Source organism: Streptomyces sp. NBRC 110035, from assembly GCF_000829695.1.
In the GTDB taxonomy this organism is placed as follows: Bacteria; Actinomycetota; Actinomycetes; order Streptomycetales; family Streptomycetaceae; genus Streptomyces.
Window position 1 is genome coordinate 1 of record NZ_BBNN01000023.1, and the last position, 55,077, is coordinate 55,077.

Genomic DNA, 55,077 nt, shown 5'->3' on the forward strand with positions numbered 1-55,077 from the left:
CCCCTTCCTCCCACTGCCCGCCCTCGATCAGATCGGTGACCACCCGGCGGACCTGGGCGGCGGTGACCTCGGCGACATCGTCGTCGGGGCCGAGCCGTACGGCGTCCAGCAGCTGGCACCACGAGGTGCGCCCGGTCTCCAGCGCGGCGACGAAGGAGTACGGCCAGCCCGGCACGAACTGATCCGAAGCGCGTCCGTTCCGGCCGTAGACATGACAGAACAGACGGTCCGCGCTGGTCGGGGCATCCGAGCGCAGCCAGTTGCTCACATCGACAGCCAGGACCAGGCGGTTGTCGGCGGCCTTGGGCTGCGGCAGCACCGCCAGCGCCCGACGTAGCCGGCTCTCCTCGATCCGGCCGCAGTTCAGCGCGTCGTACAACGCGCCGTGCCCCCGCCTGTGCTCGGCCACCAGCGTCAGATCGACCGGCGAGGTCACCGGCCCGTTCTCGCACAGCATCGCGTCCGTGAGCTCGAACAGGGTGTCACCGCGCCGGGTCAGGCACGCGTAGAAGTCCTCCCGGAAGTGTGACGTGAAGTCGAACGCGTCCCACCGGGCATCGTCGTGCAGCACACTCACCCCTGCGGCCTTCGTATGAGTCTGATTCCTTGGCGGAACGCAGGATCATGCGAGGGCCGTCCGCCTGTCTGGCGAATCCCCAGGTGAGTGACGGTGTCCTACTCGACGTTCGAGGACCGAGGTTAAAGAACAAGCTCAGCTTGACTCTGTCGGGGATCTTGGAACTGCCGGGGTTAACTGCCGAGTTTTCGCCGGGACTTCGGCCGGGGGATTTTGTGCTGGTCGAGGTAGTTCTGGAAGGCGGTCGGCTGGCGGGACGGGGGCGCTTGCGTGGTCGGTGGCAGTCTGCTGAGGCGCTCGATGTTGACGGCGATGGCAGTCGGGACGTGCTGGACGTGGGCTTTCTCTTGGCCGCGGTAGCGGCAGCGGCGCATGCCGTGGCCGTGGGCGAACTCGTTGACCGTGCCCTCTGCTCCGGAGCGGACCGCGTAGCGGGTCTTCCATTCAGGCGTCTGCTGCTCGTCCCGGACGCGGACTTGGAGGTCACGGAGCTTGCGCGGCGGAAAGCCGACGTTCCGTGAGCCGTCGCGCGAGCTGGTGCACCGGACGCGGACGGGGCTGGGGTGGCACTGGCTCTTGGCGAACTTCGCCACGATCAGCGGAGCCGCGGTGGGTGAGGAGGTCGGGTAGGGGCCGTGTCAGCCCTGGCTGACCTGGCCCTGGGGGCAGGTGACCTGCCGGCGGTCGTAGTCGATGTGGAAGTCGTCCCGGCCGAAGCCCTCGCCTCGGCGGTGCTGACGGATGGGGTTGCCCGGCAGCGGCCCGGTGACGGTGACCTGGTGTTCCCGGGCGGCCTGTTCCAGGTGGACCAGGGAGGTGTAGCCGCCGTCGACCAGGTGCTCGGCGGGCAGGAGGCCGCGGCGGTGCAGGCGGGTGTGGATGCCGGGCAGGACTTTGCTGTCGTGCGTGGTGGCCACGTCCGTGATCACGTTGGGGCCATCGGGGGTGCAGGTCTCGGTCGGGTGAGCGGAGAACCCCTTCCAGCTGATGATGTGTCCGCGGCGTGCGTAGCGGGCCGAGGTGTCATAGGGAGGGACGATCGCCTGGGACGAGGGCGGCAGTCCGGGCCCGCCTTCCGTCTCGGCGGTGCGCCAGCGCAGGCGGCCTGCGGTGTCGCGGTGGTAATTCTGCACCATGATCTGGCGCGGGGCCTGGACACGGGGGCTGGATGTGCGGTCTGAACCGTGCTGGTAGAGGTGTTCCAGGAGCCGGACGGCGTCGTTGCCGGTGGCGAGGATCCTGGTCTTGGGCTTGGTGGGGTTCTTGCCCAGGCGGACCGGTCGGCCGTAGCGGCGTGCCCAGTCCTCGTCGACCAGTTCGTCCAACAGGTGAGGAGAGGTGCCGGCGACTTCTTCCAGTGCGGCGCGTACCGCCTCGGTGATCAGTTCCAGGCGGGTCAGGTCGCGCACCGCGGCCAGGACGTGGGTGGAGTCGGTGCGCTGTGTGGTGCGCTCGCGCACCAGGCCGGACTCCTTGAGACGGGCAAGTACGAGGTCGAGGAGGTGGTCAGCTCGGTCGCCTTCGGTGAGGCGGTCGCGGAAGTCGGCCAGCACGCTGTGGTGGAAGCCGGAGTCGTCCAGCTCCATGGCCATCGCGTACTTGAAGTCGATGCGGCAGCGCACCGCCTCGGCGGCCTGCCGGTCCGACAGACCGAGCAGGAACTGCAGCACGCACACGGTGGCCAGCTGGGCGGGCGAGAGGCCCGGACGCCCGTCACGCGGATACCAGTCGGCGAAGTCCTCGTCGCACCACAGCCCGTCCAGGCGGTCTCTCACCCACATCGCCGTCGTGCCGTCCGGGTTGCTCGCCCGCGCGATCTGCACGGTCAGAGGCGGGACTTGCTCACCGGAACGGGGACGGAGGGACAACGGGCACCTCGACAGTTGCATCGGTAACCGGAACTACCCGAGCATGCCCGTTGACCACGCTGCCGCACCGCGAAACTCCAAGATCCCCGACAGAGTCAAGCTGAGAACGGACAACTGTCTTGCCCCGTTTCAGTCCATGCCTCATGGCGTGGCGCACTGTTGCAAGCGACTGCTTGCAATAGTTAGCGGAGTGGGGCAGGGTGGAGGCATGGCATCACTCAACGTCGGCAATCTCGGTGACTATCTGCGGGAGCAGCGGCGCAACGCGCAGTTGTCGCTGCGGCAGCTCGCCGATGCCGCCGGGGTGTCCAATCCCTATCTGAGCCAGATCGAGCGCGGGCTGCGCAAGCCGAGCGCGGAGGTGCTGCAGCAGGTCGCCAAGGCGCTGCGGATCTCCGCCGAGACGCTGTACGTGCGCGCCGGCATCCTCGACGCCGAGCGGGACCGCGACGACGTGGAGACGCGGGCCGTCATCCTCGCCGACCTCGCCCTGACCGAGCGTCAGAAGCAGGTGCTGCTCCAGATCTACGAGTCCTTCCGCAAGGAGAACGGGTTTGTGGGTCCCGAGGAGGGTGAGACGACGGGGGGTGCCGGTGGAGCCGGTGCCGCTCGGGGGGCCGAGGTCCTGGAGGTCCGGGAGGTTCCGGACGCCGCGGAGGCCTCGGACGGTTCCGTGGGTGGTGCCGGGATACGGCGAGGGCGTCAGGGCGGTGGCGGTGCGTCCGCCGGGCGCCGGGCTCCCTCCACCCGCAAGGGCGGTACGTCCGCCGAGCGCCGCCCCCGTACGGCCGGCGGCAGTGACACCGATCCGCAGCAGACGGCCGGCTGAGCCGGACCAGGGCACCGGCCGCCGCCGCGGATCATCCAGACCCTCAGCCGAAAACGAATCCGGGAGGACCCCCACCATGGCCATCACCGACGACCTGCGCAAGACCTTCAGCCACCCGACCCCCCTCTACTTCGCCGCCGGCACCGCCGACCTCGCTCTGCAGCAGGCCAGGAAGGTGCCGGGGCTGGTGGAGCAGATCCGCGCCGAGGCTCCTTCGCGCATCGAGGCCGTCCGCCAGACCGACCCGAAGGCCGTCCAGGAGAGGGCGACCGTCAGGGTCAAGGAGACGCAGGAGACCGTCCAGACCAAGGTCGGCGAGTTCTTCGGCTCGCTCGACACCGACCTGAAGAAGTTCGGTGAGACCGCTCAGGACCTCGCCCTGCGCGGTGTCGGCGTCGCCGCCGAGTACGCCGTCAAGGCCCGGGAGGCCTACGAGAAGGTCGCCGAGCACGGTGAGCAGACCGTGCGGACCTGGCGCGGCGAGGCCGCCGAGGGCATCGAGGACATCGCCGTCGCCGTCGAGCCGAAGAGCGAGCCCAAGCCGAAGCTCGAGGCCGTTGAGACCGCCGAGGTCACGGACGACAAGGACGCCAAGGGCGAGAAGACCGTCCCGGCTCCCTCCGCGTCCGCCGAGACGAAGAAGCCCGCCGCCAAGAAGGCCCCGGTGAGCAAGGCCACGGCCAAGAAGACGACGCCGCCCGCCAAGTAGGCGCGAGCGGAGCCGCAGCGGTGAGCCGTGGATGAACCTGAACGGGCCGGGCACTCTTGTGGTGTCCGGCCCGTTCCACGGATAGCCGGCCGGCGGTTGTGGGTACGGTGAACCGCGTAAGAACGAGCCGAATCGGGTGGTGGACGTTGTGCTGATGCAGGGCTTCGCTGGGTTCATGTGGCTGCTGAGCGTGGCCCTGATCGTGTTCAGCGGCTTCGCGCTGATCGACGCGGCCACCCGCCGCGAGGACGCCTACCGCGCGGCGGACAAGAAGACCAAGCCGTTCTGGCTGATCATCCTCGGGCTCGCCTTCGTGGTGAACCTGATCTTCAACATCCTGTCGTTCCTGCCGATCATCGGGCTGATCGCGACCATCGTCTACATGGTCGACGTCCGTCCCGCCCTGCGCGGCCTCTCCGGCGGCGGGCGCAGCCGGAAGGGCTCCAGCAGCGACGGTCCTTACGGTCCGTACAACGGCGGGCGGTAGGACGGAAGCGGGCAGGGAGCAGCGGCTTCACCGCGGCTGCGGTCACAGCTGCGGCTGCGGTTACGGCTGGGGCTGGGGTACCCGGTCCAGGAGGAGGACCGCCACGTCGTCGGTCAGCTCGCCGCCGTTGAGGTCGCGGACCTCGTCGACCGCCGCCTGGAGCAGTTCCTCGCCGCGCAGGCCGTCGGCGAGCCGGCGGCGGACCATGCCGACCATGCCGTCCTGGCCGAGCCGTTCCCCGGTGTCGCCGACGCGGCCCTCGATGAGGCCGTCGGTGTAGAGCATCAGGCTCCACTCGGCGCCCAGTTCCACCTGCGTACGCGGCCAGTGGGCGCCGGACAGCAGTCCGAGTGCGGGGCCGTTGTCGTCGTACGGCAGTAGTCGCGCGGGGTGTCCCGGGCGGGCGAGCAGCGGTGACGGATGGCCGGCCAGCCACAGGCCCGCCTCCCGGCCGTCGGGGGAGATGTCCACCGCGCAGAGCGTCGCGAAGATCTCGTCGTCCGAGCGTTCGTGTTCCAGCACCTGCTGCAGCGTGCCCAGCAGCTCGTCTCCGTACAGGCCGGCGAGCGTCAGCGCGCGCCAGGCGATCCGCAGCTCCACGCCGAGGGCGGCCTCGTCCGGGCCGTGGCCGCAGACGTCGCCGATCATGGCGTGCACGGTGCCGTCCGGGGTGCGGACGACGTCGTAGAAGTCGCCGCCGAGCAGGGCACGGGAGCGCCCCGGGCGGTAGCGGGCGGCGAAGTGGAGGGGGGAGCCGGCCAGGAGCGGCGTCGGCAGCAGTCCGCGTTCCAGCCGGCGGTTCTCCCGGGCGTGCAGCCTGCCCTCGGCGAGCCGGCGCTCGGCCGAGTCGGAGCGCTTCCGCTCCACCGCGTACCGGATCGCCCTGCTCAGCAGCCGGCCGTCCAGCTCGTCGCGGAAGAGGTAGTCCTGGGCGCCCACGCGTACCGCCTCGGCGCCCCGCTCGGCGTCGCCGGACGCGGTCAGCGCGAGAACGGCGTGCCGGGGTGCGAGCTCCAGCACGTGCTTGAGCACGGCGAGCTCGTCGTGGGTGCCCTCACCGCCGGCGTTGCCGTCACCGTTGCCGCCGCCGTGTGCCGCCCGGCCACCGGGTGCGGACAGGGCGAGGTCCAGGAGGATGCAGTGGACGTCGTCGGTCAGCAGCCGCTCGGCCTCGGTGAGGTTGCGGGCGGTGCGGACGCGGATCGGCCTGCCGCTCCGGTCGAGCAGGGCGGGCACGATCGGCGAGCCTGCCGGGTCGTCCTCGATCAGCAGCAGGGTGAGGTGGGTGGGGGCGGTCGTGGTCGCCCCGGTGCTGTCCGGCGTGATCCTGGTCCTGGCCTTCTCCGTGTGGTTCTCGGTGTCGGTACCGGTGTCGGTGTCGGTTTCGGTGTGGACGGTGGCGCTGTCCGCGGTGCCCTCCGCGGGGCGCGGGGCCGTCGTGGTCCCGGCCGCCGGGGCGCCGTCGGCGGGGCCGCCGTTCATGGGCGCGGTGTGCGCCTGGCCGCTTTCCGCGGCCGGGAGCGTTCTCTGCCGCGGTATGGGTACGGGCATCGTTCCGGGTTCCTTCCCTCCCCCCGAGGGTGTGGTGGGGGTGCGGGATCTCGGCCCGTCCCCCGTGCTCACGAACTGCCTGCGAGCAGGGGTGCCCCTTTCCAGCGGGGACGATAGCGGGTGTCGGCGCCGCAGCGGAATGGCGTGGAGCACGCCGTTCGGCCACCCGCCAGTGTCATATGCCGTGTTGTGGGAGGCACATGGACAGGCTCACGGATGCAGCCCGGATGACGAACGTCACGTTCACGGGGGTTCGGCCGGGCCGATTGCGTGGACTGGGTCACATGGCGCAGGTCACGGGGGTGTTGGGCGGTCTGGCGGTCGGTCCGGGGTGGGGGCACGGGTCGTTTCGGTGCCGGTTCCAGCGCGGAGGGGGCGTCGGAGGCCGTCTCACGCCCGAGGGGCCAAGGCTCCCCACCGCACCGTGACCTCGCCCTGCCGCCACCGCGCCGGGCCGTCCGTCACCGGCCAGTCGGCCGCGAGATCCCGTACCGCGCGGATCCAGCGCTGGCGGGCGCCGTACGAGGCGTAGGGCGCCGCTGCCGCCCAGGCGCGGTCGAAGTCGAGCAGGAAGGCGTGTACCGGTTCGCCGGGGACGTTGCGGTGGATGAGCGCCTTCGGCAGGCGCTCCGCCAGGTCGGAGGGGCGCCCCAGGGAGCCGAGGCGGGTCGCGAACGTGACCGTGCGCGGCCCCTCGGGGCCGAGGGCGACCCACACGTGCCGCCGGCCGATCTCGTCGCATGTCCCCTCGACCAGCAGTCCCCCGCGCGAGCCCCGTTCCGGGGCGGCCGGGGCGAGCCGCGCGCACAGCCGCTGCCAGACGGCGGCGACCTCGGCCTCGTCGTACTGGCGGAGGACGTTCGCCGCGCGGACCAGCGCCGGCCGGCCGGGGAGCGGGATCTCGAAGCCGCCGTGCCGGAAGGACAGCCCTTCCCGCTCGTAGCGGCGGGCCGCCGCGACCCGGGACGGTTCGATCTCGACGCCCACCACGTGCGCGCGGGGGGCCACGGTGCGCAGGCGGTGCAGCAGCTCGACCGCCGTCCAGGGGGTGGCGCCGTAGCCGAGGTCGACGGCGAGGGAGGTCTCCGCGCGGCGCAGTTCGGCGCCGTGCGTGGCCGCGATCCAGCGGTCCATGCGGCGCAGGCGGTTCGGGCTGGTCGTTCCGCGCGTCACCGCGCCGACGAGGGTGGTCCTCCCGCTCATGGAGTCCTCCCCCTCATGGGGTCTCCTTGCTCACGGGGGTCCTCCCGCCCGAGCCGAGTCGAGGGCGGGGGAGGGAGGTGGCGCGGGCGGTCATGCGTACGAGGGTATGCGGGTCCCCGGAACGAGTCCGAACCGGCACCGAGCGGGCCCGAACCGGCACCGAGGAGCGGGTCCGAGGGGGCCGCGGCCCCCGTCGCGACGGGGGCCACGAGGGGGTCGCTGTCCGCGTGCGGGGGCGCCTTTCCCCCACGCACCTCACGCTCGAACGGTTGAGCGATATCAGGTAATGATCCGGCAAAGAACCGATCCGGGGAGGCCGTCCGGAAATGGGAGCGGCTCCCCCGGTGTTGGAGAGCTGGAGGGCTCCGCACGCCCCCGCACGCCATGCCCGCAGCGAGGAGGACCGGCACGTGAGCCAGTACATGGCCAGGCTCGGGCGGCGTTCCCCCGCCACATCCCCGCGGCTGCGCCTGCACCGCCGCCCCCGCCGTGTGGCGATGCTCTCCGTGCACACCTCCCCGCTCCACCAGCCGGGGACCGGCGACGCCGGCGGCATGAACGTCTACATCGTGGAACTCGCCCAGCGCCTCGCCGCGATCAACATCGAGGTCGAGATCTTCACGCGCGCGACCGCCGCCGCCCTCCCGCCCACCGTCGACCTGGCGCCCGGTGTCCTCGTCCGGCACGTCGACGCAGGCCCCTACGAGGGCCTCGCCAAAGAGGAGCTGCCGGCCCAGCTGTGCGCCTTCACACACGGCGTGATGCAGGCGTGGGCCGGCCACCGTCCCGGCCACTACGACCTGGTCCACTCCCACTACTGGCTCTCCGGCCACGTCGGCTGGCTCGCCGCCCAGCGCTGGGGCGTTCCCCTGGTGCACGCCATGCACACCATGGCCAAGGTCAAGAACGCCAACCTCGCCGTCGGCGACACCCCCGAACCGGCCGCCCGCGTCATCGGCGAGACCCAGATCGTCGCCGCCGCGGACCGGCTGATCGCCAACACCGCCGAGGAGGCGGACGAACTCGTCCGGCACTACGCGGCCGGGCGGGACAAGGTCGCCGTCGTCCACCCCGGCGTCAACCTCTCCCGGTTCCGCCCCGCCGACGGAAGGGCCGCGGCCCGCGCCCGCCTCGGGCTGCCCCAGGACGCCCTGATCCCGCTCTTCGCGGGCCGCATCCAGCCCCTCAAGGCTCCGGACGTGCTGCTCCGCGCGGTGGCCGTCCTGCTCGGCGAGCGTCCCGAGCTGCGCTCGAAGATCTGCGTCCCCGTCGTCGGCGGCCCCAGCGGAAGCGGCCTCGCCAAGCCCGAGGGGCTGCAGAAACTCGCCGCCCGCCTGGGCATCGCCGACGTCGTGCGGTTCTGCCCGCCGGTCGGGCAGGAGCGGCTCGCCGACTGGTTCCGGGCCGCGTCCGTCCTCGTCATGCCGTCCTACAGCGAGTCCTTCGGCCTGGTCGCCATAGAGGCGCAGGCGGCCGGTACGCCGGTGCTCGCGGCCTCGGTCGGCGGACTGCCGGTGGCCGTGCGGGACGGGGACACCGGTTTCCTCGTCCAGGGCCACGACCCGCGCGCGTACGCGCGCGTGCTGCGCGAGCTCGCCGACGCGCCGCACCTCGTCGACCGGATGGGCGACGCGGCCGCCCGGCACGCCCTGTCCTTCGGCTGGGACAGGTCGGCCGCCGCCACGGCCGACGTCTACACGGCCGCGACGCAGGCGCACCGCCGTCACGTACGCTCGCACCATGGCTGACAGGGCGGCGGAAGCGGAGCAGGGGGCGGCCCGGGTCGTCGAGGGCGTGCTGAAGGACGCCGAGCTCGACTGGGAGAGTCCCGCGCCCGGCACGTACGTCGTGAAGCTGCCCGGCACCCGCAAGCTGTCCACGACGGTCTCCCTCGTCGTCGGCCGCCACTCGCTCTCCCTCAACGCCTTCGTCGTCCGGCACCCCGACGAGAACGAGGCCGCCGTCCACCGCTGGCTCCTGGAGCGCAACCTCAAGCTGTACGGCGTGGGTTACGCCGTGGACCCGCTCGGAGACATCTACGTCACCGGGCGTTTCCCGCTGGCCGCCGTCACCCCCGACGAGGTCGACCGGCTGCTGGGCCAGGTCCTGGAGGCCGCCGACGGCAGCTTCAACACCCTCCTGGAGCTCGGGTTCGCCACCGCGATCCGCAAGGAGCACGCCTGGCGGGTCTCGCGCGGCGAGTCGACCCGGAACCTCGACGCGTTCGCCCGGCTGATCGAGCGGCCCTCGGGAAAGTGACGACGGTGCAGGTCACCACAGGGACTCCGAACGAACGTACGTACGGGATCGGGCTGTTGGTCTGCCGCGATCCGGGCCCCGTAGGTCGGGGCCCCTGCGTAAATGAGGATGTGCATGCGCACAGGCAGATCCGCGGTCGTGGCCGCGCTCACGGGAGCGCTCGCCCTCGGGGTGTTCACCGCCCCACCCGCGCACGCGGCCGACACCGGCGTCACGGTGACGGACATGGTCGTGAACAAGGGCAAGCCCATCGTCGTGGGCATCTCCGAGGAGAAGAACCCCGGCGTCAGCTTCCGCATGACCTGGCCCGCGGGCCACATCTCCAGTGACATCACCGCCTTCCCGTACCTGTACCACGACACCACGGCCGCCAAGGCCCTGGACAAGGGCGGCATCTACACGGGCTTCGTCACCTACTACGACGACACCCCCCGCTCGGCCGACGTCGAGGGCGAGCTCTACATCGATCCCCCCTGGACCCTGGACTCCAACAACGACGCCACCACGTGGAAGATCGCTGTCAACGTCCGCCTCTGGACCCCCGACGACAAGCTCAAGGCCGAGGAGAACCTGACCGGTCTCGGCACGGTCCAGGTCAAGCGCGCCGCGCGGGCCACGGTCAACGCCTCGCCGGAGCCGGTCGCCAAGAACAAGGCGCTCACCGTGACGGGCAAGCTGACGCGCGCCGACTGGGTCAGGCACGCGTACGTCGGCTACGGCTCCAAGCTGGCCAAACTGCAGTTCCGCAAGGCGGGCACCAGCACCTACACGACGGTCAAGACCGTGCGGGCGAACTCCACGGGATACCTGAAGACCACGGTGACGGCCACCACCGACGGCTACTGGCGCTGGACGTTCGGCCAGACGTCCACGACGGGCGGGGCCACGGCGGCGGGTGACTACGTCGACGTGAAGTGACGTGACGCGGCGGTACGGCCGCCGTCCGCCCGGCCGTCCGGGGCCGGCGCCCCGCTCTCCCAGGGGCTGCCGGCCCCCGCGCGGTAACGTCCCGGCGGGACGCCGACCAGTTTCCGGAAATGCCGCGTGAGATGGGCCTGGTCGTAGAAGCCGGTGGCCACCGCGACCTCGCCCGGTGACCGGCCCTCGAGCAGCATCCGACGGGCCCGGCCCACCCGGCGGGACATCAGGTACTGGTGCGGGGCGATGCCGTAGGCGCCGCTGAACGCCCGTACGAGATGGGCGGGATGCGCGGACAGCAGCCCCGCGGCCTCCGCCAGGCCGACACCCTCCACGACCCGTTCGTCGAGCAGCTCCCGCAGCCGCCGCGCGAGGACGGGATCCCGCCGAGGCTCCGGTGCGCCGGCCCGGGACCGCAGATGGGCCCGCAGCCGCTCCCCGACGAGTGTCAGCCTGCTCTCCGCCTCGAACTCGTCACCGGGCCCCGACAACGCCGCGTGCACCTGCCCCACGCGCTGCCGCAGCAGCGGATCACGCAGGTCGGGACGGTCCACGGCGGCCCCGATCAACTCGTCCCCGAGGTGCGTCCCGTCGAGGTACAGCACCCGCTTGCGGAAGCCGTCCGGGGTCGCGGAGGCGCCGTTGTGCGCAACGTGCGGCGGCAGCAGGGACACGGTGCCGTGCGGGGTGCCGTGCTCGTGCCGGTCCAGGTCGTACCGCACGGCGCCGGCGTCGACGACGAGGAGTGTCCAGGCGTCGTGGACGTGCATCGGATAGGCGTACTCGGTGAAGCGGGCGTGGAACACCTCGACGATCCCCGGGACACGGGGGCGCCAGGCGGAGACGGTCCGCTCGGCACGGTCCGCGCGCGCTGCGGCCATGCAAACAACGTACAAGACGGGGACGTACGCCGATCGGCAGTCTCAGGGCATGAGCACTCGCTTCGACACGAAGATCGCCGTCCTGCTGCGCGAGGACCTGGAAACCTGGCAGCGCCTCAACGTCACCGCGTTCCTGGTCAGCGGCCTGGGCAGCCAGGTCCCCGAACTGATCGGCGCGCCCTACGAAGACGCGGACGGCGTGGCCTATCTGCCGATGTTCCGTCAGCCGGTGCTGGTCTTCGAGGGCACCGAGGAAACCCTGGCGGCCGCCCACACCCGCGTGCTGTCCCGCGCCCTGCCGCGCGCGCTGTTCACCGGCGACCTGTTCGCCACGGGCCACGACGACGCCAACCGCGCGGCGGTACGGGCGGTCCCGACGGCGGACCTGGACCTGGTCGGCCTGGCCGTCCACGGCCCGAGGAACGCGGTCGACAAGATCCTCAAGGGAGCCCGCATGCACCCGTGAGAACGCGTGCACCTGAGAACGCGTGAGAACGAGGGAAACCCGTGGGAGGCTGCCCCCATGCCGTCAGGCCCGCCGCCGCCCCGCCCGGTCCTCTTCCTGGACGTGGACGGCCCTCTCATCCCGTTCGGGGCACCCGGCTCCGGGGCACGGGCGTTCACGCGCGGACCGTCCGCGGAGCGGGGCAACCCCCTCCTGGACCGGCTCGACCCCACCGTGGGCCCTCGCCTGCTGGCCCTGGGCTGCGACCTCGTATGGGCCACGACCTGGCTCGACGAGGCGAACGGCACCGTGGCTCCCCGCATCGGCCTGCCGACGTTGCCGGTGGTGCGGTGGCCGGACGAACCGCTCACCACCGGCGTCCCGCGAGGCCTGCACGGGAAGACACGCCTCCTGTGCGAGTGGGCCGGCCACCACCCGTTCGTCTGGCTGGACGACGAGATCGGCCCGATGGACGAACAGTGGATCGAGGCGACCCACCCGGCCCCGGCCCTCCCGCACCGGGTGGACCCGGCGAGAGGGCTGGCGGAGGAGGACTTCGCGGCGGTGGAGGAGTGGCTGAGGCACATCGGGCCACGTCCGTGACGGTGACGGTGACGACAGTGACCGGTACGGCGAAGGCGGCCGCAGAGGTGTGGTCTGCGGCCGCCCGGGGGTCGGCCGGCCGGTGGTGCCGGTGGGGCGGCTGTGCGCCGGTCGTGGGTCAGTCGCGGCCGAAGATCTTCTTGCTGGAGCCGAGGCGCAGGAAGACGGTCTCGCCGGAGGCGTCGTCCAGGGCGTCGTTGTCGGTCACGGCGTAGACGTGGCCGTCGCCGCCGACGGTCAGGCCCTCGAGCTTCTCCTGCGTCCAGCCGTTCGTGGCCCTCAGGTCGGGCAGGACGTCGTGGGCGAGCTTCTTGCGCAGCACGGGCAGCTTGTCCGACGGCGCGGCCGATTTCGGCAGGTCGACGGTGTAGACGCGCTTGACCTTCGCGGCGGGGCCGTTCAGTTTGTCCCGTTCGACGACGGCGAGCCTGTCGCCGACCACGGTGATCTCGGAGAGACCGATCCAGTCGCCGGGAGTGGTGGTGGCGCCGAGGCGGTAGCCGTACCAGCTCCAGGTGCCGGCCGCGACGTCGTACCGGCCGAGGCGGACGGTCCCGGACGGGTCGCCCGCGACCTCGCGCTGCAGCACGGCCCAGACGATCTCGCGGCCGTGGCGGTCGGTGGTGGCGGTGACACCCTCGAAGCCCTGGCTCCCGAGACCCTCGGCGACAGCCGCGGGGAGGGCGACGGCCTGCCGGGTGACACCGGAACGGTCCAGCCGGACCAGCTTGTTGCCGGCGCCGTTCCCGCCCTCGACGGCGAGCCAGTAGCCGCCCTGCGGCCGCGCGAAGACGCCCTCGGCGTCGTAGCCGACGGGCTGCCCCTCGGCGTCCTTGACGGTCAGCTCACCGGTGATCAGCGCCGGCTGCCCTCCGGGCTTCCCGGGCCCCGGCCTGGACCCCGGCTTGGACCCCTGCCCCGTGTCGACGGTGAGGATGCGGGTGGGCGTGTACGCCGCGTCGGTCACGCTGACCAGCCGGTCCCGCGTGCCGGGCACGGCGGACAGCGCGCCCAGGGCGCCCCAGCCGATCGGCGCGCCGGTGGAGTCGGACGCCGAGACGATGCTCGGGAACGCCGGGGTGCCCCTGCCGAGGCGGAACAGGCTCACCGAGGCCCGGACGCCGGCCGAGGCGTCGTCCACCTCGCTGGAGACCGCGAGCAGACCGCGCCCGGGGATCGGCAGCAGACCCTCGGGGCCGTTGGTGGCGGGCAGCATCTGGCGGAAGACGGGGGAGGCCGGCCGGCTGACGTCGTACACGGCGACGAAGTTGCTCCGCTCCGAGCCGACGAAGGCGTAGCGCACCCCGCCGTACTCGGCGACGGCCAGGCCCTCGGGTTCGGTGCCCTTCTTCCCGGCCCGGCCCTCGTTGTGCAGCCCGTACCGCACGGCGAGCCGTTCGAAGGTGTTGCCCGCGTCCCAGGCCACCTTGCCGGTGCGGCTGTCGAAGACGGTCCAGCCGCGGGAACCGCCGCGCCAGTCGCCCTCGTTGGCGGTCGCGAAGTAACGGTCGTCGATCCAGTTCAGCGCGTCGGGCTCGCGCGGTACGCCGGTGATCGAGCCGGTGAGGTCGATCGTGCCGTCGTCGGCCGTGTCGATGCCGTCGACCGACACGGTGCCGGCGTCGAACGCCTTGGTGACCTCGCCCGTCGGCAGGTCCACCAGGACGACGCCGTTGTTCTCCTGCAGGGTCACCGCGAGCTGGTTGCGGCCGTTGACGGAGACGTATTCCGGCTCCGGGTCGGCCGGTTCGGTGATCCCGGCCGCGACGAGCTCGGGCAGCGCGCTGCCGTCCTTCCGGGTCAGCGGCACGGGCCGGACCCGCCACTTCGCCGGCGACGCGCCCCGGAGATCGACGATCTGCACGAAACCGGCGGGGAGCTGGGGCAGATCGCCCTCCTCGCCGCCGGGCGGGGTCGCCTCCTCGTCGCGCTCGTTCTCCATCGCGATGGCGGCGTACCGCTCGTCCGCGCTGATCGCGACGGAGTCGGGCTGGCCGCCGAGGTCGTGGCTCGCCACCCGCTTGCGGTCGCGCAGCGAGATCACGTCGAGCCGGCCGGACGGGTCGGTGAAGGAGGCGCTGGTGTTCACCACCACCAGGACGTACTGGCCGACCACGGACACCGAGGTCGGCTCGTCCTCGGCGTCGCCGAGCTCCGACAGCGACAGCGTGCCGAGTCCGCGCGGGCGGTCGGCGCGGCTGATGTCGAGGAAGCCGATCCGCTTGCCCGCGGCGTCGGTGTAGACGAGCGTGCGGCCGTCCTCGCTGGTGTCCGAGATCTCGGCGACGGTCTCGGTGGCGGGGTCCTCGCCGGCCGGCCGGTTCTGGAAGACCGGGTAGGTGGCGGTCCGCTCGAAGGCCACCGCCCGGTGACGCTCATGAGCCCCGCGCTCCGCGGCCCTGTGGTCCGCGCTCGCCACACCCGTGCCGGCCAGGGTGCCGGCGGCGACGACAAGGGCCGCGAGAGCGGCGTTGGTTCTCCTGGAGGGCATCTTCTCTCCGTTGCAGTCCGGCTTCTTGGCCGGATCGTCGCACCCGGTCGCCCGCGCTGACGGGCGCCCGGATGAACAATGGACGAAGATCGCCTGCTTCCCCGGCGTACGGCGGGCGCGTGCTCTATGGCCCTCCGGTCAACTCCCTTGCCGCGCGCTTTCGTTCGGGGACGGCTGGGGCGGGCCGCCGTGCGGCGGGCCGGTGTGGCGTCGCAGGGCGGCCGCCGGCTGTGCGGTCAGGAAGCGGTCGAAGGGGCGCGGCGCGGTGCCCGTGATCTGCTCGACCGTGGTGGTCGTCCGGTCCTCGGCGCCGGCCGCGATCGCCGTGTCCAGTCCGGCCGGCAGATCCGCGAAGGCGGCCGGGATCCCGTGCTGCCGCAGGTGGGCGGACAGCTCCCGCGCGCCGACCCGCCGGTGCCGCACGGTGCGGCCGGTGAACCCGGTCAGCGTTGCCGCGACGTCGTCGAAGCCGAGCGGGCGCGGGCCGGTCAGCACCAGGTCGGGGGCCGGTGGCGCGGGGCTCGTGAGGACGTGGCGCGCGACGGAGGCGATGTCCTCCGGGTCGATGAACGGGACGCGGCCGTCGCCGGTGGCGCTGACGATCTCGTCGTCGCGGCGGACGGACTCGGCGTGCAGGTGGTCGCCGGTGAAGTTGCTGGCGAACCAGGTCGGACGCAGCACCGTCGCCTGCGGGACGTAGCGCGGCAGCAGTGTGCCGAGCGCGCCCCACCCGGGACTGCCGACCGGGACGGCGGACGAACCCAGCAGCGCGACCCGTGCCACGCCCGCATGCCGTGCGGCGGCGAGGAACGGTTCCACGACCGGGACCGGGTCGGCGACGCCGATCGGCGCCACCAGGTAGACGGCGCGCACACCGCGTACCGCCGGGCCGAACGTGGCCGGGTCCGTCCAGTCGAAGCGGACGTCGGCCCGCGCGGACCGGCCGGCCCGGCGGACCAGGGTGCCCCGGTCGTGCAGCTGCCGCGCGAGCCGGCTGCCGGTGGTCCCGCTCGCGCCGGTGACGAGGACGGTCATGCGGCGGACACCTCCTGGAGCATCAGCGGGTTCCAGGAGTCGCGGTAGTGCCGGATGCGGCCGTCGACGACGGTCAGCACCGCGACGTAGCGGGCCGTGTACGGCGCGCCCGTGGCGACGACCCGGCCGCTCGCGGCCATCTCCGCGACGATGACCTCCGGGTCGGCGGTCTCGTGCACGGTCACGTCGTGGACGCGCTGGATGTCGACCATGTCCGTGCAGCCGTCGAGATACGCCTCGACCGCCGCCCGGCCGTCGAGCCGCTGCGGCCGGCCGGGCGGCGCGAACGGGAACTCCATGACGGCGTCGTCCGCGTACAGCGCCGTGAACGCGGCCATGTCGTGGGCGAGCAGGTGCTCGACGGCGCGGCGGAAGACGGCCACCGGGCCGCCGGGACGCCCGGGGTGTCCTGAGTTCTCGGGGCGCTCGGGGGGTTCGGGGTGCTCGGGGTGTCCGGGCATGGGTCCTCCTCGGGGACGCGGCACACTAGAATGCGGACTGCTGGTCCGCATTCACTGTAGCGGACTGCTGGTCCGTTTCGAGAGGGAGGCATGCCGTGCGGGCGGACAAGGCGCGCAACCGGGACGCGGTGCTGGCGGCGGCGGGCCGCCTGCTCGACGACGCCGCGGACCCGGACGACGTCTCCATGGACGCGGTCGCGGCCGCCGCGGGCGTGGGCAAGGGCACGGTCTTCCGGGGCTTCGGCGACCGGCGCGGGCTGCTCCGCGCGCTCTACGACGAGCGGGCCGCGCGGGCGTTCGGCCCGGTCGGCGACGAGCCCGCGGCGACCGACGGCGAGCCCGCGGAGATCGCGCTGGACCTGCTGCTCCGTACCTGGCGGTTCAAGGAGGAGAACCGGGTCCTCGCCCTCGCGCTGGAACGCGACGGCTCCGGCAGCCCGTACCGGAACGGCAGCTACGACCGGCTGCACGCGCACCTCGCGGCGCTGGTCGCCCGCGCGCGCGGCACCGCCGACGCCGCGGACTTCCTGGCCCACGCCCTGCTGGCCGCCGTACGCAGCGACCTGGTGGAACACCTGCACCACCACCCCGGAACGGACCCGCGGACAGGGCTCCGCGCGCTGGTCCGGAGCATCTTCCCGGCGAGCGACGACTCCGCCGGGGAACCACCCTCGTAGGCCCTCGCGGGAGGCGGGACGGTGCGGGGCGCCCTCTGCGGGCCGCGCCCTCTGCGGGGTGGTCCTCCGGCTCGGTCCATGGACGACGCCGTCATGCGGTGATCGGGGTCCCGCCGGAGAGCTCGGAGATCTTTGCGGTCTCCGAGCTCTCCGAGATTTCGAGCTCTCCGAGATCCCGGGGTCTCGGGGTCTCGGGGTCACCGCCGGGTGCCGGGCCGATCCTCCGGACGGTCCGCGCGCGGGCCTCCGTTTCCGAGGCGGCGGTGGTCCTCCTCGCCCCACTTCCGGGTGTCGCGCGGCTGGACGTAGGGCTCCTCGCCGGCCGGATGGCCGCCGGCGACGGCGCGCTGGCGAGCCAGCTCCGCGTCGAACTCCAGGCCGAGCAGAATGGCCAGGTTGGTGATCCACAGCCACACCAGGAAGATGATCACACCGGCGAAGGTGCCGTAGGTCTTGTTGTACGAGCCGAAGTTCGCCACGTACACCGCGAACCCGGCCGAGGCGACCATCCAGATCAGCAGCGCCAGGAAGCTGCCCGGCGTGAGCCAGCGGAAGCCGCGGACCTTCGCGTTCGGGGTGGCCCAGTACAGGATCGCGATCATGATGGTGACCAGGAGCAACAGTACCGGCCACTTCGCGATCGACCAGACGGTCAGCGCCGTGTCACCGATCCCGAGGGCGCTGCCGACCTGCTGGGCCAGGCTGCCGGTGAACACCACGATCAGCGAACTGATCACGGCCATCACCATCAGCACCACGGTCACACCGACCCGCACCGGCAGCACCTTCCACACCGGACGGCCCTCGGGAACGTCGTAGACGGCGTTGGCGCTGCGGATGAACGCGGCGACATAGCCCGAAGCCGACCACACCGCCAGCAGCAGACCCACGATCGCCACGAGCGAGCCGAGCCCGCTCTGGCCCTGCATCTGCTGCACCGCGGTCCGCAGGACGTCCTGAACCGCGCCCGGCGCGAGCTGCTCGATGTTGTCCAGAACCGTCTGCGTGGCCGACTGCCCGACGATCCCCAGCAGCGACACCAGTGCCAGCAGCGCGGGGAACAGCGCCAGGATCGAGTAGTAGGTCAGTGCGGCGGCGCGGTCGGCCAGCTCGTCCTTCTTGAACTCCTTCAGGGTGCCTTTCAGGACCGCCATCCAGGAGCGTTTGGGCAGGTCCGTCGGACTGTCCGGCGCCCGTTCCTCCACCTGTTCGTCGGGCCCGGCGTCAGGAGCGCGCTCTGCCTCGGCACGGCGGTCCTCGGCCCGGAACTCCTCCGCCCGGCCGTCCTCGGCCCGGCGACCCTCGGCCTCGTGGCTCCCGACCGCGCGGCTCCCGGCCTCGCGGTCCCCGCCCCTGCTGCTCTCCGGAGGGGTCTGCTCGCCGTGCTTCCTGTGCCATCCCAGTGTCCGCGCCATGCCGTGCGGGTATCCGGCTCACCGTCACCTATGCACGAGAACGAACGGAACGACCTTTTCGGACGTATCACCCGTGCGGGTGAGCCTCGTCCCTGGTGTGGCACTTGCTGTTCCATGGAGCGGACGCACAGGGTGAACAGGGCTGTCCGGCGCTGGTCCGGGACAGCCGTATCGGCGGTGCGGCGGGCCTGGGAGGGGCCGGGCCGCGAGCGGGATCTGGCGGTGCAGGCGGGCAAGGGGGCGCTGGCCGCCTGGGTGGCGTGGGCGGTGGTGGGCTGGTGGCTGGCGGCGCCGATGGCGTTCGTGGCGCCGTGGGTCGCGGTGGTGCTGGTGGAGTCGACGGTCTACCGGTCGCTCGCGCACGGCCTGCAGCAGCTCACGGCCATCACGGTCGGTACGGCGGTGGCGACCGCGGTGGCGCTGCTGCTGGACAGCACGATGGCCGCGATGGCCCTGGTCCTCCCGGCGGTCCTGCTCCTCGGGCAGTGGCAGCGCCTGGGAAACCAGGGCGTCTACGCCGCGACCGGTGCCCTGTTCGTGCTGACCGGTGGCCCCGTGACCGTCGCCGCGTCGGGCGCCCGCGTCCTGGAGGCGGTCTTCGGCGCGGCGGTCGGAGTGACGGTCAACGTGCTGATCCGCCCTCCGGTGTACCTGCGGGACGCGCGCTCCGCGCTGGAGGACGCGACCCGCGAGGCGCACGAGCTCCTGGGCGCGGTGGCCGACGGGCTGGCCACCGGTGAGTGGGACGCCCGTGCGGCGGGGGACTGGCATGTGCGGGCACTGCGTCTCGGCCGCCTGGTCGACCAGGCCAGGTCGGCGATCGGATGGAGCCGCGAAAGCATGCGGGTCAATCCACGCGGACGCCGTGAGCGGCCTTTCTCCCCGCCCGGCGAGGGGTACACGGACGCGGTCGACGTACTCGACTACGTCGCCGTCCACACCGCGGGTGTGACCAGGACGGTGTGGGAGACGGCGGACAGCGAGAAGGCGGCCCAGCCGGCCCCGGAGCTCACCCGTGCCTACGCGGACTTCCTCCGCCAGACAGCGCACGCCATCCGGCTGTACGGCCGGACCCGGTTCGGCCCGAGCGGCCACGACGACTCCGCCGAGGAGCAGCTGCACGAGGCGGTCGAGGAACTTCACCGCACCCTGCGTGTGTTCCGCCAACGGCTGCCGGGGGCGGTGTCCGACGACCCGGCCGCGCTCGTGACCTACGGAACCCTGCTGGCCCAGGCACACCGCCTGGCCGACCAGCTCGTACAGGACTGACACCCGCGGCCGCGTGTTCGTGCGGGCCGTCGAGGGGAACCCACTCACCCCAAAGCCCCGGCCCCGACACCAGCCGGGCGGGGTCGCGAAACCGCGAAACCGCGAGCCAGCGACGGCGCGAGACAGGGAGAAGCACCATGCCGGCCGGATCCAACGCCAAGCGCGAACGTCAGTACGAGCACATCAAGGAGAGCGCCGAGGACCGCGGCGAGTCGGCGAAGCGGGCCGAGGAGATCGCGGCCCGGACGGTCAACAAGGAGCGGGCCAGGTCGGGCGAGTCCAGGACCGCGAGCAAAGCCTCCATGCGGGACCCGAAGTCGGCCTACGAGCGCGGCGGACAGCGCTCGCACAGCGGCGCGGAAGGGCCGACCAAGGACCAGCTGTACGAGGAGGCCAGGAAGCGCAACATCCACGGCCGCTCCTCGATGACCAAGACACAGCTGAAGAACGCCCTCGGCCGCTGACGCGAGCGGGCCCGCCCCGCCCACGACCGGCGGGGCGGGCCCCGCCCGCAGACGTTCATGCCGCAGCGGCGAGGAGGGAACCCCGGCCGGGGGCCGGCGGCGGTCCCCACGGTCGGTGCGTGTCCGTGCGGCGTCGAAGAGGCGGGGGGAACGGTCGTGCGCGCCCCCTGAGGACCGCATCCCTGAGGAGTGCACTCCTCAGGGATGCGACCGGCCGGTCCTGCCGGCGCGGTTCGGCGGTGACGCGCGGGACGCCGCAGTTCCGCCGGGAGGCGAGATGGATCACCGTGATCTCGTGCGCCAGGGCCTCATCGGCCCGCCGCCGCGCTTCGCGGGCCTCGGCCCCAGCCACCCACGCGTAGTACGTCGACCGCGCGGTCTTCATCACCTTGCACAGCAGCGCGACCGGGTTGATGCCGAGCTCCTCGGTGACTTCGCCGGCCGACCTCCCGGTCTCGACCACGATGCGCACCGCGCCCTCACGGAACTCGGCGTCGTACGGCGGCTTCCTCTTGGACCCCATGAATCCCGACTTCCCCTGCAATCACGGGCTCCACGCTACGAGGGGATGGTCACCCGGACGATCTACTCCAACGTGCGCGCGGCGCTCAGCGCGGCAGTGGACGACGGCCACCTTCCTCGCAACCCGTGTGCTGCCCGGTCCGTCCGGCCGCCGACCGTCGACAACAAGCGCGTCGTGCCCTGGACGCCCGAGCAGGTCTTCGCCGTCCGGGCCGCCATGCCCGAGCGCTACCAAGCCATGGTCGACCTGGGTGGCGGCTGCGGGCTCCGCCAGGGCGAGATCCTCGGCGTGGCCGTCGACGCGATCGACTTCGAGTCGGACACGTTGCACGTGGTCCAGCAACTCAAGCTGAGCCGAAGCAAGGCCGTCTTCGCCCCGCCCAAGGGTGGCAAGCTCCGGGACGTGCCGCTTCCTGGGCCGGTCGCTGATGCCCTGCGGGCCCACATGAAGTGGTTCCCGCCGGTCGACATCACCTTGCCGTGGAAGGTCGCCGATGGTCCTCCGGTGACCAAACGGCTCATCTTCACCGGGCCGCGCGGCGGGCACGTCTGGCGTACGTCGCTCAACGAGGAGGCGTGGAAACCGGCGCTGGCTGCGGCCGGTGTCATCCCCGTGCCCGAGCGGGGACGGCCATACGCCGAGTCCCGTGAGAACGGCATGCACGCGCTCCGCCACTTCTACGCCTCGGTGCTCCTGGACGCGGGGGAGAACGTAAAGGCGCTCGCCGAGTACCTCGGCCACTCGGACCCAGGCCTGACGCTACGTGTATATGCGCATCTTATGCCGTCGAGCCAGGAGCGGACCCGGAAAGCCGTAGCTGCAGCGTTCTCGAGTAAGCGCACTCGATAAGAGTCCTGTAGCAACCCATGTCGTAGATGCAGAAGTGATAGTTAAACGCAGACCGGCGTACGCAAATAAGGAGGCCAAATAATGGCGACTGAATAGCTTCATCAATAGGTAACGGATTAGGGCGAAGAAATAGTTAACGGACTCAAGGGTCCCTGACCTGGATGCATCGAGGCCAACCCTCGCCCCTCGCCGGGGCTGCAACACGCAGGAAAGATCGCTGATGGAGCATCAAGGGTCCTCTGCCGGGCTATGCCTGACCGCGACGCGGTCAGGCATAGCCCGGCAGAGGACCCTTTCTTCACGGGAGTCGGGTGCGTTGGTTCCGCTGTCGCGGAATGCCTTGCGGTCGACATGGACCCCCGTGTATGCGGCGCTTCTGGGGGAAGTCGCGCACCCCTCAGAAGGGGAATTCACTGGTCCGTACGTACGCGCAAAAGGCGATTTGTGTCGAGGTGGTTTTTCTCAATAGGGTGCGCATGCATTTAGAGGGCCGCTCCCGGCCAGGGGGGGGCGGCCCATCCCATCGATGCGTTTCGCCAGCACACAACAGGAGCAATCATGCTCGCACGTCCGCTTCTCACCATCACCATCGCCCCGAACCCGGCCTCGCTGCCGCTGCTCGGCAGTCTCGTGGCCTCGCTGCCCCTTTGGGCACCCGTACCGGAGACCGCCGCTTGGGCCACGGGCTTCCTGGTCGCGTTCCGGGTGCGTGCCCGACTGACGCGCCGCACCACCCGCGTCTGACGGCCCAGAGACGGCCCGGGCACGGAAGTAGGCCCCCTATCCGCGGGAAAGTCGCAGGTGGGGGGCCTGGGAACTGAAGATTACTTCTTCTTGCCCTGGTTCTTGACCGCCTCGATGGCCGCCGCTGCCGCGTCCGGGTCGAGGTAGGTGCCGCCAGGGTTGAGCGGCTTGAAGTCGGCGTCGAGTTCGTAGGACAGGGGGATGCCCGTCGGGATGTTCAGGCCCGCGATGTCGGCGTCGGAGACGCCGTCGAGGTGCTTGACCAGGGCGCGCAGGCTGTTGCCGTGGGCGGCGACCAGGACCGTGCGGCCGGTCAGGAGGTCGGGGACGATGCTGTCGAACCAGTACGGCAGCATGCGGACGACGACGTCCTTCAGGCACTCCGTGCGCGGGCGCAGCTCCGGCGGGAGGGTGGCGTAGCGCGGGTCGTCGAACTGGGAGTACTCGGCGTCGGTGTCCAGCGGGGGCGGCGGGGTGTCGTAGGAGCGGCGCCACAGCATGAACTGCTCCTCGCCGAACTCCGCGAGGGTCTGCGCCTTGTCCTTGCCCTGGAGGGCGCCGTAGTGGCGCTCGTTGAGGCGCCAGCTGCGGTTCACCGGGATCCACAGGCGGTCGGCGGACTCCAGCGCCAGCTGGGCGGTGCGGATGGCACGCTTCTGGAGCGACGTGTGGAGTACGTCGGGCAGCAGGCCGGCGTCCTTCAGCAGCTCACCGCCGCGGACCGCCTCCTTCTCGCCCTTCTCGGTGAGGTTGACGTCCACCCAGCCGGTGAACAGGTTCTTCGCGTTCCACTCGCTCTCGCCGTGGCGGAGGAGGATCAGCTTGTACGGTGCGTCGGCCATGGGTCCGAGCGTAATCGAAGCCCCGGGTGGGCCGTCGCCCCCGTCCGGTGGGTGAATGGTGGGCCGACGGGTTGACGGGGTTCGTCAAGCCGGGGCGGTCGGCGGCCGGCGCCCTCCGAGTCCTGCCGGGGCCGGGATGCCGGGGGCCCCGTCGGCCGGACGACGACGGCAGTAGAAGGATGCCGTCGCCGTCCGGCCGCCGGGGCCCCCGGCGCGTGTGCATGTGAACAGCGCGAACAGTGCGAACAGGGTGCGGGTGGGCTCAGCCGCACTGGCAGGGGCTGCCCGACTGGCAGCCGCAGCCGCAGCCCGAGCCGCAGCCGCACGCGGCGATCAGGGGCAGGCTCCTGATCTCGGCCGGCTGCTCGGTCTCGCGCTCCCGCGTGGGATCGGGCGTCGTTCCGGTGGAGCCGGGGGAGCCGGGAGAATCGGCCATGGGTCCCTCCTCGAGGACTGGTGCCTGTGCCCATTGGACGCCCGCTCCACCGGGCGCATCAACGGCGCATCAACGGCGCATTGGTACTCGCGCACGCCCCTGGCCGATTCCCGTCCTGCCCGTCCTGCCCGTGCCGTCCGTCCTGCCCGTGCCGCCCGTGCCGTCCGGTCAGGCGTCCTTCGCCGGTGCGGCCTGGATGTCGGGCTGGATGTCCGACTGGATCTCGTCCGCGTGCTCGCCGGTGACCAGGTAGACGACCCGCTTGGCGACCGAGACCGCGTGGTCGGCGTAGCGCTCGTAGTAGCGGCCCAGCAGCGTCACGTCCACGGCCGTCTCGATGCCGTGCTTCCAGCGGTCGTCCATCAGGTGCTGGAAGAGCGTGCGGTGCAGCAGGTCCATCTCGTCGTCGTCCTGCTCCAGCTGGAGCGCCAGGTCGACGTCCTTGGTGATGATCACCTCGGCCGCCTTGGCCATCAGGCGCTGGGCGAGCTGGCCCATCTCCAGGATGGTCGCGTGCAGGTCGCGCGGAACGGCACGCTCCGGGTACCGCAGCCGCGCGAGCTTCGCCACGTGCTGTGCCAGGTCGCCGGAGCGCTCCAGGTCGGCCGACATCCGCAGCGAGGTGACGACGATCCGCAGGTCGGTCGCCACCGGCTGCTGGCGCGCCAGCAGGGCTATGGCCAGGGCCTCCAGCTCGTGCTGGAGCTCGTCGACCTTCTGGTCGGCCTCGATCACGCTCTCGGCCAGCTTCAGATCGGCGTCGAGGATGGCCGTCGTGGCGCGCCCGATCGCCGACCCGACCAGTCGGGCCATCTCCACCAGACCGTCGCCGATCGAATCCAGTTCCTCGTGGTACGCGTCCCGCATCAGGGTTCCTCTCCTGCGTCCGAAGGGGTTTCGGGAGCCGGGGCTCCCGTGGGGTTTCGGGGCGTCTACCCCGCCGCGTGGCCGACAGCGCGAACCCCGCGCGACCGACGGTGCGAACTCCACGCTTTCACGTTCCGTCTCCTACGCGTCCGAATCCGGCCCCTCACATGAATCATCCCTGGCTCCAAGGTGAACTCTGGGCGACGAGTGTTCGAGCTTGTCCTCCTGTGGCTGTGGTCACCGGTCGGCGCATGCCTAACCTGGACACATGGACGTGAACGCGGCGGTCGCCGCAGTGGCGGCGATCGCCGGAGTGCTCACCGGTGTCATCGCCATGCTGGCGTTCCGCTTCAGCGAGCGCGAACAGCGGCGCCCCACACGTTCCTCGCTGCACACGGACCCGGTGCTGCCCCCCGGCGTGGACACGGTGCTGTCCGTACTGCGCTCCTCCGCCGTCGTCCTGGACGAGGCGGACGGCGTGGTCAAGGCCAGCTCCGCCGCGTACGCCCTCGGGCTGGTCCGCGGCGGCAGGCTCGCCGTGGATCCCATGCTGCAGATGGCCCGCGACACCCGGCGCGACGGCGAGATACGGCAGGTCGAACTGGACCTGCCCCGCCGCGGCACCGGACGCGGCGAGGCCCTCGCCGTCTCCGCGCGGGTGGCCCCCCTCGGCTCCCGGCTCGTCCTGCTGCTCGTGGAGGACCTCACCGAGGCCCGCCGCATAGAAGCGGTACGGCGCGACTTCGTCGCCAACGTCAGCCATGAGCTGAAGACTCCGGTCGGCGCGCTCTCCCTGCTCTCCGAAGCCGTCATGGACGCCTCCGACGACCCCCAGGCCGTCGAGCGCTTCGCCGGCCGCATGCAGGGCGAGGCCACCCGCCTCACCAACCTGGTGCAGGAACTCATCGACCTCTCCCGGGTCCAGAACGACGACCCGCTCGAGGACGCCGAACCCGTCCGGGTGGAAGACCTCGTCGCGGAGGCCGTCGACCGCTGCGGGCACGCGGCGGGCGCCAAACAGATCACCATGGCCTCGAACGTGTGGCTGCCCGAAGGCGCCGATCAGGGCGAGTCCGGGCGCACGGCGGAGTCGACCGCCACCGGTGACCTGCGGATCTGGGGCAACCGGGGCCAGCTCGCCGCCGCCCTCGGCAACCTCGTCGAGAACGCCGTCAACTACTCACCCGCCCGTACACGTGTCGGCATAGCGGCCCGCAGGGTCGGCCAGCCGGGCGGGGACATGATCGAGATCGCCGTGACCGACCAGGGCATCGGCATCTCGGAGAAGGAGAGGGAGCGCGTCTTCGAGCGCTTCTACCGTGTCGACCCGGCCCGCTCCCGTGCCACGGGCGGTACGGGTCTCGGCCTCGCGATCGTGAAACACGTGGCTGCCTCGCACGGCGGGGAAGTCACCGTGTGGAGCGCCGAAGGCCAGGGCTCCACCTTCACCCTGCGGCTTCCCGAGGCCCCCGCCCGCGACCGCACACCCCAGCCGTCCCACCAGGACGAACCCGAAGGTCTCAACGGCGAGGCCGGACGGGCCACCTCCTCCCCCCACTCCACCGATTCATCCGCGTACGAAACGCTTCCCTCCCCGGAGGTCCTTCCGTGACCCGAGTGCTCGTCGTCGAGGACGAGGAGTCCTTCTCCGACGCCCTGTCGTACATGCTCCGCAAGGAGGGTTTCGAGGTCGCCGTGGCGGCCACCGGGCCCGACGGCCTCGACGAGTTCGAGCGCAACGGCGCAGACCTCGTCCTCCTCGACCTGATGCTGCCCGGCCTGCCGGGCACCGAGGTGTGCCGTCAGCTGCGCGGCCGTTCCAACGTCCCCGTCATCATGGTGACCGCCAAGGACAGCGAGATCGACAAGGTGGTGGGCCTGGAGATAGGGGCCGACGACTACGTCACCAAGCCGTTCTCCTCGCGCGAGCTGGTCGCCCGTATCCGCGCCGTGCTGCGCCGCAGGGGCGAGCCCGAGGAGGTCGCCCCCGCCGCCCTGGAGGCCGGGCCCGTCCGCATGGACGTCGACCGGCACGTGGTCACCGTGAGCGGCACCAAGGTCGACCTGCCCCTGAAGGAGTTCGACCTGCTGGAGATGCTGCTGCGCAACGCCGGGCGCGTGCTGACCCGGATGCAGCTCATCGACCGGGTCTGGGGCGCCGACTACGTGGGCGACACCAAGACCCTCGACGTCCACGTCAAGCGGCTGCGCGCCAAGATCGAGCCGGACCCGGGCGCGCCGCGCTACCTGGTGACGGTCCGCGGGCTCGGCTACAAGTTCGAGCCGTAGCCGGGCCCCGGGTGCCGGGCCGCCGTCGTCCGGCACCCGGCACCCGGTCACTGCATACGACGGTGGGCGGGACCCCTGCGCAGGGGTCCCGCCCACCGTCGTATGCAGTGCGTGTCGAGTGTGCGCGGGTGCGCGTCCGTGCGCTGCTCCTGCTGCTGCCGCCGCTCAGTTTCCGGCCGGCTGGCTGGCCGAGGCGGCGTCGGTCGGGGTGCTCTCGGGGACGTCCGTCGAGTCGGTGGAGCCCTCGGTCTCCTCGTTGTCCTCGGCCCCGTCGGTTCCGTCCGGCGATTCCGCGGCCTCGCCGGTCCCTTCCGGCGACGGCTCGGCCGAGGCCTCCGGCGCGGTCGGGATGTCGCTCGGGCCCCAGTCGCTGAAGAAGCCCTCGGCCGGGTAGACGAACGCACGCAGGCTCACGTCACCGGTCTCGCTGAAGGTGAACGTGACCGGCTGCGCGTTGCCGTCCTGGACGGCCTCACGGCTGCTGGACAGCACGGCCGAGGCGTTGCCCGCGCCGCCGAGGATGAGCCGGCCGCCGGCCGGGACGGTCAGGCTGCCGCCCTCGGCGGGGGAGAGCTCGGCGGTCTTGCCGGTTCCGGGAAGGGTGACCGACTCCAGCGTCTGGTCCGTGCGGCCCTCGTTGAACAGGGTCGCGGCGACGACGGCCGGGCCCGTGGACTCGCGGTCCGGCTGGGTGACGACGACGGCGTTCTGGATCTTGATGACGCCGACGGTCGTCGCGGCGTTGTCCGGCTGGACCTGCAGGGTCTGGGCGTTGTTGCCGGCCGCGCACGCGGAGAGCGGGGCGATCGAGAAAGCGAGGGCGGCGGCGATGGCGCCGCGTCGAAGGCTGCTGCTCACGGCGGCGGCAACTCCTTGACTCGAGCGAGCGGTGGCGACCGGTCAGCCGCCCTGAGTGTCTGTCAGTCGCTGCCAGTGCGTGTCTGCCAGCGGCCTCAGGTTATCGAGCCGCTCCCGTACGCCCGCACCCGACCCTCCCTGCGGCGTCCAGTGTTCACCCCGGACCGCCCCGGAGCACCCCGGATGGCGCGCACGGGCGCCGCGGACGCCCTCGGCCCCGGGCAGTCCCCGGGCAGTCCCCGGGCGGGAGGCCCGGTGGGGATGAACGAGCGTGGTCCGCGGGCGATGTCCGCCGTGATGTCCGCGCGTGATGTCTGTCACTGACTCGGGTAAGTGACTCGCGGGTTACTTCGACCGGATGCCCCTCCGGCATTCACATAAGTGCGGCCCGGGCGTCCGCACCCTCGGTGCGGCGCGTATTCCGTGAAGGAATAGGGGGCCGGGCCGGAAAATGTGGCAGGCGGTCGGGAAATTGATCACCGGCGGCGCGTCCCCGGGCCGTGTGATCAATTGTGGATTCGACCGGAACCCGGCCGCTCGCACCGAACGGAGTAGCGAAACTCGAGCACTTGGAGCCGGACATATGGGGACGTATGGGTGTCGGTGGGAGGCTCGGGGTGCGTGTAACGTGCGCGTTTCGCTCGCCCCGGAGAGCCCCTCCGACCTGCGAATACCTGCTTCCGTTCGGCGGTCGAAGCACGTTCCCGATGCTGTTGTCAAGCCCCGAGAATGGCCCTGACCTGCGAAAACGTCATTCAGAACGCGCTGTATCCGTGTTACCCTTGATAGCCACGGAAGGGGTACCTGTCACATGACGTTCAAGGTTGGCGACACCGTGGTCTATCCCCATCACGGGGCCGCGCTGATCGAGGCTATCGAAACTCGCCAGATCAAAGGCGTGGACAAGACCTACTTGGTGCTGAAGGTCGCCCAGGGCGACCTGACGGTACGTGTGCCAGCGGACAATGCGGAGTTCGTCGGCGTGCGTGATGTGGTCGGTCAGGACGGGCTGGACCGGGTCTTCGAGGTGCTGCGCGCGCCGTACGCCGAGGAGCCCACGAACTGGTCCCGTCGCTACAAGGCAAATCTGGAGAAGCTCGCCTCGGGCGATGTCATCAAGGTCGCGGAAGTCGTGCGTGACCTGTGGCGTCGTGAGCGTGAGCGCGGACTCTCCGCCGGTGAGAAGCGGATGCTCGCCAAGGCGCGCCAGATTCTGGTCAGCGAGCTCGCCCTCGCGGAGAAGACCAACGAGGACAAGGCCGAAGCTCTCCTCGACGAGGTTCTCGCCTCCTGAGGCGACGAAGGCAGCAGGCAGGGCACGGACGGAGCTTCGTCGCCCGGTGCTCGGTCGCACACCGAAATCCCACGTGTGCTCCGAGGACCAGCACACCGAAATGCCGCGGTGCCCGATGACGTTGGTCAAGTCGCCGGGCGCTGCGGCATGTTCGTACCCGGACACCGTCCGTGTGCCGCACTGCCCGTACGCGCCGCACAGCCCGTACGCTTCGCACCCGCCGCGTTTCCCCGCGCCGTGCCGACTCCGGGCGGTCGGCCCGACTGGCCGACGTCACGGAAGGGGCTGGTCAGGGCGGTACGCCCGGCACTGCCCCCGCTCCAGGAGCAAGGGCTACGCCCAGGCCATACCCACCCGGCCCGAGCACACAAACCTGACAGGAACCGATGTCTGACGCTCCCCTCCCGCAGCCGCCGGCACAGCCCGTGTCCGGCCGTCCGACCGCCCGCACGGCGGCCGTGATCCCGGCCGCCGGCCGGGGCGTGCGCCTCGGGCCGGGCGCCCCCAAGGCGCTCCGCACCCTGGGCGGCACGCCCATGCTCATCCACGCGATCCGCGCGATGGCCGATTCCCGCGCCGTCTCCCTGGTCGTCGTCGTGGCCCCGCCCGAAGGCGCCGCGGAGGTCAGGACGCTGCTCGACGCGCACGCGCTGCCCGACCGCACCGACTTCGTCGTCGTCCCCGGCGGCCGGACCCGTCAGGAGTCCGTGAAACTCGGCCTCGATGCGCTGCCGCCCGGCTTCGACATCGTCCTGGTGCACGACGCGGCCCGCCCGCTGGTCCCGGTCGACACCGTGGACGCCGTCGTCGAGGCCGTCCGCGACGGCGCCCCTGCCGTGGTCCCGGCACTGCCGCTCGCCGACACCGTCAAGCAGGTCGAGCCCGCCGCCGTCCCCGGCGAACCGGAGCCCGTGGTCGCCACCCCCGACCGGTCCCTGCTGCGCGCCGTGCAGACCCCGCAGGGCTTCGACCGGGCCGCGCTGGTGCGCGCGCACGAGACGGTGACCGACAACGTCACCGACGACGCGAGCATGGTCGAGCAGCTGGGCCTGACCGTCGTCACCGTGCCCGGCCACGAGGAGGCGTTCAAGGTCACCCGCCCCCTCGACCTCGTCCTCGCCGAGGCGGTCCTCGCCCGCAGGAGGCTCAACGATGGCTTCTGAGCCGCAGCTCGTCCTCCCGCAGGTCGGCATCGGGACCGACATCCACGCCTTCGAGGACGGCCGGGAGCTGTGGTGCGCCGGCCTGAAGTGGGAGGACCAGGGGCCCGGACTCGCCGGGCACTCCGACGCCGACGTCGTGGCGCACGCCGCCTGCAACGCCCTGTTCTCCGCCGCCGGCCTCGGCGACCTGGGACAGCACTTCGGCACCGGACGGCCCGAGTGGTCCGGCGCCTCCGGCGTGACCCTGCTGACCGAGGCCGCGCGGATCGTCCGGACGGCCGGCTTCCGGATCGGCAACGTGGCGGTGCAGGTCGTCGGCGACCGACCCAAGATCGGCAGGCGCCGGGACGAGGCCCAGAAGATCCTCTCCGAGGCGGCCGGGGCACCCGTGTCGGTCTCCGGCGCCACCACCGACGGGCTCGGCTTCCCGGGCCGCGGCGAAGGACTGATGGCCGTCGCCACCGCCCTCGTCGTCCGGACCGACCGAGACTGACCGCCCTCCGCGCGGGACAGGATCGCCGACCGCTCGGACCGGGGGACCGTCGCCCGCGTCGACCGGGGCGGTCGCCTGTGCGGACGGACCTGTGCTGTCCGCGCGGACCGGGGCGGTCGCGTGTGCGGACCGGGACGGTCGTCCGCGTGAATCGGGGCCGTTGTTCGTGCGGATCGTGTGCGTCGTCCGTGCGGAACGGGGCGGTCGCGTGTGCGGACGGACCTGTGCTGTCCGCGCGGACCGGGACGGTCGCGTGTGCGGACCGGGACTGCCGTCCGGGTCGACCGGAGCGGTCGCCCGTGTGGGCCGGGGTGGCCGTCGGGCGGGCCCGGATCGTCGTCCGCGTCGACCGGGGCGGTCGCCCGTGCGGATCCGGACCGGCCGAAACGCCGGGCGGGCCCAGCGGGAAAGGGGCGTGAGGCACCGCCCCGGGCCGATTACCCTGGAGGGGTGACTATTCGCCTGTACGACACCAGCGCCCGGCAGATTCGTGACTTCACCCCGCTCCGGCCGGGTTGTGTCTCGATCTACCTGTGTGGTGCCACCGTGCAGGCAGCACCTCACATCGGGCACATCCGCTCAGGGCTGAACTTCGACATCATGCGCCGCTGGTTCGAGTACCGCGGCCTGCGGACGACGTTCATCCGCAACGTCACGGACATCGACGACAAGATCATCGCGAAGTCCGCGGAGCAGGACCGCCCCTGGTGGTCCATCGGCTACGAGAACGAGCGTGCCTTCACCGATGGCTACCAGGCCCTCGGCTGCCTCCCCCCGACCTACGAGCCGCGCGCCACCGGCCACATCCCTGAGATGGTCGAGATGATGCGCGGCCTCATCGAGCGCGGCCACGCCTACGACGCCGACGGCAACGTCTACTTCGCCGTCACCTCGTTCCCCGAGTACCTGGGGCTGTCCAACCAGGAGCTCGACAACCTTCTCCAGCCGTCGGGCGAGGGCGAGACCGGCAAGCGCGACCCGCGCGACTTCGCCATGTGGAAGGCGGCCAAGCCCGGCGAGCCGAGCTGGGAGTCGCCGTGGGGCCGCGGGCGTCCCGGCTGGCACCTCGAGTGCTCGGCGATGGCGCACAAGTACCTGGGCACCGCCTTCGACATCCACGGCGGCGGCCTCGACCTGGTCTTCCCGCACCACGAGAACGAGATCGCCCAGGCCAAGGCCTACGGCGACGAGTTCGCCCGGTACTGGGTGCACAACGCCTGGGTCACCATGAGCGGCGAGAAGATGTCGAAGTCGCTCGGCAACTCGGTGCTCGTCAGCGAGATGGTCAAGCGCTGGCGGCCCATCGTGCTCCGCTACTACCTCGGCACCCCGCACTACCGCTCGATGATCGAGTACAGCGAGGAGGCCCTGCGCGAGGCGGAGTCCGCGTTCGCGCGGATCGAGGGCTTCATCCAGCGGGTCGGTGAGCTGACCGGCACCGCGGGCGCCGTGGAGCCGGCCGCCGAGGTGCCGCTCGCCTTCGCCGAGGCCATGGACGACGACCTCGGCGTGCCGCAGGCCCTGGCGGTGCTCCACACCACCGTCCGGCAGGGCAACAGCGCGCTGGCCACCGACGACAAGGAAGCGGCCGTTGCCCGTCTCGCCGAGGTGCGCGCCATGCTCGCCGTCCTCGGCCTGGACCCCCTCGACGCGCACTGGGCCGGCGGCGCCGACCGCGGCGACGATCTGCACGGCGTCGTCGACACCCTCGTCCGCATGGTCCTCGACCAGCGCGAGGCCGCCCGCGCCCGCAAGGACTGGCCCACCGCGGACGCCATCCGCGACCAGCTCGGCCAGTCCGGACTGGTCATCGAGGACAGTCCGCAGGGACCACGCTGGAGCCTCGGCCCGCGCTGACGCGGACACCCGGCCGCAGCACGGCCGCGGCCCAGCCGCAAGATCGAGTGTGCCGTCCGGGCCTCCGGGCGGCACACTGCATAGACGTAACACCGACACACCGGCACACCGACGCGACACACGCGACACCGACGTGGGTACACAGACCGTACGCACGCACGACTTCATGGAGACGGGTACATCATGGCCGCGAACAACCGCCGCATGTCCGGCAAGAAGGGCGCGCAGGTCGGCAGTGGCGGCCAGCGGCGCCGGGGCCTGGAGGGCAAGGGGCCCACGCCCCCCGCCGAGATGCGCAAGGGACACGCCAAGCAGCGCATCGCCCAGGCGAAGACCCGCCGGGCCGTCGGACGCGCCCCGCAGCGGCGCGGCGGCGGACGCTCGACCTCCGAACTCGTCGTCGGACGCAACCCCGTCGTGGAGGCGCTGCGCGAGGGCGTGCCCGCCTCCACGCTGTACGTCCAGCAGTTCATCGACAACGACGAGCGGGTGCGCGAGGCGCTCCAGCTCACGGCCGAGCGCGGCGGCATCAACCTCATGGAGGCCCCCCGCCCCGAACTCGACCGGATGACCAACGGCCTGAACCACCAGGGCCTGGTCCTCCAGGTCCCGCCCTACGAGTACGCGCACCCCGAGGACCTGGTCGCGGGCGCCCACGACGAGGGCCAAGACCCGCTGATCGTCGCCCTCGACGGCGTCACCGACCCGCGCAACCTCGGTGCCGTCGTCCGCTCCGTCTCCGCCTTCGGCGGCCACGGCGTCGTCGTCCCCGAGCGGCGCGCCGCAGGGATGACCGCCGGTGCCTGGAAGACGTCCGCCGGTGCCGCCGCCCGTACGCCCGTCGCGCGTGCCACCAACCTGACGCGGACCCTGGAGGCGTACAAGAAGGCGGGGATCGCGATCGTGGGGCTGGCCGCCGACGGAGAGGCCGAGATCGGCGAACTGGAGGCGCTGGCCGGTCCCGTCGTGATCGTCGTCGGCAGTGAGGGCAAGGGGCTGTCCCGACTCGTCGGCGAGACCTGCGACTTCCGGGTGCGGATCCCGATGCCGGGCGGCACCGAGTCCCTGAACGCCGGTGTGGCGGCGGGGGTCGTGCTGTACGAGGCGGCACGCCGCCGCGCCTGAACGGGTGTTCGGCGCCTTCACTCGTACGGGGTATTCCGCGTAGTCCGGACAGGTGGGGGGCATGCTTGACGCGGTCCGGACACATCCGGCGCGTCAAAGCAGTGTCCTAACGTCACGTCACTCGGTTAGATGAGTGTGGACACCAGAACACCCCGCACACCCACGGGGGACCGCTCGTCGGGTCTCGACGACGTTCCCGCGCTGAGCATGGTGAAGGTGCCGAGCGATCCGGCGCAGGTCATCGTCAATCACGCCAGCTTCCGCGTGCAGCTGGGGGTCTCGAGCCGACGCGTCCAGTCCCCGCGGATCGCACGGCACGTGATCGCGGCCGAGGACACGGCCCGCATCCCCGTCGTCACCACCGTGGGCGCCCCGGGCCGGACCCCGGCCCGGCGGCGCCCCGTCGTCTGGAGCGGCCGCTCGGCCCCCGACGACACCGGCGCGCACCGACTCCTCCAGGCCGTGCGGCACGAAGGCGTCCACCAAGGCGACCAGCCGCTCGCCGACGCCGGAGCCACCCAGGCCATCCCCCACGTCGGCGACGGTTACGGTGACGCCGAGGACCCGGCGGCCCGGACCCTCGAGACCCCCGTCGTCGGCCCCCAGCGCACCCACGGCGGCAGCCGGCAGCCCTTGCTGCCTCCCCTGCGCACCGTCGGCAGCGCCTACGAGGAACCGGCGTACGACGAACCGGCGTACGACGGCCGGGGCTACGGGGACCAGGGGTACGGCGGCCAGGGCTACGACGAGAACGGTTACGGCCACCAGGGGTACGGCGCACCGGACGACGAAGGCGACGCGTACGGGAACACCGGCGGCCACCGGACCGCCACCGACCCGGACACCGGCGACCGCCGCGCCAGGCGCCACGGCGACGACCCGGCCCGGCACGCCTACTACCCCGGCCGCCGGATGAACCTCGGGGTCGTCCTGCTCCCGCTGCGTCTCTTCCTCGGCTTCATCTCCATCTACGCCGGCATGGGCAAACTCTGCGACCCGCTCTACTTCGACGGCGGCGAGCGCGGCTCCATGGTGAAGTGGCTCACCACCCTGCACCCCTGGGACGCCGCCCAGCCGCTCCAGCAGTTCGCCCTCGAACACCCCGTCGGCGCCGGACTCGTCGTCGCCTTCCTCCAGGTGATCGTCGGCGTCCTCACCATCCTCGGCTGCTGGCAACGCGCCGGCGCCGTCATCGGGGCCCTGCTCTCCGCCGCGCTGCTGGTCACCGTCAGCTGGAAGAGCGTCCCCGCCTACGACACGCCCGACATCATCTACCTCGCCGCCTGGTCCCCGCTGATCATCGCCGGAGCTCCCGTCTACTCCGTCGACGGCCGCCTCGCCGCCTGCGCCTGGCGCCGCCTCGGACCCGGCTCCGCCCTCTGGGACCTGCGCCGCTACGTGCTGCGCCGCGGTGCCCTCGTCACCGTCGTCGTCTGCGGACTCACCCTGCTCGTCGGCTCGTTGCTCGGCGGTGCCGTGCGGGACGCCGACCGCGTGGTCGTCCCCGGCCCCGGAGAGGCCCCGCGCAACGAACTCCCCGGCTCCCCGCTCCCGGAGGAGCCCGGCGAGCGCCGGAAGGAGACCCCGTCCGCCTCCACCTCGCCCACCCGGGGTGCCACGTCCGGTGCCGACGGCGCCGATCCGTCCGCCGGTACCACCACCCCCGGCGAGACCAGCGACACCGGCGGCGGTGTCACCGGCGCGCCCAGCCAGACCCAGGGCACCACCGGTGAGGCCCCGCCCCAGCAGTCGTCCCCGGTGGAACAGGCCCCGAGCACCAGCTCCGGCCCTACCTCGGGCGGCACCACCACGGAAGGCGGCGACGGCGGCGTCCCGAGCGACGGCGGAGGGGGCCAGGGCCCGGCGCCCGAGGAGCCCGGCCGGCTCGTGGGCGGACTGCTGGGATAGGCCGTCGGGCCGCCGCACACGCCGGGACGGGCGCGGTCACCACGACGACGGGGTCCCGCACGCAGTGCGTGCGGGACCCCGTCGTCGTGCCGGAGGGCCGGGACTCAGCGGTTCTGGGAGGCCAGTTCCTTCGCCGCCTCCGTCAGGTCCTTCGCGGTGTCGATCGCCCGCCAGTAGGAGCCCTGCGGGATCGGGAACCCGGCCAGCCGGCGCTCCCGGGCCAGCCGTGGGAACGTGGTGCGCTCGTGGTCGCCGCGCTCCGGCAGCAGAGCGGCGAACCCGGGGGAGAAGACGTACACACCCGCGTTGATCTCGAACGTCGACGGCGGCGACTCGATGAAGTCGGTGATGTGACCGAACCCGTCGGTCTGCACCGCACCCCACGGAATGCGCGGGCGGGCCAGGGCGAGGGTCGCGACGGCGTCCCGCTCGGTGTGGAAGTCCGCCATGTCGCGCAGCGAGAAACGGGTCCAGATGTCGCCGTTCGTCGCGTACCAGGGCTTGTCCGGGTGCGGCAGCCGGGCCGCGGCATACCTCAGACCGCCGCCCCGGCCGAGCGGCTCCGTCTCGACGACGGTGGTGACGGAGAGCGGCAGGTCGGCGGAGTCCAGCCACTCCTGCAGCACCTCGGCGAGATGACCGCAGGAGACGACGACATCCGTCACCCCCTCCTCGGCGAGCCAGGAGAGCTGATGGCCGATGATCGGGGTCCCCGTACCGGGAATCTCGACCATCGGCTTGGGCCGGTCGTCGGTGTACGGGCGGAGCCGGGAGCCTTGGCCGCCGGCCAGGACGACGGCTTGAACGGGGCGCGACGCGGCACTCGGATGGGTCATGAGCGCACCCTACGCGGCGCCCGGAAGCCAGGACCGCGGGCCCCGGGGCCGACCGGGTCCGGCTCGGAGGGCGGCCGAGGGCCCGGCCGGGGACCCGGTTGAGAGTCGGCCGGAAGCCGGAAGCCGGAAGCCGGAAGCCGGAAGCCGGAAGCCGGAAGCCGGAAGCCGGAAGCCGGAAGCCGGAAGCCGGAAGCCGGAAGCCGGGCTGAGGTGCGGGCGTGGGGTGGGCCGTGGGCTCGGTCACGGGTTCAGCCGTGGGCGGTGAGCACCCCCGAGGCGAAGGAGGTGTCGCAGACCGGACGGGAGTAGGACTGGGCCCGGGTGGGGCCGTACACCCGGACCGCGGCCTTGCCGAGGGCGCGCGCGATCGACGTGCAGTGCCGCGCCAGCGACGGGCGGTCGTTCACCGCCTGCTGGAGGTGGGTGAGGGCGACGCCCGGGTTCTCCTCCTGCAACTCGACCAGGAGCGTGTCCCGCAGGACCTCGTGCGGGGCCCGCTCGGCGGCGCGCGAGGGCGCGCGGGACGAGGAGGCACCGGACACGGCGGTGTCGGCGGCGGCGAGGACCGGACTCGAAGGGCTCCCCGACCAGTTGACCCCGGCGACCGCGAGGGTCCCGGAGAACACCAGGACGACGGGCAGGACGAGGGCGAGGGTACGGCCGACACGGCGGGCGGGGCCCCGGCCGCGTCGCGTCTGAGGGGTAGTGGAGTGCTTCACGCGTGTGAGGGTAGCGTCAGGTGATGACGTGGAGACATTCAGTCACCGGTTCGGGTGACGTGGCGGGGGAGATCTCCGGGTGGCGCGTTGACGCTTGCTGCCCGAAATGGTGCGTATGTCGGGGCGTTTGCCGACCGGGAGGACGCAACGAAGAGGGCCCCGCAGCGTACTGCGGGGCCCTCTTCATCAACTCGGGTGAATTACCCGGGCCGTCGCGTTCCGAGGGCGACGACGCCCGGCTCAGTCGGACAGGCGCGCGCCGGACGACGTCGCGAACACGTGGCTCTCGCCGGGCCGCGGCACGACGTGCAGCGTGCTGCCCTTCTCCGGCACGTTGCGGCCGCCGACGCGGACGACGAGGTCCTTGGTCTCGTCGCCGACCTTGGCGGTGCCGTACACGAACGCGTCGGAGCCCAGCTCCTCCACCACGTTGACGGTGACCGCGAGACCCTGGTCGGACTCGGCGCCGGCCACGTCGAAGTGCTCGGGACGGACGCCGACGGTCACGGTCTTGTCGGTGGCGGCGGCCAGCGCGTCGCGGTCCACCGGGACCACCGAGTTGCCGAACTTCACGCCGCCGTCGGCGATCGGCACCTCGACGAGGTTCATCGCCGGGGAGCCGATGAAGCCGGCCACGAAGAGGTTGGCGGGCCTGTCGTACATGTTGCGCGGGGTGTCGACCTGCTGGAGCAGACCGTCCTTGAGGACCGCCACGCGGTCGCCCATGGTCAGGGCCTCGACCTGGTCGTGGGTGACGTAGACGGTGGTGATGCCCAGGCGGCGCTGCAGCGAGGCGATCTGCGTACGGGTGGACACACGGAGCTTGGCGTCCAGGTTGGACAGCGGCTCGTCCATGAGGAACACCTGCGGCTCACGCACGATCGCGCGGCCCATGGCGACACGCTGGCGCTGACCGCCGGAGAGCGCCTTCGGCTTGCGGTCCAGGTAATCCGTCAGGTCGAGGATCTTCGCGGCCTCCTCGACCTTCTGCCGGATCTCCGCCTTGTTGACGCCGGCGATCTTGAGCGCGAAGCCCATGTTGTCGGCGACCGTCATGTGCGGGTACAGGGCGTAGTTCTGGAACACCATGGCGATGTCCCGGTCCTTCGGCGGCAGGTGCGTGACGTCGCGCTCACCGATGCGGATGGCGCCGTCGTTCACGTCCTCGAGCCCCGCCAGCATGCGGAGCGAGGTGGACTTGCCGCAGCCGGACGGGCCGACGAGCACGAGGAACTCCCCGTCCTCGATGTCGATCTCCAGCGCGTCCACGGCGGGCTTGGTCGAACCGGGGTAGATCCGGGTCGCCTTGTCGAACGTGACAGTGGCCATGGTGATGGGCCCCCTTCTACCGGCAGGAACGTGCCGGACGATCCGAGTAGGAAGGTGGTGCCACGACGGGATGTTCCGTTGTGGTTCCGTGTGGTGCAGTCCACGAGGGTGGACTGGCACAGGACGGTACCTGGCGTTCACCTGTCTGTCAGTACCCGCGGCCCTGTGAACTTCGCGGAAACTTTCGGATGCCACCCGGCCGGGTCCGGGATCACCCGTCGGTCGCGTACCGCTTCGCCAGTACCGCCACGGCCTCGGCGACCGTCCGACGCAGCTCCGCCGGGCCGAGCACCTCCGCGGCGGTGCCGAGCCGGAGCAGATCGCCGGTCGCGACCGCCTCCGACTCGACGGACAGCCGCACCTCGACCCACCCCTCGCCGTCCGGCGGCCCCGAGTCCGCGAGCGCCCGTACGCCCGCCGCCCCGAACCGCATCGGCAGCAGCTTCTGCCCGCGCGGTGAGAGCCGCAGCCGGGCCGTGCCCTGCTGCAGGGCCGTCTCCAGCCGCCGGGCGGACTCCGCCCAGTACGCGGCGAGATCGAACCCGGCGGGACGGGTGAACAGGTCGCCCGTCTCCTCCACCGCCTGGAAACGCGACACCCGGTACGTGCGCACGGCGTCCTCCGCCAGCGCCACCAGATACCAGATGCCGCCCTTCAGCACGAGACCCAGCGGGCGCATCTCCCGGCGGACCTCGCCGCGCCGGCGCCGGTAACGGGCGCGCAGCACCCGCCGCTCCCACACCGCCCGCGCGACGGACTCCAGAAGAGGTCGTCGAGGGCTCGGGCACCGGGGAACTGGCCGGGCTGCGCGGCACCGGCGGGTTCACCTACCGGCACGGGGAGACGAAGGTGCCGTACACCTTCGCGTACGGGCTGGAGTGAGCGCGGCGGGGGCAGCGCTCAAAGTGCGTGGCCGGGCGAAACCGGCTCTGTGTACAGTGGACCCGCCCTCGCGCGCTCCGCGCGTGCGCGGCGCCTCCTTAGCTCAGATGGCCAGAGCAACGCACTTGTAATGCGTAGGTCGTCGGTTCGAATCCGACAGGGGGCTCCACTGAAACCCCAGGTCGGCACGCTCCGACCTGGGGTTTTCTGGTGTATGGGGTGCGGCGGTCACGTGGCGGCGGGGCCCGTTGTTCGATCTCGAGCCTGCTCGAGGTCGAGGTCGAGGTCGAGGTCGCGTCCGCCGGAGCCAGGAGCAGTGCGGGCCGCCGTTGTGGAGGGGGTGGGGCCCCCGTTGGTCCGGTAGGGGCCCTCGGCGGTGCGGGCGCGGCCGCCGAGGGTGTGGTGCGCTTCGTGGAGGGTGACTTGGGCGCCTGCCTCGGCGGCGGTGATGGCCGCGGTCAGGCCGGCGAAGCCGCCGCCGAGGACGGTGATGCGGTGCATGGCTGGGCTCTCCCTCGGTCGGGGGCGCGCCCGGCGGTGCCGGAGACGGTCCCGTCTCCGGCGGTGCCGGTCGCTGGCGACTACGACGGCCCAGGGCCCCAGGATGTGACAGGTTCGAGGTCTTCGCAGGTCAGGTCGATTGTCAGCGGGGGAGCGCAGGATGAGGGCATGGCGGGGCGAGCGGGGTCGGCGGGTGGTGCGGGGGTGAAGGGCGCGCGGCGGCCGGAGGTGCGGTTGCCGGTGCTGGAGCGGTACGAGGGGGGCGGGCTGGAGCCGGACGGGGACTACGACGGTCTGGAGTTCCGGGAGGTGGACCTCGCGGGGCAGGACGGTGCGGGGGCGCGGTTCATGGACTGCGCGCTGACGGGGTGCGTGCTGGACGGGACGCGGCTGTCCAGGGCCCGGGTGCTGGACTCGGTCCTCGCCGGTGTGCGGGGTGTGGGTACGGATCTCTCCGGGGCGACGCTGCGCGACGTCGAGCTGACGGACGCGCGTCTCGGCGGGACCCAGCTGCACGGGGCGGGGCTGGAGCGGGTGCTGGTCCGGGGCGGGAAGATCGACTTCCTGAATCTGCGGTCCGCGCGGCTCAGGGACGTCGTCTTCGAGAGCTGTGTCCTGGTCGAGCCGGACTTCGGCGGGGCGCGGCTGGAGCGGGTGGAGTTCGTGGACTGCGCGCTGAAGGGCGCCGATCTCGGCGGGGCCACCCTGACGGACGTCGATCTGCGCGGTGCCGCCCCGCTGGAGATCGCCCGGGGGGTGGACCGGCTGGCGGGGGCGGTGATCAGTACGGGGCAACTGCTGGATCTGGCGCCGGTGCTGGCGGGGGAGCTGGGGATCCGGGTGGAGGGGTGAGGGGGAGCGGGGCGAGGGGTGGAGGGGGGAAGGGCGCGGTGGGTTACTTCAGGCGGGGGTAGCGGGCCTGGAGGGTCCAGACGGCCGGGTTCTCGCCCAGGTCCTCGTGCAGGTCGGTCAGGTCGGCGAGCAGGTCGTGCAGGAAGTCGCGTGCCTCGCGGCGGAGTTCGGCGTGGGAGAAGGTCAGGGGCGGTTCGGCCGCCGGCCGCCACTCGGCCTCGATGTCCACCCAGCCGAAGCGGCGTTCGAAGAGCAGCCGGTCGGTGGATTCGGTGAAGTCCAGTTCCGCGTGCTGGGGGCGGGAGGCGCGGGAGCCCGCCGGGTCCCGGTCGACGCGTTCCACGATGTCGCACAGGGCCCAGGCGAAGTCGAGCACCGGCACCCATCCCCAGGCTGTGGACAGTTCCCGGTCCTCCTCGGTGTCGGCGAGGTAGACGTCACCGCAGAAGAGGTCGTGCCGCAGGGCGTGGACGTCCGCACGGCGGTAGTCGGTCTGCGGGGGGTCGGGGAAGCGGTTGGAGAGGGCGTAGCCGATGTCGAGCACGGAGGTGATGGTGTCACGGCGAGGGCGACGGGCGGACGGCGGAGGCGGAGGCGGCGGACGGTCCGGGGGAGGGGGCGGGCCCGGCGGCCGCGGGGCGGACGGGGTCGTTCCGTGGTGTGCGGCCGGTTCCTCCCTAGGATCGCGGGGTGCGCCCCCGCCTCCGCTCCCGTCCCCGTGGCCCTCGCCGTCCCCGCGGCCCTCGTCCGCCCGCCGTCGCCGTCGCCGTCGCCGCCGCCCTCGTGGTCGTGGCGGTGACGGCGGCCGGGTGCGCGGGCGGTGCGTCCGGCGGGCCCGGGGGCTCCGGTGGTCCGGGCAGCGCCGGCGTGGGCGACCCGTACTTCCCCGAGGCCGGCAACGGCGGGTACGACGTCTCCCACTACGCCCTCGACCTGGCCTACGACCCGGCCGCCCATCACCTCACCGGCACCGCGACGATCACCGCCCGCGCGACCGAGGACCTGACCGCGCTGAACCTGGACCTCGAAGGACTGGACGTCGAGCGGGTCACCGTCGACGGCACCGCCGCACGCTGGCGGCGCGCCGGTCAGGAGCTGACCGTGCGGCCGCCGAAGGTGCTGGAGGGGGGCCGGACGTTCCGGGTGACCGTCCGTTACTCCGGCGCCCCGGTGACCGTCACCGACCCGGACGGCTCCGAGGAGGGCTGGCTGCGCACCGCGGACGGGGCGGTGGCACTGGGCCAGCCGACGGGCTCGATGGCGTGGTTCCCCGGCAACCACCACCCCTCCGACAAGGCGACGTACACCGTCACGGCGACGGTGCCGAAGGGCCTGCGGGCGGTGTCCAACGGCGAGCCCGCGGGGGAACGGACGACGGGGGACCGGACCGCCTTCACGTGGCGTACCACCGAGCCGATGGCGAGCTACCTCGCCGTGCTCGCCGTCGGCCGGTACGAGGCCCGCCGCACCACGGCCCCCGGCGGCCTTCCCGTCCACACCTTCGTCGACCCGCGGCAGGCGGCGGCGAGCCGTGCGGTGCTGGCACGGATCCCGGACGTGGTGGAGTGGGCGGAGGGCTGGTTCGGCCCGTACCCGTTCTCCTCCGCGGGGGCGATCGTCGAGCGTCCCGAGGACGCCGGGTACGCCCTGGAGACCCAGAACCGGCCCCTGTTCCCCGGGGCGCCCGACACGGTGCTCCTGGTCCACGAACTGGCCCACCAGTGGTACGGCGACTCCGTCACACCGAGGACCTGGCGGGACATGTGGCTCAACGAGGGGTTCGCGGTCTACGCGGAATGGCTGTGGCGGGAGGACCACGGGGGCGGCACCGCTCAGGAGACCTTCGACGCGATGTACGCCGGGACGTACTTCCCCGACGCGGCGACGAACGAGGCGATCTGGTCGTTCCCGCCCGCACGGCCGCCCGACGCGGAGCACATCTCCGGGGTCCCCGTCTACCAGCGCGGCGCGATGGTCCTGCACAGGATCCGGCAGACGGTCGGCGACGACGCCTTCCGCGCCCTCCTGCGCGGCTGGGCGAAGGACCACCGCCACGGCACCGCGGACACCGGCGACTTCACGTCGTACGTGGAGAAGGCGGCCCCGGACGAGGACTTCGGCGGAATCTGGTCGGACTGGTTGTACGGGGAGGGGAAGCCGGCACGCCCCTTTGAGCCGTAGGCCGGACCATGGGGCACGCCCGCGCCCGTCCTCGCGACCGCGTAGACCCCGTGACCGCCCCCGTACCCATGCCGGAGCCCCCGGCCGCCGGGGAGGCGGGCCGGGGGCTCCGCAGCGCATGCGCGCGGCGTCGTCCGTCAGACGTTGACGCCGAAGTCCTGGGCGATGCCCGTCAGACCCGAGGCGTAGCCCTGGCCGACGGCGCGGAACTTCCACTCGGCGCCGTTGCGGTACAGCTCGCCGAAGACCATGGCGGTCTCGGTGGCCGCGTCCTCGGACAGGTCGTAGCGGGCGATCTCGGTGCCGCCGGCCTGGTTGAGGATGCGGATGTACGCGTTGCGCACCTGGCCGAAGTTCTGGCTGCGGTTCTCGGCGTCGTAGATCGAGACCGGGAAGACGATCTTGTCGACGTCCGCCGGGAGACCGGCCAGGTTGACGTTGATCTGCTCGTCGTCGCCCTCGCCCTCACCGGTGCGGTTGTCGCCGGTGTGGACGATGGTGCTGTCCGGGGTCTGCTTGTTGTTGAAGAAGACGAAGTGACCTTCCGAGTACACCTTGCTCTGCGGGTTGACCGCGATCGCGGAGGCGTCGAGGTCGAAGTCCGTGCCGGTGGTGGTGCGGACGTCCCAGCCGAGGCCCACGGTGACGGCGGTCAGGCCCGGAGCCTCCTTGGTGAGCGAGACGTTGCCACCCTTGGACAGGCTTACAGCCATTGTTGGGAGTCCCTTCCCTCGTGTACGTACGGCTACGAAGCTACAGCTACCTCCTTGAACGCGAGAGGAGCACGCGAGGTTCCAGGTGGCTTTACTTTCTTTACCCGGGATATTCGGGTGACGTGGACCGGTCGGGGGAGGGACGATGGACGGCATGTCCGGTCCCCGTCGGGGGTCTGGGGGGCGGTTCCCCAGAGCTCTCAGTATCCGCGGCTCCGTCCTCCTGCCCGAGGCCGAGCTCATGTGGCGTTTCTCGCGCTCGTCGGGGCCCGGCGGGCAGCACGTGAACACCACCGACTCGCAGGTCGAGCTGCGTTTCGACCTCGCCGCCACCCAGGCGCTGCCCGAGGTGTGGAAACAGCGGGTGCTGGAGCGGCTGGCGGAGCGGCTGTCCGACGGTGTCGTCACCGTCCGGGCCTCCGAGCACCGTTCCCAGTGGCGCAACCGGGAGACCGCCGCCGTGCGCCTCGCGGCGCTTCTCGCCGAGGCCACCGCGCCCCCGCCCCGGCCCCGCAGGCCGACCCGCATCCCGCGCGGCATCAACGAACGCCGGCTGCGGGAGAAGAAGCAGCGCTCGGAGACGAAGCGGGGGCGCTCCTCGCGGGACTGGGGGTGACCGGCGCGGGGCGGAGCGCCTCGCTTTCCGCCGGGCCGGGAGACGTAGCACTGCTCTTGCCGCCCCGGGCGCGGATCCGGTCGGCGACCGCCTCCCCGGCGAAGCGGCCGTAGCCCTTGCCCTGTTCCTCGGCCCCCCGACTCTCGACTGCGCTCGAGCCGGGAGGCAACCCCACCGTTCAGCCGCCACAGGCCCGAGCGGACGACGCTGCCGTCGGTCGTGCCAGTTGATGTCGAGGAAGGCCGTCAGGAAGCCGACCGCGCGGTCACCGTCCATGATCAGGCGGAGCCGGGGTGGACGTATGCCTCGGCGAGGGACTTCACGACCGAGGGACTTCACGACCGGGGCGACCGCGAACTCCTGGTCGGGGCGGACGCGTAGGCCGAGGGCGGCGTCGAGGTTTTCCGAGGTGATCTCTTCGGGGCGGGGAGGTGTGGTCTTCGTCACCCGGGCGGCGTAGGTTCGCTCTTTCCGTTCGGTAAAAGGAACGTCCGGTTCGGGGAGTTCGGGAGGCGGCGGGGGAGGGTCCCGGGGAGGGCTCGGGCGGCTCAGGCCAGGTGGCGGTAGCGGCCCCGGAAGTAGGCCAGCGGCCCGCCGTCCGCGCTGGGTACGTCCGCCGTCAGGACGCGGCCGATCACCAGGGTGTGGTCGCCGGCCGGCACCCGCTGCTCGGTGCGGCACTCCAGGGTGGCGAGGGCGCCGCCGACCAGGGGGGCGCCGCTGTGCTCGCCCCGCACGTACGGGATGTCCTCGAAGAGGAGGCGGTCGCTGATCCGGCCCTTCATCGCGAAGCGGCCCGCGATGTGCCGCTGGCTCTCGGACAGCACCGACACCGACCACAGTGGCTGCTCGTCGAGCAGGTCGTCCATGCGGGAGCCCTCGCGCAGGCTGACCAGCACCAACGGCGGGTCCAGGGACACCGACAGGAACGCGGTCGCGGTCATGCCGACGTCCTCGCCGGCCGGTGCCCGCGGGTCGTCCGGGTCCAGCGGCGGCTCCTGCGCGGTCACCAGGACCACGCCGGCGGCCAGACGGGACATGGCTGCACGGAACTCGTCGTTGCTCACCCCCTCAGCATGCCGGGCGGCGGGCACAGGGGTGATCGTGGGCGGGGGTACGGGAATGTTCGGCACGCCGGAAACGCTAGTCTCCGCTCCGTACGCACCGCATCAGGCCTCCGCCCGAGCGGGGACCTAGGACCAGCGGCGGACTCCGTCGTTCCACGGGCGCGGGCGGGCGGCCACGGGCCGGACCCCGTGGAGGGGCCGCGGAATGCGCGGGCGGCACATGCCGCGCATTCGGCATTTCCGGTGAGGAGCCGGAGAAACCGCGGAAAGGCCTCTCAATTGTTCACGTTTGGTTGTGACTTGAGTCACAAGATACGATAATCGTTGACCCTGTGTACCGAGTGGGCAGCGCGCTGTGATTCAGTGGCTGGAAAGACTGCCAGGACGATACGCCGATGAGAACGCTTGATTCGCCGCGAGGTCCCGGGGGGAGGGTGAGCATGGAGGCCGAGTCGGAGCCCTACGTCCGCCTTGCTTCCCTGCGGCAACTGCACCGGGGCATGGCCGACATGAACACGGCCCGCAGCCTGGCCGACACCCTCCAGACCGTCGCCGACGGTGTCGTCGACGCCCTCGGGTACGAACTGGCCTGCGTCAACCTCGTGCGCCCCGACGGCGACCTGGTCGTCGCCGCGTTCTCGGGCAACGCGGCCGCGGAGGCCCTCATCACCGGCCGGGTCGGCTCGCGCGAGTCCTGGGAGCGCCGCCTCTCCATGGGGGAGAGCTGGGGCGACCTGATCTTCATCCCGCACACCGAGGGCTGGGTCCTCGACGACGACGACGTCCCGCAGTGGTACACCGACGGCCCCGCCCCGCGCTTCGAGGACGAGTGGCACCCCTCCGACCGGCTCTTCGCCCCGATGTACGCCCCCGGCCCGCAGGGCGGCGGGGCCGGCGAACTGGTCGGCGTGCTCTCCGTGGACCGCCCGCGCAACGGCCGGCTGCCCGGCGCCTGGGGCCGCGAAGCGCTCCAGATGTACGCCTTCCAGGCCGCCATCGCGATCAGCAACGCCCGGCTGCGTTCCAACATGCAGCGCGCCCTGGTGCGCCTCGAGCGCGAGCAGCAGGCCCTGCGCGCCAGCGAGGAGAGCTTCCGGCAGGCCTTCGAGTACGCCCCGTCCGGCATGGCCGTCGCCGAGATGGGCGGCGACCAGCACGGCCGCATCCTGCGCACCAACGACGCGCTGTGCCGGCTGCTCGGCCGCCCCGCCTCCGCGATGCGCCGCTACTCCTTCTCCGACCTCGTGCACCCCGAGGACATCGGCACGCTGCTGCGGACCTCCGCCGAGGGCGGCCGCGCCGAGCTGCGGCTGGCCCGCCGGGACGGCACCTACGTGTGGGTGTCCCTGCGCAACTCCGTCGTCGCCGACGCGGCCGACGGGCCGCGCTTCCTGCTCAGCCACGTCGAGGACATAGAGGACCGCAAGCGCCGCGAGCTGCACCTCGCGCACCGCGCCTCCCACGACTCCCTCACCGGCCTGCCGAACTCCGCCGAGCTGCGCGCCCGGCTCTCCGCCCGCCTGTGCCGGCAGCGCCCGTCGGTGCTGCCCGCAGCGGTCGACGAGGCCATGGCCGCCTTCGAGTCCTTCGACTCCCAGGACGCCGCCCACGGTCCGCCCGCCTTCGACCGCGGTCACGACTTCGACTTCCCGCCCGAGGGCGAGGGGCTCGAGGGCTACGACCACCATGTGCACGCCATCGCCCCCGACGGCGACCGCGACGACGGCGCCAAGGGCCTCGCGGTGCTCTTCTGCGACCTCGACGGCTTCAAGTCGATCAACGACCGGTTCGGGCACAACGCGGGGGACGCGGTGCTCATAGAGGTCGCCCGCCGGCTCAGCAACGGCGTCCGGGACGGCGACACCGTCGCCCGGCTCGGCGGCGACGAGTTCGTGATCCTCGCCAACGGGCTCGGCCGGGCCGACGCCCAGGACCTCGCCGTGCGGCTGCGCAACGAGATCATCCAGCCCATCCGGGCCGAGGGACGGGCCGTGCGGGTCGGCGCCAGCTTCGGCATCGGATGGGCCCACTGCGGGATGACGGCGGACGAGGTGCTGAAGTCCGCCGACGAGCGGATGTACGTCGAGAAACGATCTCGTCCCAAACAGCATCGGCGGGCGGGATGAACCGCAGTTCAGCCGGTTGACGCGGTCGGAGCCACCCGTTCGGGGCACGCGAAGCGGGTAGGCTCGCCTTCCTCACCACCCGTACCGCATTCGATCCGCAGCTAGGAGTACCAAGGGATGACGCCCGGCAACAACGGCGCGAGCACGCCCGAGGACGACGACCCGTTCGGCTACCTCTACGCCGACGGGCAGGCCAACGGAGCCCAGCCGCCGTCCGGGGGCTACGGCTATCCGAACTCGGTCAACCGGGTGCGGGCGGTCGGTACGCGTCAGTACGGCCAGCAGGGCCCCGCGGCGCAGGCGCCGCAGCAGCAGGGGACGTACGGCCAGCCGAACGCGAACTACGCGGCACCGGAGACGCTGCCCGGCGGCTCCTCGCAGCTGCCCGGCAACCGCGGCGGTCACGGTGGTGGCGGCCGGGGCCGCGGCCCGAACACCAAGGGCCTGCTCATCGGCGCCGTCGCGGTGCTCGCCGCGGTGGTCGTCGGCATCAGCCTGGCGATGATCGGCGGCGACGACGAGGACGACAAGAGCGGCAACCAGGCCGACTCGACGCCGACCCAGTCCCAGCCCACCGGGGAGAGCAGCCCCTCGGCGAGCGGTGACGAGGAAGAGGAAGCGGCCGAACTGCCGACGATCGACGCCAAGGCGCTGCGCCTGGGCGGCGAGGCGACCCTCGCGCAGGACGTCGAGGGCGCGCAGTCCGACGGCGGCATCTACGTGGCGAACCTCAACAAGCCGGGTTCCTCGGTCACCTGGACGGTCGACGGCATCCCGAAGGACGGCACCTACACCGTCTTCGTGCGCTACAGCACCACCGACGACCCCCAGTCGATGACGCTCACCGTCAACGGCAAGGAGTTCGGCTCCAAGCTCAACATGGACAACTTCGCCCGTGCCGAGGACGGCGACTTCGCGAAGGGCTGGACCCAGACCTTCGCGTGGCCCACGCTCAACAAGGGCACCAACACCCTCTCGGTCTCCTGTGCCGACGGCGACAAGTGCAACGTCCTGCTGGACCAGCTGTCGCTGAAGGAAGGCCAGGTCAAGAAGTAGAGGCCGCCGGCACGGGGCGGAACCCGCCCCGGCCCGCGGGGCAGACCCCGGGCTGTTCCGGCCCGGCTCGTGAACACCGTCCCGGGCGGCAGGTCCTCGTAGGTCTCGTGGTCGGACTCGCTCGCCGCCGGGGCCGGTACGGCCACCGCGGGCAGGGCCGCTGCCCGGCCGGGACGGTCCGGCCACGGCAGGTGCCCCGCCAGGCCCGACGGCAGGTACGCGACAGGTGATGTCGGGCGTGGTGTTCAGCATGGCCGTGAGGGGCGCCGGGCCGCCTCCCGCGGTGATTCCGGCCCGTGACCGTGTCGAAGAGACGCCCGTCCGGGCCGCCCCGTCGGAGGGCCCGGCCGGTGCCTCGAACCCGACAGGGCGGGGCGGGTCAGCCCGGTTGGGGGGAGAGCACCCATTCGCCCTGGCGCATCACGCCCTTGAGGGTGAAGTCCGCGTCGAGGACCACGAGGTCGGCGTCCTTGCCGGGTTCCAGGGAGCCGATCCGGTCGTCCATGCCCAGCAGCCGGGCCGGGTTGGCGGACAGGGCGGCGACCGCGTGTTCGACGGGCAGCCCGTCGACGGTCACCGCCCGCTTCAGGGCGCGGTCCAGGGTGAGCGTCGAGCCCGCGATGGAGCCGCCCTCCACCAGCCGGGCCACCCCGTTGGCGACCTCGACCTCCAGTGGGCCGAGCATGTAGCGGCCGTCGCCGAAACCGGCCGCGTCCATCGCGTCCGTGACGAACGCCACCCGCGCGGGGCCCGCGTGACGGAACGCCAACCGGAGCGCGGCCGGGTGCAGATGGGTGCCGTCGTTGATCAGCTCGACCGTGACCCGCTCGTCCTCCAGCAGGGCGGTGACCGGGCCGGGGGCGCGGTGGCCGAGCGCCGGCATGGCGTTGAAGAGGTGGGTCGCGACGGTGGCGCCCGCGTCGACGGCGGCCACGGTCTGCTCGTACGTCGCGTCCGTGTGGCCGACGGCCGCGATCACGCCGTGCTCGGCCAGCAGGCGTACGGAGTCGAGGCCGCCCGGCAGTTCGGTGGCCAGGGTGAGCATCTTCGCCCGGCCGCGGGCGGCGTCGATCAGCTTGCGGACCTCCGCCGGGTCGGGGTCGCGCAGCAGTTCCTCGGAGTGCGCGCCCTTGCGGCAGGGTGAGATGAACGGCCCCTCGAAGTGGACGCCGGCGATGTCGCCCTGCTCGGCCAGTTCCGCGAGCAGGCCCGCGCGCCGGGTGAGGAAGCCCAGGTCGCCGGTGACGGTCGAGGCGAGCAGGGTGGTGGTGCCGTGCAGGCGGTGGGTGTGGATGCCCTTGAGGACCTCGTCGACCGTGCCGGAGGTGAAGGACGCGCCGCCGCCGCCGTGGTTGTGGAGGTCGACGAAGCCGGGCAGCAGCCAGTGCCCGGTCAGGTCGAGCGTCTCGGCGTTCCCGGGGGCCCCGCGATTTCCGGCGGAGGCGTTCGCGGGGGCCGTGGCGACGATCCGGGTGCCCTCGACGGTCACGCGGCCGTTGTCCACGGTTCCGGTGGGCAGGACCACCCGGGCACCGGCGAGAACCTTGGTGGGGGCCATCAGGTGGTTACCTCCGAAGGGTAGGGAGAGGAGGCGGCCGAGGGGTCCGTGGCGGAGTCGGTCGCGGGGGCGGCGGGGGCGGCGGGGGCGGCGGGGGTGGTGAGGAGGTCACGGGCGAGGAGGCCCGCGCCCAGGCATCCGGCGGTGTCCCCGAGGGCCGCGGGGACCAGGGACGGCAGTTTCTGGAAGGTGACCCGTTGCCGGACGGCCTCCCGCAGCGGCGTGAACAAGGTTTCCCCGGCCTCGGCCAGCCCGCCACCGATGATCAGGGTGCGGGGGTCCAGCAGGGTGAGCGCGGTGACCAGCCCGTCGGCGAGCGCGTCGACCGCCTCCCGCCAGACCTTCCGGGCCCGTACGTCGCCCGACTCCACGGCTTCGGCGCAGCGGGCCGCGTCCGCGTCCGGGGCGCCGCAGGCCGCCGCCCACGCCTCGCCGACCGCCGCCGCGGAGGCGTACCGCTCCAGGCAGCCGCGCTGACCGCACGGACAGGGAACGCCGCCGGGCCGTACCACGATGTGACCGATCTCGCCCGCGAAGCCGTGCGCGCCCGCCTCCACCCGGCCGTCGATGCCGATGGCGCCCGCGATGCCGGTGCCCAGCGGCACGAACAGGAACCGGTCGGCGCCCCGGCCCGCCCCGATGCGGCCCTCGGCGAGCCCGCCGGTGCGCACGTCGTGGCCGAGGGCGACCGGGATGCCGCCGAGCCGCTGTGCGAGCAGCGCGCGCAGCGGGAGGTCGCGCCAGCCGAGGTTGACGGAGTAGACGGCGACGCCCCGCGTCTCGTCGACGATGCCGGGGACGGCGAGGCCGGCGGCGGACGCGGGTTCGCCGAGGTGCTCGGCGCCGTGGGCGCGGAGGTCGGCGGCGAAGTCCAGGATTCCGGCCACGGCCGCGTCCGGGCCCCGGTCGCGCGCGGTGGCCCGGCGGGCCCGGTGCAGCAGCGTGCCGTCCGCTCCGACCAGGGCGGCCTTCATCCCGGTGCCGCCCACATCGAGGGCGATGACATGTTCCACGGAGGACAGTGTGACCCCGGGACCCACAAGAGGTCTAGTCCACTTACATGGTGTAGACCTTGATCCGATTATCGGAAAAGTTGGAAAAGTTTCGGAACGGATGGCGCGGAGCGCCGGAGCGGGAGCAAGCAGCAGTGCAGCGGCGGGGCTTGGCAAGGACGATCGCGGCGGTGTCCGCACTGGGACTGACGGGCGTCCTCGGCGGATGCGGCGTCGGAGGAGACTCCTCCGACGTCACCCTGGAACTGGTCGCCGCCGACTACGGCACCGGCGTGGACAACAGCACGAAGAAGTACTGGGCCACGCTGACGGAGCAGTACGAGGCCGAACACCCGGGCGTGACGGTCGACGTCACCGTCCACTCCTGGAACGACGTCGACCGCGAGGTCAAGGAGCGGGTCGAAGCGGGCGACCCGCCGGACATGGCCCAGATCGGCGCGTACGCCGACTACGCCGCCGACGGACTGCTCTACAAGGCCGACGACGTGCTCTCCATCCCCGTACAGGCCGACTTCGTCGCGCAGCTGGCCACCGCGGGCCAGGTCAACGGCGTGCAGTACGGCATGCCGTTCGCCGCCTCCACCCGCGTGCTGTTCTACAGCAAGGCCCTGTTCGAGGACGCCGGCCTCACCCCGCCGCACACCTGGGCCGAACTCGCCGCGAACGCCGAGGTGCTGAAGGAGGAGGGCGTGAAGTACCCCTACGCGCTGCCCCTCGGCCCGGAGGAGGCGCAGGCCGAGACCATGCAGTGGCTGCTCGGCGGCAAGGGCGGCTACACCGACACCATGGGCGCCTACGCCTTCGACTCCGCGCAGAACACCGCGACCGTCACCTGGCTGAAGGACGAGCTGGTCGGCAAGGGCCTGACCGGTCCCGTCGCGCCCGGCGAACTCGACCGCGCCGACGCGTTCGCCGCCTTCGCCGCCGGTGACGTCGGCATGCTGAACGGCCACCCGTCGCTGGTCGGCATGGCCGAGCAGAAGGGTGTGGAGTTCGGCACCGTGCCGACACCGGGGGCCGACGAGGGGAGCCCGGCCACGCTCGGCGTCGCCGACTGGATGATGGCCTTCAAGAAGAACGGCCACCGCGACGAGATCGGTGACTTCCTCGACTTCGTCTACAGCGAGGAGCACGTGCTCGAGTTCTCCCGCGCGTACGACCTGCTGCCGGTCACCACCTCCGCGTCCCGCGTGATGGAGGAGTCCACGGAGGACAGGAAACTCCGGCCCTTCCTCGACCAGCTGGCGACCGCGGAGCTCTACCCGGTCGGCAACACCTCCTGGGCCGACGTCAACGCGGCCGTCAAGCAGCGGATCGGCAAGGCCGTGGCCCCGGGCGGCAGCCCCGAGGGCGTCCTGCGCCAGCTCCAGGCGACCGCCACACGCGCGGAGAGCGCGCAGTAGGACCGTCGGAGCCCGCAGCCCCTGCCGGGGCCCGGCGGCTGTCGGCGGCGAGGGCTACCGTGCGGGTATGGAGCAGGAGCAGGAGCAGGAGCAGGAGCAGGGCCAGGGCCAGGAGCTGGGCCAGGAGCTGGACCAGGAGCGGGAGCTGGGACAGGACCAGGAGCGGGAGCTGGGACAGGGCCACGAGCAGGGGCGGGAGCTGCCGGCGCGGCGCGAGCGGGACATCATCGCGCTGGAGCGCCGCGGCTTCCTCGGCCCCGGCGCCAAGGAGCGGGCGATCCGCGAGGAGCTGGGCCTGGCCCCGGTGCGCTACTACCAGCTCCTCAACGCCCTGCTCGACGACCCCCGCGCCCTGGCCCACGACCCGGTCACCGTGAACCGGCTCAGACGCGTCCGCGAGTCCCGCCGCACGCAACGCTGACGGAGCGCGCGGGACGGCAGGGGGGGGCCGACGGGACACGCGGGACCGGTCGGCGGAGCCGGCCGGCCGACCGCCGTGTCCGCGCGTTCCCGCAGCTCCGTGGCCTCGTCGCTGCCGCTGCACACCAGCAGCCCGGGGACGCCGTCCGAGCGGAGCGTGCCGCAGGCGGCGTCCCCGCAGGGCGGAGCGTCGAACGTGGGCCGTTGGTGCCCGGTGCCCGGTGCCCGGTGCCTGGCGGTCGGCGTCGGCGTCGGTATCGGCGGTGGTGCCGGCCGGTCGTGTCGGTCAGCCGGTCGTGTCGGTGCGTGGGGGCAGGGCCCGCGCCAGCGCATCGAGCAGGTCGACGACCCCCTCGGGACCGTCGACCACCACGTCCGCGCGTTCCCGCAGCTCCGTGACCTCGTCGCTGCCGCTGCACACCAGCAGCCCGGGGACGCCGGCCGAGCGGAGCGTGTCGACGGCGGCGTAGGCGGGGAGGTCGCCCAGGTCGTCCCCGGCGTACAGGACGGTCCCGGCGCCGATCTCGCGGGCGTACTCCGCCAGGGCGACGCCCTTGTCCATGCCGGGCGGACGCAGCTCCAGGACCATGCGGCCGGGCTCGACGACCAGACCGTGCCGCTGCGCCAGTCCGGTCAGCGGCTCGCGCAGTGCCTCCAGGGCGGCCTGGGGATCGGCGGTCCTGCGGGTGTGGACGGCCACCGCGCGGCCCTTCTCCTCGGTCCAGGTGCCCTCCGGGGCGCCGGCCCGGTCGAGCAGCCCCGGCAGTTCCACGCGCACGGCGGCGACCCCGGGGTCCGGGGCGGGCGCGGTGATGTCGCCGGTGGCGGCGTTCCAGCGCTCGGCGCCGTAATGGCCGAGGACGACGAGGTGCTCCAGGCCGGGAACGTCCGCGAAGCCACCGTTGCGTACCGCCACCGCGGGCGGCCGGCCGGTGATCACCGCCACGGAGGCCACCTCCGGGGCGAGCGCGGCGAGCGCGCGCACCGCGCCGGGATGGGCGCGGGCCTGCTCGGGGTCGGGCACGATCGGCGCGAGCGTCCCGTCGAAGTCGAGCGCGATCAGCGCCCTGCCCGGCCGCGCGATCAGCGCGTCGAGTCCTTCCCGTCCGGCCCGCGTGGCGGGCACCGGCAGGGTGCCGGAGGCGTCGGAGTGCGTGGCGTTCGGGTCCGTGGAGTCCTTGGGGCTGCCCATACCGTCAACCTATCCGCGCCTGCCCGTCCCCACGCCTGCACGACCGGCCGTCCAGGGGGACCGGGAGGCACACCGGGCGGCAGACCGGGAGGTGCCGGGAGCCGGAAGGGGAGCCGACGAAGGGTCGGCAGGTCTCCCCCGGCTCCGTGAGCAGAGGTGTGGCACAGCGGGGGGCCACACCGACGTCCGCAGCCCCGCGCACCGGCCCTCGCGCAGCCGCGTCGGCCGGGCCGCGCCGACCGGAGCCGCCACCCGCGGAGGCGGGGCCGCAGGCCTCAGTTTCCGTCCCGCAGGGCGTTCAGCTGCTCCAGGAACCACTGCTCCGGCGGCAGCGCGGTCGCCGCCCCGGCCAGGCGCCCGGCACGCTCGGTCCGCTCCTCCGGGCTCATCACGAGCCCCTCGTGCAGGGCCCGCGCGGTGTCGACCACGTCGTACGGGTTGACGGTGATCGCGTCCTCGCCCAGCTCCTCGTACGCCCCCGCCTCCCGGGACAGCACCAGCGCGCAGCCCCCTTCGGACAGGATCGGGATCTCCTTGGCGACCAGGTTCATCCCGTCCCGGATGGGGTTGACCAGCGCCACGTCGGCCAGCCGGTACGCGGCCAGGGAGCGCGCGAAGTCGTCCCGGACGTGCAGGACGACCGGACGCCAGCCCGGGGTCCCGTACCGCTCGTTGATCTCGTCGGCGACCCGCTGCACCTCGGCCGTGTAGTCGCGGTACACGGCGAGATCCTGCCGGGAGGGGTAGGCGAAGGCGACGTGCACGACCCGTTCGCGCCACTCGGGGTGGTCGTCGAGGAGCTGCCGGTACGCGAGCAGGCCGCGCACGATGTTCTTCGACAGCTCGGTCCGGTCGACCCGGACGACGGCCTTGCGCGCGGTCCCGTCGGGAGCCGTGCCGATCTCCTCGCGGAGCGTGGCGATCCGCTCCTCGACGTCCGCCTCGTGCGCCCGGCCGCGCAGGAAGTCCGCGTCGGCACCCAGCCCGTGCACCCCGATCGCGGTCTTCCCGAGCCCGCCGGCGAACCGCTCGCAGCACGCGGTGAACGCGTCCGCCCAGCGCCGGGTCAGGAAGCCGAGCCGGTCCGCGCCCAGCATCCCGCGCAGCACCTGCCCGGCGATGTCGTCGGGCAGGATCCGGAAGTACTCCGGCGGCGCCCACGGCGTGTGCGAGAAGTGGCCGATGCGCAGGTCGGGGCGGAGCTCCCGGAGCAGCCCCGGGAC

At 72.3% G+C, this 55,077-nt stretch carries 54 protein-coding genes, 1 tRNA gene and 3 pseudogenes (1 of these 58 only partly in view); 31 read left to right on the top strand and 27 right to left on the bottom strand.

Translation table 11 applies throughout. The features are described 5' to 3' along the window. The 3 genes from TU30_RS12935 to TU30_RS12940 all read right to left on the bottom strand — a co-directional run. The coding region (locus TU30_RS12935) for a transposase (protein ID WP_370626636.1) at positions 1-571 on the bottom strand (571 nt) is incomplete at its 3' end. 179 nt (positions 572-750) lie between these two features. Further along, entirely contained in the window at positions 751-1,170 is a 420-nt protein-coding gene (locus TU30_RS37145) for a transposase (RefSeq protein ID WP_234307848.1), read from the bottom strand. A gap of 45 nt (positions 1,171-1,215) precedes the next feature. After that, a complete protein-coding gene (locus TU30_RS12940) occupies positions 1,216-2,400 on the bottom strand; it encodes a transposase (protein WP_234307849.1) in 1,185 nt (394 codons plus the stop codon). 253 nt (positions 2,401-2,653) lie between these two features. Here TU30_RS12940 and TU30_RS12945 point away from each other — a divergent pair, with 253 nt between their 5' ends. From TU30_RS12945 to TU30_RS12955, 3 genes are all read left to right on the top strand, one after another. Continuing rightward, a complete protein-coding gene (locus tag TU30_RS12945; protein ID WP_042168866.1) occupies positions 2,654-3,274 on the top strand; it encodes a helix-turn-helix domain-containing protein in 621 nt (206 codons plus the stop codon). A gap of 76 nt (positions 3,275-3,350) precedes the next feature. After that, positions 3,351-3,983, top strand: a complete 633-nt coding sequence (locus tag TU30_RS12950) for a hypothetical protein (protein ID WP_042168868.1) — start codon at positions 3,351-3,353, stop codon at positions 3,981-3,983. Between the two features lie 154 nt (positions 3,984-4,137). Continuing rightward, positions 4,138-4,470 (top strand): DUF2516 family protein, encoded by a 333-nt coding sequence (locus TU30_RS12955; RefSeq protein WP_176726109.1) that lies wholly within the window; start codon positions 4,138-4,140, stop codon positions 4,468-4,470. A gap of 60 nt (positions 4,471-4,530) precedes the next feature. Here the strand turns inward: TU30_RS12955 and TU30_RS12960 are convergent, their stop codons facing one another. Beyond that, complete coding sequence (locus TU30_RS12960) at positions 4,531-6,021, bottom strand: PP2C family protein-serine/threonine phosphatase (protein ID WP_042168871.1); 1,491 nt, start codon at positions 6,019-6,021, stop codon at positions 4,531-4,533. Positions 6,022-6,411: 390 nt separating this feature from the next. Continuing rightward, positions 6,412-7,224, bottom strand: a complete 813-nt coding sequence (locus TU30_RS12965; RefSeq protein ID WP_176726110.1) for a class I SAM-dependent methyltransferase — start codon at positions 7,222-7,224, stop codon at positions 6,412-6,414. 410 nt (positions 7,225-7,634) lie between these two features. On the opposite strand from TU30_RS12965, the gene mshA reads away from it, so the two are divergent. From mshA to TU30_RS12980, 3 genes are all read left to right on the top strand, one after another. Next, positions 7,635-8,972 (top strand): D-inositol-3-phosphate glycosyltransferase, encoded by a 1,338-nt coding sequence (gene mshA / locus TU30_RS12970; protein WP_042168874.1) that lies wholly within the window; start codon positions 7,635-7,637, stop codon positions 8,970-8,972. Next, the gene (locus TU30_RS12975; RefSeq protein WP_042168877.1) at positions 8,965-9,483 is read left to right on the top strand and encodes a YbjN domain-containing protein; all 519 of its coding nucleotides are present in this window, start codon (positions 8,965-8,967) and stop codon (positions 9,481-9,483) included. The genes mshA and TU30_RS12975 overlap by 8 nt, the downstream gene beginning before the upstream one ends. 114 nt (positions 9,484-9,597) lie before the next feature. Beyond that, a complete protein-coding gene (locus TU30_RS12980) occupies positions 9,598-10,401 on the top strand; it encodes a hypothetical protein (RefSeq protein WP_176726111.1) in 804 nt (267 codons plus the stop codon). On the opposite strand, the gene TU30_RS12985 is transcribed toward TU30_RS12980, so the two are convergent. Continuing rightward, positions 10,383-11,282: an AraC family transcriptional regulator gene (locus tag TU30_RS12985; RefSeq protein ID WP_078878259.1), complete on the bottom strand. Its 900-nt coding sequence runs from the start codon at positions 11,280-11,282 to the stop codon at positions 10,383-10,385. The genes TU30_RS12980 and TU30_RS12985 overlap by 19 nt on opposite strands. On the opposite strand from TU30_RS12985, the gene TU30_RS12990 reads away from it, so the two are divergent. Continuing rightward, positions 11,281-11,748 carry a DUF2000 domain-containing protein gene (locus TU30_RS12990; RefSeq protein ID WP_078878260.1) on the top strand — a complete coding sequence of 156 codons (468 nt, stop codon included), beginning with the start codon at positions 11,281-11,283 and terminating at the stop codon, positions 11,746-11,748. The two genes, TU30_RS12985 and TU30_RS12990, sit on opposite strands and share 2 nt — an antisense overlap. A gap of 57 nt (positions 11,749-11,805) precedes the next feature. Further along, entirely contained in the window at positions 11,806-12,330 is a 525-nt protein-coding gene (locus TU30_RS12995) for an HAD domain-containing protein (RefSeq protein WP_042168882.1), read from the top strand. Between the two features lie 118 nt (positions 12,331-12,448). Here TU30_RS12995 and TU30_RS13000 read toward each other — a convergent pair whose 3' ends face one another. The 3 genes from TU30_RS13000 to TU30_RS13010 form a co-directional block, all read right to left on the bottom strand. Then, on the bottom strand, positions 12,449-14,821 hold the full coding sequence (locus TU30_RS13000; RefSeq protein WP_042168885.1) for an esterase-like activity of phytase family protein: 2,373 nt from the start codon (positions 14,819-14,821) through the stop codon (positions 12,449-12,451). A 138-nt stretch (positions 14,822-14,959) separates the two neighbouring features. Continuing rightward, complete coding sequence (locus TU30_RS13005) at positions 14,960-15,856, bottom strand: NAD(P)H-binding protein (protein WP_063837634.1); 897 nt, start codon at positions 15,854-15,856, stop codon at positions 14,960-14,962. Further along, on the bottom strand, positions 15,853-16,317 hold the full coding sequence (locus TU30_RS13010; RefSeq protein WP_078878261.1) for a nuclear transport factor 2 family protein: 465 nt from the start codon (positions 16,315-16,317) through the stop codon (positions 15,853-15,855). The genes TU30_RS13005 and TU30_RS13010 overlap by 4 nt, the downstream gene beginning before the upstream one ends. Before the next feature lie 95 nt (positions 16,318-16,412). Between TU30_RS13010 and TU30_RS13015 the strand changes: the two genes are divergently transcribed. Beyond that, positions 16,413-16,994, top strand: coding sequence for a TetR family transcriptional regulator (locus TU30_RS13015; protein WP_042168887.1), 582 nt, complete (start codon positions 16,413-16,415; stop codon positions 16,992-16,994). Between the two features lie 197 nt (positions 16,995-17,191). On the opposite strand, the gene TU30_RS13020 is transcribed toward TU30_RS13015, so the two are convergent. Further along, on the bottom strand, positions 17,192-18,409 hold the full coding sequence (locus tag TU30_RS13020) for a YihY/virulence factor BrkB family protein (protein ID WP_078878262.1): 1,218 nt from the start codon (positions 18,407-18,409) through the stop codon (positions 17,192-17,194). Between the two features lie 114 nt (positions 18,410-18,523). On the opposite strand from TU30_RS13020, the gene TU30_RS13025 reads away from it, so the two are divergent. Together TU30_RS13025 and TU30_RS13030 are read left to right on the top strand one after the other, a co-directional pair. Then, positions 18,524-19,678 (top strand): aromatic acid exporter family protein, encoded by a 1,155-nt coding sequence (locus tag TU30_RS13025; protein ID WP_042168890.1) that lies wholly within the window; start codon positions 18,524-18,526, stop codon positions 19,676-19,678. A 137-nt stretch (positions 19,679-19,815) separates the two neighbouring features. Further along, complete coding sequence (locus tag TU30_RS13030) at positions 19,816-20,142, top strand: hypothetical protein (protein ID WP_042168893.1); 327 nt, start codon at positions 19,816-19,818, stop codon at positions 20,140-20,142. A 55-nt stretch (positions 20,143-20,197) separates the two neighbouring features. Here the strand turns inward: TU30_RS13030 and TU30_RS36470 are convergent, their stop codons facing one another. Beyond that, positions 20,198-20,665: a transposase gene (locus TU30_RS36470; protein ID WP_052479788.1), complete on the bottom strand. Its 468-nt coding sequence runs from the start codon at positions 20,663-20,665 to the stop codon at positions 20,198-20,200. A 42-nt stretch (positions 20,666-20,707) separates the two neighbouring features. Between TU30_RS36470 and TU30_RS13040 the strand changes: the two are divergent. Beyond that, a pseudogene (locus TU30_RS13040) lies at positions 20,708-21,514 on the top strand (tyrosine-type recombinase/integrase); the annotation flags it as partial. Between the two features lie 558 nt (positions 21,515-22,072). Continuing rightward, on the top strand, positions 22,073-22,258 hold the full coding sequence (locus TU30_RS13045) for a hypothetical protein (RefSeq protein ID WP_042168896.1): 186 nt from the start codon (positions 22,073-22,075) through the stop codon (positions 22,256-22,258). An 80-nt stretch (positions 22,259-22,338) separates the two neighbouring features. Here TU30_RS13045 and TU30_RS13050 read toward each other — a convergent pair whose 3' ends face one another. The 3 genes from TU30_RS13050 to phoU form a co-directional block, all read right to left on the bottom strand. After that, complete coding sequence (locus TU30_RS13050) at positions 22,339-23,100, bottom strand: phosphoglyceromutase (RefSeq protein WP_042168901.1); 762 nt, start codon at positions 23,098-23,100, stop codon at positions 22,339-22,341. A gap of 262 nt (positions 23,101-23,362) precedes the next feature. Next, a complete protein-coding gene (locus tag TU30_RS36475; protein WP_176726112.1) occupies positions 23,363-23,536 on the bottom strand; it encodes a hypothetical protein in 174 nt (57 codons plus the stop codon). A gap of 168 nt (positions 23,537-23,704) precedes the next feature. Continuing rightward, the gene (gene phoU / locus TU30_RS13055) at positions 23,705-24,403 is read right to left on the bottom strand and encodes a phosphate signaling complex protein PhoU (RefSeq protein WP_042168903.1); all 699 of its coding nucleotides are present in this window, start codon (positions 24,401-24,403) and stop codon (positions 23,705-23,707) included. Positions 24,404-24,671: 268 nt separating this feature from the next. Between phoU and TU30_RS13060 the strand changes: the two genes are divergently transcribed. Beyond that, positions 24,672-26,015, top strand: a complete 1,344-nt coding sequence (locus TU30_RS13060) for a cell wall metabolism sensor histidine kinase WalK (RefSeq protein ID WP_042168905.1) — start codon at positions 24,672-24,674, stop codon at positions 26,013-26,015. Then, positions 26,012-26,692, top strand: a complete 681-nt coding sequence (locus TU30_RS13065) for a response regulator transcription factor (RefSeq protein ID WP_042168908.1) — start codon at positions 26,012-26,014, stop codon at positions 26,690-26,692. Before TU30_RS13060 ends, TU30_RS13065 begins: the two co-directional genes overlap by 4 nt. 165 nt (positions 26,693-26,857) lie before the next feature. Here the strand turns inward: TU30_RS13065 and TU30_RS13070 are convergent, their stop codons facing one another. Beyond that, entirely contained in the window at positions 26,858-27,550 is a 693-nt protein-coding gene (locus tag TU30_RS13070) for a hypothetical protein (protein ID WP_042168911.1), read from the bottom strand. Positions 27,551-28,361: 811 nt separating this feature from the next. Here TU30_RS13070 and TU30_RS13075 point away from each other — a divergent pair. The 6 genes from TU30_RS13075 to TU30_RS13100 all read left to right on the top strand — a co-directional run bounded on the left by TU30_RS13075 (position 28,362) and on the right by TU30_RS13100 (position 35,390). After that, positions 28,362-28,844 carry a CarD family transcriptional regulator gene (locus TU30_RS13075; protein WP_042168913.1) on the top strand — a complete coding sequence of 161 codons (483 nt, stop codon included), beginning with the start codon at positions 28,362-28,364 and terminating at the stop codon, positions 28,842-28,844. A 386-nt stretch (positions 28,845-29,230) separates the two neighbouring features. Further along, positions 29,231-30,007 (top strand): 2-C-methyl-D-erythritol 4-phosphate cytidylyltransferase, encoded by a 777-nt coding sequence (gene ispD / locus TU30_RS13080; RefSeq protein WP_042168915.1) that lies wholly within the window; start codon positions 29,231-29,233, stop codon positions 30,005-30,007. Continuing rightward, a complete protein-coding gene (ispF, locus tag TU30_RS13085) occupies positions 29,997-30,500 on the top strand; it encodes a 2-C-methyl-D-erythritol 2,4-cyclodiphosphate synthase (RefSeq protein ID WP_042168919.1) in 504 nt (167 codons plus the stop codon). Before ispD ends, ispF begins: the two co-directional genes overlap by 11 nt. A 450-nt stretch (positions 30,501-30,950) precedes the next feature. Further along, positions 30,951-32,357 carry a cysteine--tRNA ligase gene (cysS, locus tag TU30_RS13090; protein WP_042168922.1) on the top strand — a complete coding sequence of 469 codons (1,407 nt, stop codon included), beginning with the start codon at positions 30,951-30,953 and terminating at the stop codon, positions 32,355-32,357. A 183-nt stretch (positions 32,358-32,540) separates the two neighbouring features. Further along, positions 32,541-33,482, top strand: a complete 942-nt coding sequence (gene rlmB / locus TU30_RS13095; RefSeq protein WP_042168924.1) for a 23S rRNA (guanosine(2251)-2'-O)-methyltransferase RlmB — start codon at positions 32,541-32,543, stop codon at positions 33,480-33,482. 129 nt (positions 33,483-33,611) lie between these two features. Next, entirely contained in the window at positions 33,612-35,390 is a 1,779-nt protein-coding gene (locus TU30_RS13100) for a DoxX family protein (RefSeq protein ID WP_078878263.1), read from the top strand. Positions 35,391-35,494: 104 nt separating this feature from the next. Here TU30_RS13100 and TU30_RS13105 read toward each other — a convergent pair whose 3' ends face one another. The 4 genes and pseudogenes from TU30_RS13105 to TU30_RS13120 form a co-directional block, all read right to left on the bottom strand. Beyond that, entirely contained in the window at positions 35,495-36,226 is a 732-nt protein-coding gene (locus TU30_RS13105) for a nucleotidyltransferase family protein (RefSeq protein WP_042168931.1), read from the bottom strand. A gap of 248 nt (positions 36,227-36,474) precedes the next feature. Beyond that, complete coding sequence (locus TU30_RS13110) at positions 36,475-36,945, bottom strand: hypothetical protein (protein WP_042168933.1); 471 nt, start codon at positions 36,943-36,945, stop codon at positions 36,475-36,477. A gap of 240 nt (positions 36,946-37,185) precedes the next feature. Next, positions 37,186-38,274, bottom strand: a complete 1,089-nt coding sequence (locus TU30_RS13115; protein ID WP_042168935.1) for an ABC transporter ATP-binding protein — start codon at positions 38,272-38,274, stop codon at positions 37,186-37,188. A gap of 211 nt (positions 38,275-38,485) precedes the next feature. Further along, positions 38,486-39,043 (bottom strand): annotated as a pseudogene (locus TU30_RS13120) (helix-turn-helix transcriptional regulator); the annotation flags it as partial. Between the two features lie 35 nt (positions 39,044-39,078). Here TU30_RS13120 and TU30_RS33995 point away from each other — a divergent pair. Together TU30_RS33995 and TU30_RS13125 are read left to right on the top strand one after the other, a co-directional pair. Next, positions 39,079-39,156: a hypothetical protein gene (locus TU30_RS33995; RefSeq protein WP_370626648.1), complete on the top strand. Its 78-nt coding sequence runs from the start codon at positions 39,079-39,081 to the stop codon at positions 39,154-39,156. Positions 39,157-39,248: 92 nt separating this feature from the next. Beyond that, positions 39,249-39,325: transfer RNA gene (locus TU30_RS13125), tRNA-Thr, on the top strand. A gap of 129 nt (positions 39,326-39,454) precedes the next feature. On the opposite strand, the pseudogene TU30_RS13130 reads toward TU30_RS13125, so the two are convergent. Beyond that, positions 39,455-39,657, bottom strand: a pseudogene (locus TU30_RS13130) (FAD-dependent oxidoreductase); the annotation flags it as partial. 168 nt (positions 39,658-39,825) lie between these two features. Here TU30_RS13130 and TU30_RS13135 point away from each other — a divergent pair. Beyond that, positions 39,826-40,509, top strand: coding sequence for a pentapeptide repeat-containing protein (locus TU30_RS13135; RefSeq protein WP_078878279.1), 684 nt, complete (start codon positions 39,826-39,828; stop codon positions 40,507-40,509). 43 nt (positions 40,510-40,552) lie between these two features. Here the strand turns inward: TU30_RS13135 and TU30_RS13140 are convergent, their stop codons facing one another. Continuing rightward, the gene (locus TU30_RS13140; protein WP_042168942.1) at positions 40,553-41,053 is read right to left on the bottom strand and encodes a hypothetical protein; all 501 of its coding nucleotides are present in this window, start codon (positions 41,051-41,053) and stop codon (positions 40,553-40,555) included. A 239-nt stretch (positions 41,054-41,292) separates the two neighbouring features. Here TU30_RS13140 and TU30_RS13145 point away from each other — a divergent pair, with 239 nt between their 5' ends. Next, complete coding sequence (locus tag TU30_RS13145) at positions 41,293-42,690, top strand: M1 family metallopeptidase (RefSeq protein WP_370626649.1); 1,398 nt, start codon at positions 41,293-41,295, stop codon at positions 42,688-42,690. Positions 42,691-42,827: 137 nt separating this feature from the next. Here the strand turns inward: TU30_RS13145 and TU30_RS13150 are convergent, their stop codons facing one another. Next, on the bottom strand, positions 42,828-43,403 hold the full coding sequence (locus TU30_RS13150; protein ID WP_042168946.1) for a TerD family protein: 576 nt from the start codon (positions 43,401-43,403) through the stop codon (positions 42,828-42,830). A gap of 145 nt (positions 43,404-43,548) precedes the next feature. Here TU30_RS13150 and arfB point away from each other — a divergent pair, with 145 nt between their 5' ends. Then, positions 43,549-44,019, top strand: coding sequence for an alternative ribosome rescue aminoacyl-tRNA hydrolase ArfB (gene arfB / locus TU30_RS13155; protein ID WP_042168947.1), 471 nt, complete (start codon positions 43,549-43,551; stop codon positions 44,017-44,019). Between the two features lie 219 nt (positions 44,020-44,238). Beyond that, positions 44,239-44,400, top strand: coding sequence for a hypothetical protein (locus TU30_RS38275; protein WP_158719311.1), 162 nt, complete (start codon positions 44,239-44,241; stop codon positions 44,398-44,400). Between the two features lie 167 nt (positions 44,401-44,567). Here the strand turns inward: TU30_RS38275 and TU30_RS13160 are convergent, their stop codons facing one another. Then, the gene (locus TU30_RS13160; protein ID WP_370626650.1) at positions 44,568-45,059 is read right to left on the bottom strand and encodes a flavin reductase family protein; all 492 of its coding nucleotides are present in this window, start codon (positions 45,057-45,059) and stop codon (positions 44,568-44,570) included. A 467-nt stretch (positions 45,060-45,526) separates the two neighbouring features. Between TU30_RS13160 and cdgB the strand changes: the two genes are divergently transcribed. Next, positions 45,527-47,212, top strand: a complete 1,686-nt coding sequence (gene cdgB / locus TU30_RS13165) for a diguanylate cyclase CdgB (protein ID WP_042168950.1) — start codon at positions 45,527-45,529, stop codon at positions 47,210-47,212. 117 nt (positions 47,213-47,329) lie between these two features. Beyond that, positions 47,330-48,268 carry a carbohydrate-binding protein gene (locus TU30_RS13170; protein ID WP_042168952.1) on the top strand — a complete coding sequence of 313 codons (939 nt, stop codon included), beginning with the start codon at positions 47,330-47,332 and terminating at the stop codon, positions 48,266-48,268. 379 nt (positions 48,269-48,647) lie between these two features. On the opposite strand, the gene nagA is transcribed toward TU30_RS13170, so the two are convergent. Together nagA and TU30_RS13180 are read right to left on the bottom strand one after the other, a co-directional pair. Continuing rightward, the gene (gene nagA, locus TU30_RS13175) at positions 48,648-49,826 is read right to left on the bottom strand and encodes an N-acetylglucosamine-6-phosphate deacetylase (protein WP_042168953.1); all 1,179 of its coding nucleotides are present in this window, start codon (positions 49,824-49,826) and stop codon (positions 48,648-48,650) included. Continuing rightward, a complete protein-coding gene (locus TU30_RS13180) occupies positions 49,826-50,839 on the bottom strand; it encodes an ROK family protein (RefSeq protein ID WP_078878280.1) in 1,014 nt (337 codons plus the stop codon). Before TU30_RS13180 ends, nagA begins: the two co-directional genes overlap by 1 nt. Before the next feature lie 170 nt (positions 50,840-51,009). On the opposite strand from TU30_RS13180, the gene TU30_RS13185 reads away from it, so the two are divergent. Together TU30_RS13185 and TU30_RS13190 are read left to right on the top strand one after the other, a co-directional pair. Continuing rightward, positions 51,010-52,242, top strand: coding sequence for an extracellular solute-binding protein (locus TU30_RS13185; RefSeq protein WP_370626643.1), 1,233 nt, complete (start codon positions 51,010-51,012; stop codon positions 52,240-52,242). 169 nt (positions 52,243-52,411) lie between these two features. Continuing rightward, a complete protein-coding gene (locus TU30_RS13190) occupies positions 52,412-52,663 on the top strand; it encodes a DUF3263 domain-containing protein (RefSeq protein ID WP_042169292.1) in 252 nt (83 codons plus the stop codon). A gap of 285 nt (positions 52,664-52,948) precedes the next feature. Here the strand turns inward: TU30_RS13190 and otsB are convergent, their stop codons facing one another. Together otsB and TU30_RS13200 are read right to left on the bottom strand one after the other, a co-directional pair. Beyond that, positions 52,949-53,854 carry a trehalose-phosphatase gene (gene otsB / locus TU30_RS13195; protein ID WP_042168958.1) on the bottom strand — a complete coding sequence of 302 codons (906 nt, stop codon included), beginning with the start codon at positions 53,852-53,854 and terminating at the stop codon, positions 52,949-52,951. A 275-nt stretch (positions 53,855-54,129) separates the two neighbouring features. After that, positions 54,130-55,077, bottom strand: partial view of a trehalose-6-phosphate synthase gene (locus TU30_RS13200; RefSeq protein ID WP_234307850.1) — the 3' portion only. It continues 477 nt past the right edge of the window; 948 of the gene's 1,425 nt are visible here — the last part of the coding sequence; its start codon lies off the right edge, out of view; it ends in the stop codon at positions 54,130-54,132.

What these genes read in the sequence shown, in the direction of transcription:
- TU30_RS12950 (WP_042168868.1), top strand. Translation starts at nt 3,351, where the DNA reads ATGGCCATCACCGACGACCTGCGCAAGACCTTCAGCCACCCGACCCCC.
- TU30_RS13020 (WP_078878262.1), bottom strand. Translation starts at nt 18,409, where the DNA reads ATGGCGCGGACACTGGGATGGCACAGGAAGCACGGCGAGCAGACCCCT.
- TU30_RS12965 (WP_176726110.1), bottom strand. Translation starts at nt 7,224, where the DNA reads ATGAGCGGGAGGACCACCCTCGTCGGCGCGGTGACGCGCGGAACGACC.
- TU30_RS13010 (WP_078878261.1), bottom strand. Translation starts at nt 16,317, where the DNA reads ATGCCCGGACACCCCGAGCACCCCGAACCCCCCGAGCGCCCCGAGAAC.
- otsB (WP_042168958.1), bottom strand. Translation starts at nt 53,854, where the DNA reads ATGGGCAGCCCCAAGGACTCCACGGACCCGAACGCCACGCACTCCGAC.
- TU30_RS13100 (WP_078878263.1), top strand. Translation starts at nt 33,612, where the DNA reads ATGAGTGTGGACACCAGAACACCCCGCACACCCACGGGGGACCGCTCG.
- TU30_RS13160 (WP_370626650.1), bottom strand. Translation starts at nt 45,059, where the DNA reads ATGTCCCGTCTGGCCGCCGGCGTGGTCCTGGTGACCGCGCAGGAGCCG.
- TU30_RS13025 (WP_042168890.1), top strand. Translation starts at nt 18,524, where the DNA reads ATGGAGCGGACGCACAGGGTGAACAGGGCTGTCCGGCGCTGGTCCGGG.
- TU30_RS13045 (WP_042168896.1), top strand. Translation starts at nt 22,073, where the DNA reads ATGCTCGCACGTCCGCTTCTCACCATCACCATCGCCCCGAACCCGGCC.
- TU30_RS12955 (WP_176726109.1), top strand. Translation starts at nt 4,138, where the DNA reads ATGCAGGGCTTCGCTGGGTTCATGTGGCTGCTGAGCGTGGCCCTGATC.
- TU30_RS13030 (WP_042168893.1), top strand. Translation starts at nt 19,816, where the DNA reads ATGCCGGCCGGATCCAACGCCAAGCGCGAACGTCAGTACGAGCACATC.
- cdgB (WP_042168950.1), top strand. Translation starts at nt 45,527, where the DNA reads ATGGAGGCCGAGTCGGAGCCCTACGTCCGCCTTGCTTCCCTGCGGCAA.
- rlmB (WP_042168924.1), top strand. Translation starts at nt 32,541, where the DNA reads ATGGCCGCGAACAACCGCCGCATGTCCGGCAAGAAGGGCGCGCAGGTC.
- ispD (WP_042168915.1), top strand. Translation starts at nt 29,231, where the DNA reads ATGTCTGACGCTCCCCTCCCGCAGCCGCCGGCACAGCCCGTGTCCGGC.
- TU30_RS13075 (WP_042168913.1), top strand. Translation starts at nt 28,362, where the DNA reads ATGACGTTCAAGGTTGGCGACACCGTGGTCTATCCCCATCACGGGGCC.
- TU30_RS12995 (WP_042168882.1), top strand. Translation starts at nt 11,806, where the DNA reads ATGCCGTCAGGCCCGCCGCCGCCCCGCCCGGTCCTCTTCCTGGACGTG.
- TU30_RS12980 (WP_176726111.1), top strand. Translation starts at nt 9,598, where the DNA reads ATGCGCACAGGCAGATCCGCGGTCGTGGCCGCGCTCACGGGAGCGCTC.
- TU30_RS13060 (WP_042168905.1), top strand. Translation starts at nt 24,672, where the DNA reads ATGGACGTGAACGCGGCGGTCGCCGCAGTGGCGGCGATCGCCGGAGTG.
- phoU (WP_042168903.1), bottom strand. Translation starts at nt 24,403, where the DNA reads ATGCGGGACGCGTACCACGAGGAACTGGATTCGATCGGCGACGGTCTG.
- TU30_RS12990 (WP_078878260.1), top strand. Translation starts at nt 11,281, where the DNA reads ATGCAAACAACGTACAAGACGGGGACGTACGCCGATCGGCAGTCTCAG.
- TU30_RS36470 (WP_052479788.1), bottom strand. Translation starts at nt 20,665, where the DNA reads ATGGGGTCCAAGAGGAAGCCGCCGTACGACGCCGAGTTCCGTGAGGGC.
- TU30_RS13170 (WP_042168952.1), top strand. Translation starts at nt 47,330, where the DNA reads ATGACGCCCGGCAACAACGGCGCGAGCACGCCCGAGGACGACGACCCG.
- TU30_RS13115 (WP_042168935.1), bottom strand. Translation starts at nt 38,274, where the DNA reads ATGGCCACTGTCACGTTCGACAAGGCGACCCGGATCTACCCCGGTTCG.
- TU30_RS13050 (WP_042168901.1), bottom strand. Translation starts at nt 23,100, where the DNA reads ATGGCCGACGCACCGTACAAGCTGATCCTCCTCCGCCACGGCGAGAGC.
- arfB (WP_042168947.1), top strand. Translation starts at nt 43,549, where the DNA reads ATGGACGGCATGTCCGGTCCCCGTCGGGGGTCTGGGGGGCGGTTCCCC.
- TU30_RS13150 (WP_042168946.1), bottom strand. Translation starts at nt 43,403, where the DNA reads ATGGCTGTAAGCCTGTCCAAGGGTGGCAACGTCTCGCTCACCAAGGAG.
- TU30_RS12985 (WP_078878259.1), bottom strand. Translation starts at nt 11,282, where the DNA reads ATGGCCGCAGCGCGCGCGGACCGTGCCGAGCGGACCGTCTCCGCCTGG.
- ispF (WP_042168919.1), top strand. Translation starts at nt 29,997, where the DNA reads ATGGCTTCTGAGCCGCAGCTCGTCCTCCCGCAGGTCGGCATCGGGACC.
- TU30_RS13005 (WP_063837634.1), bottom strand. Translation starts at nt 15,856, where the DNA reads ATGACCGTCCTCGTCACCGGCGCGAGCGGGACCACCGGCAGCCGGCTC.
- TU30_RS12945 (WP_042168866.1), top strand. Translation starts at nt 2,654, where the DNA reads ATGGCATCACTCAACGTCGGCAATCTCGGTGACTATCTGCGGGAGCAG.
- TU30_RS36475 (WP_176726112.1), bottom strand. Translation starts at nt 23,536, where the DNA reads ATGGCCGATTCTCCCGGCTCCCCCGGCTCCACCGGAACGACGCCCGAT.
- TU30_RS13000 (WP_042168885.1), bottom strand. Translation starts at nt 14,821, where the DNA reads ATGCCCTCCAGGAGAACCAACGCCGCTCTCGCGGCCCTTGTCGTCGCC.
- TU30_RS12975 (WP_042168877.1), top strand. Translation starts at nt 8,965, where the DNA reads ATGGCTGACAGGGCGGCGGAAGCGGAGCAGGGGGCGGCCCGGGTCGTC.
- nagA (WP_042168953.1), bottom strand. Translation starts at nt 49,826, where the DNA reads ATGGCCCCCACCAAGGTTCTCGCCGGTGCCCGGGTGGTCCTGCCCACC.
- TU30_RS13105 (WP_042168931.1), bottom strand. Translation starts at nt 36,226, where the DNA reads ATGACCCATCCGAGTGCCGCGTCGCGCCCCGTTCAAGCCGTCGTCCTG.
- TU30_RS13135 (WP_078878279.1), top strand. Translation starts at nt 39,826, where the DNA reads ATGGCGGGGCGAGCGGGGTCGGCGGGTGGTGCGGGGGTGAAGGGCGCG.
- TU30_RS12960 (WP_042168871.1), bottom strand. Translation starts at nt 6,021, where the DNA reads ATGCCCGTACCCATACCGCGGCAGAGAACGCTCCCGGCCGCGGAAAGC.